Here is a 57671-nt window from a genome sequence, read left to right as displayed (position 1 = left end):
AATCCAGGCTATACAGGTGGCAAAAAATGTAATCATTATCTGCAGTATTTCCTTAAGAGATGGAAACCATTTTCCCTGTGCCGCGACTTCCATATTCGTTCTGTTTTTCTCCATAATCAGCAGGGGCATAAAAAATAAAGCATTAAGCCCGCCCCAGATTATAAACGTCCAGTTGGCACCATGCCAGAATCCTGATACCAGAAAAATAATAAATGTGTTTCTTATTTTCATGACGAGACTACCTTTACTTCCTCCCAAAGGAATATAAAGGTAATCCCGGAACCAGGAAGAAAGCGAAATATGCCATCTTCTCCAGAATTCCGCTATATCCCTTGAAAAATAAGGAAATGCAAAGTTCTTGAGAAGTTCAACTCCAAAAAGCCTTGAGACTCCCAATGCAATATCAGAATATCCTGAAAAATCACCATAAATCTGGAAAGCAAATAATAATGCTCCTATCACAAGATTGACAGGGCTTTCTGTTTGATAATTATTAAAAATTTCATTCACCAATGGTGCACAATTGTCTGCAATAACCATTTTTTTGAAGAATCCCCAAAGAATCTGGCGCATTCCGTCTGCTGCCTGATCGTAGCTGAAGGTTCTCTTTTTCTGAATCTGAGGCAAAAGATGGGTTGCCCTTTCTATAGGTCCTGCCACCAGCAAAGGAAAATAGCTTACAAAAACTGCATAGTCAATAAAACTGCGTTCAGCACGGATTCTTTTTTTATAAACATCAATTACATAAGAGAGCCCATGGAAAGTGTAAAATGAAATCCCCACTGGTAAAATCACGTTCAGCAGCCAGACATTCACCTTGAATCCAAGACTGCTCAGGAGATCGGCAAAACTTTCAACAAAAAAATTATAATATTTAAAAAATCCCAGGAATCCGAGATTGATTACAATACTTAAGGTAAGCCAGAATTTTGCTTCACGGTTATTCCTGCTATTTTCAATCTTAATACCAGAAAGGTAATCCAGACCAATGGAAAACATCAGTAAAAACAAAAACCTCCAATCCCAGCACGCGTAAAAATAAAAGCTCGCCAACAGCAAGAGCTTATTCTGATCCTGATATTTCTTATTAAAAACAAACCAGTATAAACAGAATACTATGGGTAAAAAAATAAGAAATCCTATTGAATTGAATAACATAATGTGCTTTTAAAAGTTATGAGATACAGATATCTTTTGGCACAACTTCCTTAAAGCTATGAAGCTTTTTTCTATGGTATATTTCAGGGAAACATTTTTCATTTTTTTTCGCTTTAAATGATTGATAACGTATAAATATAAGCCTGTTACTTCCGGAGATAAATATACATAAAGAATCTACAGATTGTAATAACTATTCTTATTTCTGCTTATGCAGAAAAATCTGTGAGTCTTTTTTTAATCATAATGGTGTTTTTTATGTGGATGGCAGAATTATTTTATCTCATTACAAATTTCTCAGATAGTCCCTCAAAGGTTTTTCAATAAACTGATAAAACAAAACTGAAGTACAGATTAAAACAATAATATAAATCCCGAATACCTGATCTATCCTTATATTACAGCCACTCCATTGTATGACTTCCCTGAGTATATACAAAACAGGAATATGCGTAATATAAACGGCATAGCTTGCTTCTCCCAGATATTCCAGTGGCTTTAAAGAGAACAGTCTAGTGATCAACCCGTTATTTTTAGATATGAGAACAATAAAAGGAATAAACAATACAGCCATTAAACCATTGTGATAGAAAAGAGGGATAAAGATAAGTGACAAAATAATAAGCATAAAAATGAGTACTATTGGTACATCATAATTCTTTTGCTGATGATTTCTCACAAAAAATATACCTGCCAGATTTCCTGCTAAAAATTCGTTAATATGCATTAACGGAAAATAGTATAGCAGTTCATGACTTTTAGTGTGAGGTCCTTCATAATAAGATGATTCTGCGTAAAGCCCCGAAAACATCTGTGTTACGACCCAGATCATGACGGTAATCAACCAGATACTTTTATTCCGTTTGACATAGAGATAATTATAGAGGACAGGGAAAATCAGATAGAATAAAAATTCTACAGAAATAGACCAGCCCGGAAAATTCAGGATCATTGCTTCTCCCGGAATCCAGCTCTGAAGACCAAACAGGTATAAAAAAGCTTTGTAAAAACTAAAATTGGAATACCGTGTCACCAGATAAAGCAAAAGCCCCAGTACATATAGCGGATAAATTCTTGCAAACCTGTTTTTATAATAATCAAAATAGTCAATCCTATCTTTCTTATGATAAGCGACAACCATGATAAACCCAGAGAGTATAAAAAAATAACTTACTCCTACATTAGCCTTCAGAAAAACATTTGAAATATAGTCTATATTGTAAAGGAACATATCTTTGTTAAAATGGGAAATGACAATAGCCATTGCCGCAATAAACCGGGTAAACGTAATCTGGGGTATTTTCATAAGAACGGTTTAAACAGCCGTATTATAAGTATATTTAAAATTTCCATGATCCAGAATTCATACGATTTTTCCAACAACAGATTTCCGTCCGGCTTACTTGATAAAAATTCCGATGTATTTTCCCTCGTATTCCACTACTGTTGTTTCTATATTGTTCTTTTCACAGAAATCCTGATAGGCTGAATTATCTCCGATATCATCACTGATAAAAACCCCACCCTTTTTTAAATGCGCATAAAGCTCATCATAAGCCCACATTCTTCCGTTATAGCTTTTGTCGGAATCATAATGAAGAACATCAAATACAGCATTCTCTGCAAAGATCTTAGGAAGTGATTCTTTATCTGCAAAACGGAACAACTTCCAGTTGCTTTTCAGTTTTTCAGGAACTATGTATCCTACATACTGATCCCCATCCTGAGCCAGATAAGGCATATCCGAACTATAAAGGGTTCCTCCTCTCTTTGTAAGAGATAAAAGAGATGCCAATGAAGACCATCCGTAAGCAACACCTGTTTCAACCACATTTTGTGCATGGGTAAATTCGCAGGCATAATAAATAAGCTCCAGTGCTCCCGGACCTCCCATTTTCACTGGACAATTTTTTTCTTTCTGTGCCGCATCGGCTAAAACCTCCTGATATTCACTACGGAAAGCTTTGATATCAAGCCCGAAAAGCATTGAAACTGCTTCTTTCTGTGAAATACATTTTTCTGCAGCCCAGGAATTTGTTTTATCCTTCCCTTTAAAAGCATTTCCTCTATTAACTGTATTTTTAATAATTTTCCGGCCCAATTCCGGATAAAGATCGGGTCTTTTCAAATACCCTATAAAAGTTTTGAGAACTCTAGTTATTTCACTCACTGTGTTGCATTTATTGAAGCAAAAATAAAGATTTTTTTTTATTTTCATTATAAAACTTCCCACATTGTCACAATAATGCTTCATAACTTGTGTAGGCATACTGATAAACCTTTTTCAAAGTCTAAAATTTTGCTATATTTACAACATACACAACGAAAAAAATATAAAATATGTCTGAAAATCCTTTTGAACGTATCGGAAGTGGATTATTCTTTGATAAAAATCATTAAACCTTTTCCTATTCAGCGACTCAAATGAGTTATTATATGTTATAGATGAAGTAACATTACAACATTAGAATAATCTATTCAATTTAAATTACCTAAGATGAAATTTTCAATATTAGTTGCCCATTTCAATAATGCAGTCTATTTCAAAGATTGCTATGAAAGTATTATTCAGCAGACATACACCGATTGGGAAGTTATTATTGTAGATGACTGCTCAGAGAAGCAGGAGAAAGATGCCTTAAAGGAACTTATCCGCAACGATGACCGCTTTTTTTTATATGAAAATGAAACCAACAGAGGGGTCGGATATACCAAGAACAAATGCATAAAACTTGCAACCGGAGATGTATGCGGCTTTTTAGACCCTGATGATGCCCTTACACCAGATGCCCTCGAAAAAAGTATAAAAGCCTATTCTGATCAGAATATTATAGGGACCTATTCAAGATTTTATATATGTGATGATCATCTGACTATCCAAAAGCTGTTTCCCCACTCCGGAAGAATAAAGAACGGAAGCAAATATTTCTTTAATATAAATTTTGAAATCGCCCATTTTTTTACTTTTAAAAGAGATCAATTTATAAATAGGGATATGATTGATGAAACTCTTTCCTCTTCTGTAGATCAGGACCTTTACCTGAAACTTTATGAAAGGGGGAAAATTGTCTTTATCAACAAAAGCCTTTATTTATACAGAATTCATTCACAGGGCGTTTCTCAAAATAAAGATAAAAAAGAAAAGCTTTACAAGAACTGGCATCAGGTATTGTATAACTCCCTTACAAGAAGAGGGATTAAAATACTTTATAAAACAGATATTCAACAGATTTCCAGACTTCCTGATTTTATTTTTAAAAACCAAAATACATTATTATCTAAGTTCTTTAGAAAAATGATCAGAACAGTAGACAACTTTTACAGGGAAGTATAAGTGCATTCCCCTTACTATTCCTTATATAATTCTGAAAGAAAGTCCGGATAGAGATATTTTATAAACAGATACAGAAAATAGGGCTTTTAAATTACATACAAACGAGGTATATTGTATAACCCAAATGATAAAAAAGATAGTATATGTTCTATGACTTTTTTGAAAAAATAAACAGGAAGAAACAACTGTTTCTGCTGAAAAAGCATCCCAATGTATTTTTTGAAGATCTCAAATTAGGTGTTGGTAACCGCTTTATTTTAGATAATAATTTAAAAAAGCTAAGTATCGGCTCAGCTGCTGACTTCAGAAATTACACCTGTATCCTGATCAATAAAAATGCTGTCCTGGAAATAGGAAGCCACTTTTTTATGAACAATTTCTGTTCTATAAACTGTTTAGAACATATCTCAATCGGCAGCAATACCTTATTCGGGGAAAATGTCAAACTCTATGATCATAATCATGCGTATGAGACCTCCCCTACAATAAAAATATATCCTTCAGAATTTTCAACGGCCCCTATAAAAATAGGAAACAATTGCTGGCTTGGAAGTAATGTAACCGTATTAAAAGGGGTAACAATAGGTGATAATTGTATCATTGGCGCCGGATGCACTATTTATAAAGACATCCCTGCTAACACTCGGGTAATCAACAAACAGGATCTGGTTTTCAACACCCTTTAAATCAAATGAAATTTCCCGTACTTACAGATCATTATAACAATGAATCTTTATTCAGGAATCGCTGTAATTGTTTGTTTACACCGGCCCAGCCGGATTGGGGAACGATATACAGATGATTCTTTTGCAGGACGGGATGGAGATAATACAAGCTTTTAATTAGAGAGATAACCATGTTAGATTCTTTGAAGCAAAAGCGACAAAGAAATTTTACCCTTCCGAATATCAAAAACGAAATTTTATAAAAAAAATAAAAAAAATCTCCCTTACTTTACAGAAAATTTTCAGATAATGTCAGAAAACAGGAAAATAAAAGTTCTTTTCAGACACCGGTCTATGGAAATGGGCGGTGTGGAAAAAGTTATATTAAGTATGCTCAATAATCTTAATCCTGATAAATTTGATATCACAGTATGCCTTAACCTCAACCAGGGAGAACTCCGGGATGAGTTTCCGAAGCATGTAAAAAAAGTCTATCTTACGGATGGCAAAGAAAGTTTTTCCGAGCATCCGCTTCTTCATAAACTTCAGCTTATCCGAAGAAGGCTGAAGCTATCCAGAGCTTTAAAAAATCATAGTATTTCTGACCGAATTTTAGGGAATCAAAAATTTGACATTGAAATTGCTCCTACCTATAGTGCGTTTTCATCCGTGATCAATTCCAGCAATAAGGATTCAAAAAAGATAGGCTGGTTTCATTCTGAGATCAATGTACCGGGAATGAAACCTTTGGTTCCGGACATTCTTAAAAATTTCCCACAATTTGATCATATGATTTACTGTTCACGGAAGATCAAAGATATTATGCATCAGTGTTATCCGGATTTAGAATATCCTGCTGAAACTGTAGTAATCAATGCAATTCCTATTGAAGAAATTAAAAAGAAAGCAGAAGAGCAGGTAGATGATTTCCCCGAAGGTCCAGTATTCGTTTCTGTGGGACGCCTGCATAGCAGAAAAGGTTATCACAAGCTAATTGAGGCTCATAAACGACTTATAGACGAAGGATTTCATCATCATATTGTAATTATAGGGAACGGTGAGGAAATGAAAAATCTGACTGAGCAAATCCAGCGCAACAATGTTAAGCAAACTTTTATTTTAGCTGGAAACAAGATGAATCCTTACCCTTATATTAAGAAGGCAGATTATTTTGTTCTTCCTTCGGAATCTGAAGCATGGCCATTGGTCATTGCTGAAGCCTTAATTCTTCAGAAACCTATTATTGCAACAGAAGTAGGAGATGTAGGATTGATGATCAAAGACCGTGAAACAGGATACCTCATCAATTATGAAATCGATGAAATATATTCAGCGATGAAAACATTTCTTACCGATCCTAACCTTGTTCTCCACATCAGAGAGAACCTTAAAACAATTGAAAATCAGTTTGATAACAAGAAAATATTTGACACCATAGAAAATATTATAGAAACTTTACACAAAAAGTAAGTTACTGTGCAGAATATCCTCCGTCAATCACAAGGTTGGTACCTGTGACCCATCTTGAGGCATCAGACAGTAAAAAAATACAGGCATTCGCTACATCTTTAGGTTCACCTATTCCCAGCGGATGCTTTTTTATGATTTCTGATGAAGCTTCTTCACCAATATTTTCAAACATCTTCTCTAAAATCGGAGTGTTTACCATCGCCGGACTTATGCTGTTGACACGAATATTACTTCTTGAAAGTTCCATAGCCAAAGAACGTGCTCCGGAGATTACAGCTCCTTTACTGGCAGAATAAGCCGCTTTTCCGGCCTCTCCTATCATCCCCGCAACAGAAGAAATAAATACAAAACTGGAGTTTTCATCTTTGTGTTTTTTTAAAGATAAAATTTTAGCAATTTCAAGTCCAGCAATGACATTAACAGCAAATATGTCCTGATACAGCTGAGGATTGTGCTTTTTTAATGGTAATGTTTTTTCGATGCCGGCACAGTGAATAAATCCCGAGATTTTACCTAAAATTGAAACTTTATGCGCAATAACTGCTTCAAGGTTTTCAGATTGGGTAATATCTTCAGTGATTGTTTCAACTTTTGTTTCAGGATTGAGCATAGAAACGGTTTTCATCAGTTCTTCCTGGTTTCTTCCTACAAGAATCAGATCTGCACCGCTATTGCTGCATTCTACAGAACAGCTTCTCCCAATGCCGGAAGAAGCGCCTGTAATGAGAATAATTTTATTTTTTAATGAGAAAGCATCCATTAATCTTCAAAATTTTCTTTTCCTATAACATTCATCAGATCTGAAACGGTTTCAATATCTTTAAAATGCTTGGTATCAATTTTCTTGCTGAAATTTTCGTCTACAAACGCAATAACAGAAAGTAAGCTTATAGAATCGTAGCTTTCTAAAGATTTCAGGTTCGTTTCAGTAGTCAATGTTTCATCTTCTTCCAATTCCTCCTGTAGTTTTTCTAAAAAAACGGATATTTTCATATTTTATAATTTTAAATGTTTGTTATTTTAAATTTCCATAATAGTGGCTCCCCATGAATATCCAACTCCAAATCCTGCCATTAAAACCTTATCTCCTTCTTTCAGCATTCCTTTATCCATCATATTTTTAAGAGCAATAGGAATCGTTGCAGAAACAGTATTCCCGGTTTTTTCCATGTCAATATAAAACTTTTCTGCCGGTATTTTTGTTTTCTTTCTTAAATAATTCAGCATAAAAGAATTGGCCTGATGAAAAACAAAATGGTCAATATCATCCATAGTCATTCCGTTCACTTCCAATGTTTCTTTTACCAGTCCCGGAATATTTTCAATTGTAAAATTAAAAATTTCAGGGCCATTCATATAAATATTTTCAGGGCCGAATTCGTGTTCAGGATTCAGTTCAAAGTCTTTTTTAAAAGCTCCTTTTTTCACCATAAGATTTTCTGCACCGCTTCCGTCTGTTCCCAGACAGAACTGATAATCGTTACCTTCAGCCTTTTCAATAATAGCAGAGGCAGAGGCATCTCCGAATATACTTCGGTTTCCTTTATCATCAGGATGAATATGTTTGGTGTATGTTTCAGAAGTAACCAAAAGAATGCTTTTTGCAATTCCACCAGCAATCAGCCCTTTTGCAAAAGCCAATCCATAAACAAATCCTGAACAGCCAAGGTTAAAATCTATAGCTCCGATATTTTTTCTAAGCCCCAATCTGTCCTGCAAAATACAGGCCGTTGTAGGAAGGAAATATTCCGGACTTTGGGTACAGAACAAAATAAAATCTACTTTGTTTCTATCATAGTTTTCGAAAATTTTTTCTGAAGATTGCACAGCCATATCCAGTACGGTTTCACTGTCAGAAGAAATATGGCGTTGAGAAATACCTACTTTCTCATGGATACGTTCGGAGCTCCATTCAGGGAACTGCTTTTCAAGATCCTCGTTAGTTAACACCTGCTGAGGAAGATAATATTCTATTTTTGAAATTTTTATCATATTAATAAATTCTCTTTCTTTGCAAAAGTAACGAAACAAATTTACACTTGTGATGATTTTTATATTCAGAATCCTATTAAAAATAGACTCCCTCTATCATACTTTTTTGAACAGGGGCAGCCTTGAAGTGGCAAAATACAGAGGTATGAAGGTAGGAAAAAACTTTAATATGCCTGATAAAGTGTATTTTGGAACTGAACCTTACCTTATCGAAATTGGTGATAATGTAAACATTGCCGGAGATGTAAGGTTTGTAAACCATGGCGGAACGACTACTCTGCTCAGAAAACTTCCGGGTTATGAAGATGCAAGAATACTGGGAAGAATAAAAATCGGAAACAACTGCACCATCGGGCTTAATTGTGTGATTATGCAGGATGTTCAGATTGGAAACAACTGTATTTTAGGAGCGAACTCTGTGTTGTCACAGTCTATGCCGGATAATACCGTCTTTATAGGAAACCCGGCTCAATTTTTGTGCACCATTGAAGATTATGGTGATATTGTTCTTAAAAACAACCCGGAATATCCCCGTGAACTGGAAAAAGACAGAAAAAAACTGGATGCCTATATCAAAGAAAATCTTCCTCACAAGTATAAAAAAGCAAGAAAAATTAAATAAATTTAATCTTGTAAAATCATAAAAAAGAAAAAACAAATTGAAAAAGAAAAAACTCCTCATTCGTATAGGTTCATTACGTCATGGTGGTGCTGAGAAAGTGTTAATCAACTTTCTGAAGAATCTGCCTGCTGATAAGTATGAAGTTGATCTTCTGGTAAATCTCTATTCAGGATTATACATTAAAGAGGTTCCGTCCTGGGTGACCCTGTACTATTTGACAAAAGGAGAAATGATTACCACCAACAGGCTGCAGGATATTCCTGTGAAAGCCTACAGGGTTCTTTATCAGAAAATGTTTCTTTGGTTCCCTTCCCTTCTTTATAAATTTGTTTTAAAGAATAAAAAATACGATGTAGAGATTGCAGCCATCCATGCGATGCATCGGGAAATTCTCTCCAGCCCCCAAAAAGATTCGAAAAAAATTATTTGGGTACAGAATGATATCTTTAATTTAAAAGAATACACCCCGGAAGTAATCAGACAGTTTTTCAGGTTTGACAGAATTCTGGTAATCTCCAACAAACTTCAGGAAGGAATGCATGATTTGGCTAAAAATGAAGCTGAAAAAGCATCCGTTATTAAGATCTTCAATCCGATTGACAAAAATGATACATTAAGAAAAGCGGATATTGAAGTGAATGATTATCCCTTCAGCAGTGATCTTCCAACTTTTGTAACGGTAGGAACCGTATACCCTCAGAAAGGATACGACAGATTGCTTAATGTACATAAAAAACTTATTGATGAGGGGTTAAAGCATCAGCTTTTGATCATTGGTGATGGGTATGACTTTAACAATATTCAGGATCAGCTCAATAAACTTGGTCTTCAGGACACTGCAAAAATGCTTGGTTTCAGCAGTAATCCCTACCCTTATATGAAAAAGGCAGATTTCTATATTATGTCTTCAAGACATGAAGGATTTCCTACCATTATTGCAGAGGCGCTTATTTTGAATAAACCTATTTCTGCAACAGATATTTCCGGTATCAGGGATCTTCTGCAGGATGGCAAACTCGGGAATATCACTCCCAATTCCGAAGAGGGTATCTATGAAGGAATGAAAAAGTTTCTTACGGATAAAAATATCACTGAAGAATACAAAAAACAGATCTCGGAAACTGAACTTCCGTTTGTTTTGGAAAAATCTGTAGAACATCTTCAGAAAATAATTGACGAAGTATAAAAATATTTATAATGGCTGATTATTCAATCATTCAAAAAGACTTTTACCGGGAAAGCGGAAAGTGGCTTTCTACATTTCAGATCTGGAAAAAATGCATTAATCCCAATCTTCATTTTGTTTACATTCTGAGAATGGCTCAGAAATATCAAAAGAAACCCGTTCTGAATACATTCTGGAGAATTCTATTAAGACATTATCAGATCAAATACGGCTTTCAGATTTATCCTGAGACCCAAATCGGGGAAGGTTTTTATTTAGGACATTTCGGAAGCCTTGTGATTAATCCGAAAACCGTGATCGGGAAAAACTGCAATATCGCCCATGGAGTTACTATCGGGCAGCAAAACCGTGGGAAAAATGAGGGTTATCCTGTTATTGGGGATGAAGTCTGGATAGGCACCAATGCAGTCATTGTAGGAGGAATCACCATTGGAAATAATGTATTGATTGTTCCTAATTCTTATGTAAACTTTGATGTTCCCTCCAATTCTGTTGTTTTGGGAAACCCTGCCTCCATTATCCCCGCATCAGACGCCACAAAAGATTACATCAACCGAAAGGTGTAATTACAACAGTTACAGCAAAATTCTATTTGTATTATCAGCAATTTTTCCTGACTCATAAGCCCCTCTTATGGAAAAAATTAAGAATATTTTAATTGTCAAATCTTAGATTTTGATTTATACTTCGTAATTTTATCCAGCTTTTTTAAACGTTTGGATTGCCTTATAGATTTCAGTAGCTGTAATACAAAGCACACTCATTAATATTGGATATGATTTTAAGCATATTTTAATATTAAACTTTGTTAAAAGTGATTGATTTTTTAACAAAAAGTATATTTTTGTACAATTATTGATTTAGTCTATTGATTTTGGAAATAATTTAAACGAAACAAATAATTATAAAATTTAAAATTATGTCACAATCGTACGAGGTTATTTTCGAAAACAACAAAAAATGGGTAGAATCCAAATTAGCTGAAGATCCGGAATTCTTCCATGAACTTGCAAAAACTCAGCATCCGGATTATCTTTATATAGGATGTTCAGACAGCAGAGCCACTGCAGAAGAGCTGATGGGAGCAAAACCCGGAGAAGTATTTGTCTACAGAAACATAGCCAATGTTGTCAATACTTTAGATATGAGTTCCACTGCTGTTATTCAATATGCGGTAGAACATCTGAAAGTAAAGCATATTATTGTTTGCGGACATTACAATTGCGGCGGTGTAAAAGCAGCAATGACTCCTCAGGATATGGGATTGCTAAATCCATGGCTGAGAACCATCCGTGATGTTTACAGGCTGCATCAGGCAGAGCTGGATTCCCTTGAGGACGAAAACAAGCGTTATGACAGACTTGTAGAACTTAATGTTCAGGAGCAATGCATCAACGTAATTAAAATGGCCTGCGTGCAGGAAAGATACATTTTAGAAGAATATCCTATTGTACACGGTTGGGTCTTCGACCTTAGAACAGGTAAAATCATTGATCTGGAGATTGATTTTGAGAAAATCTTAAAAGATATCCAAAAGATCTATAATCTTACAAGTTCGGATTGGGTGATGAGCAGAAAGACTAAATAGTATTTCTAAAAAGAAGGTAAAATGAAATTCTGGAGTATTATTGTATTAACGTTTTTTCTGAATTTTACAGCGCTGCCAGGCATTGCTGCAGTTGCGGGCTGGGATATTGCAAGAACGAATGTAATAATCAACGAAGAAGAACCTCATTCTCACCCATCCTCATTCATTGTTTACGAAAAGACCATTCCGAAACCTTTAGATGTATTTGATTATCTGAAGTTTTCAGAACCAGATGTTCAGGGCGTGTCTTTTGTTCTGATTGATGATTCTTTTCATCTTTCCCCATTGCTTACTATATTCTCTCCTCCTCCGGAAGCGTAACTCCTATAGTTAGATTTTTTTGATACTATTTCCATATCATTTTGTGATATAGGATACACACGTACTTTAAAAATTTTTTTTCAACTTTTTATAACTGACTTATTTAAAAACAAATAAGCCGGTTATCTCTTACAGCTTCACATTATGAAAAAGACATCATTAATAGGAGGAATCAAGGAAAATTTTCCTTCAGGACTCGTGGTATTTTTAGTAGCACTTCCATTGTGTTTAGGAATTGCTTTAGCATCAGGTGCTCCACCATTATCCGGTATTATTTCCGGTATCGTAGGCGGCCTGGTAGTAGGAATCATCAGTAATTCAAATATTTCAGTTTCAGGACCCGCTGCAGGTCTGACAGCTATCGTTTTAACAGCAATAACAGATCTTGGCGCATTTGAACTTTTTCTTTGTGCAGGGATTATTGCAGGACTTATTCAATTGATTTTAGGTTTTGTAAGAGCTGGAAGTATTTCCAACTATTTCCCGAATAACGTCATTGAAGGAATGCTTGCTGCCATAGGAATTATTATTATTTTAAAACAGATTCCGCATGCATTAGGATTCGACAAAGATTATGAAGGTCATGAATCTATTTTTGATAATGGCCTGAATTTCGGCTATTTTACAGAATTATTTGGAGCGATCCATCCGGGTGCCATTGTTATTACTTTAATTTCTGTAGCCATCCTTATTGCATGGGACAAAATCCACGTACTGAAAAGGATGAAAATGCTTCCGGGAGCATTGGTTGCTGTAATTGCAAGTATTCTTTTAAATCAGCTCTTTAAGATGTCCGGAAGTTCTCTGGCTATCGAAACCCAGCATTTGGTTTCTTTACCGGTTCCACAGTCTTTTGATGATTTTAAAAATCTGATCACCACTCCGGACTTTAATGGTTTCACGAATCCAAAGGTATGGATCGTAGGAGCAACAATTGCTATTGTGGCATCTATTGAAACTTTACTTTGTATTGAAGCTTCCGACCGATTAGACAGACAAAGAAGAATTACAGATACCAATCTTGAGCTGAAGGCTCAGGGAATCGGAAACCTTATCAGTTCTTTTATTGGCGGACTTCCAATGACTTCCGTTGTGGTAAGAAGTTCTGCGAATGCCAATGCGGGAGCAACCTCTAAAATGTCAACTATTATTCATGGTGTATTCTTATTGATTTGTGTACTTTCTATTCCTGTTGTTTTAAATTTAATTCCATTAGCTACACTGGCTGCGGTATTAATTTTAGTAGGATATAAACTGGCAAAGCCGGCTACGTTCAAACATTTCTGGCACTTAGGAAAATATCAGTTTATTCCGTTTTTAGCAACCGTTGTAGCAGTAGTGGCAACCGACCTGTTAAAAGGAGTAGGAATTGGTCTTGCCATCTCCGTTTTCTATATTCTTCAGGGAAATATGAAAAGAGCTTATTATTTAAGCAGAGAAAGGCTGGATGACGCTGATGGAATCAATATCAAGCTTGCTGAAGAAGTATCATTTTTAAATAAGGCAGCCATCAAAAAAACACTTAAAAACATAAAACCAAACTCTACAGTGATCATTGATGCAAGGAGCACTTCCTACATTGCAACCGATGTATTGGAAATGATTCAGGATTTCGCCAATATCCGTGCAAAGGAACAAGACATCAATGTAGAACTGATAGGCTTTAAAACTTCATACAGAGATTACGAAAGAAGTGAGGACTCTCATATTCTGGTGACTCACAAAAGAGCCATGTAATCACAACAAGTAATTAATTTTTTTAACTTTAAATTCGAAAAGAATAAAAATATGAAAGCACATACATACGAAACGCAGTCAACTATTACTCCTGAAAAAGCATTAGAATTCTTAAAAGAGGGAAACCAGAGATTTGTAAACAATCTTAAAGCAAACAGAGACCTTCTTGAGCAAGTAAATGCAACCCGTGAAGGACAATGGCCTTTTGCTGTAGTTTTAAGCTGTATAGACAGCCGTACTTCTGCAGAACTTATCTTTGATCAGGGATTAGGAGATGTATTCAGTATCAGAATTGCCGGTAACTTTGTGAATCAGGACATTCTGGGATCTATGGAATTTGGCTGTAATGTTGCAGGTTCTAAACTTATTGTAGTTTTAGGGCATACCAAGTGCGGAGCTTTGAAAGGAGGTCTTGATGCTGCAAAAATTGAAGGTCTGGGAATGGACAACCTGAACCACCTTATCAACCACTTCAATCCTATAATCAATGACATTATTGAAGAGAATGAAGAGCGTTCATCTAACAACAGCTCGCTTCTTGAAAGGCTTAATCATCAAAATGTAAAAAGTGCGATTGAAGATATCCGTAAGCAAAGCTCAACACTTAAAAATCTTGAAGCTGAGGGTAAAATTAAAATCGTGGGAGCAAACTATGACGTGGAAACAGGTGTAGTTACCTGGTTATAAGAAGTAATATTCTTTTAAAATTCAATTATAATTTACAGAAAATGCCACCGGAATTCCGGTGGCATTTATTTTTTATTACATTACATACATTATCAAAGTAAATAGTTAACGATAAAACATATTGAACTGGCAAAATCAACAATAAATTCCAATTCAAGGAGACAGGGTTTTATTTATTGAAAAATAATTATAATTTGGCTTCCTTTAAATAACTTGAAAACCAGATTACATGATTTTTCCAAAAGCAAAAAAAATAGCCAGAGATCTTGGCTGGTATAAAACAGACGATGGAGTATTCGGGCTTTATAAAGGTTACTTTTTTAACGTTTCAGACGCAAGCCTTATGAGCAATCCTCAATACAAATTTGTATCTGCAACCACAGACAACCTTACAGAAGAACAAAGGCAGCAGATCAAAGCAGAACTAACCAACAATAGAAAACGGTTAAAGTTCACCCTCTTCGAAGTCAGAGAAAATAGTATTTATTTTAAATTTACTGAAAATATAATGCCGACTAAAATCAGGACTGTTTATGCTCTGTTTGACTTTTTGGCTGATTTATTAAAAAAGCTAAACATCCCGGAGCAAAACAAATGTCATAGTTGTGAAAAGCTTCAAAGAATCAATTATTACGACCTTAACCATACTGGTGTACTTCTTTGTGATGATTGTTTTAAACAGATGGATAATAAATTCTATGAAATTGAAAAGGAAAGAGTATCAAAAGAGAAAAACTATCTGACAGGATTTTTAGGTGCCGTCATTTTTTCAATTCCTGCCATTATACTTTGGGTCTTACTTGCAGTATATTTAGGAGGAGTTTCCTCAGGAATGGCATTTGTTACTGCTCTTCTTGGGTTTTTAGGCTATGATTATTTCAACGGATTTCGTGGCAAACTGACAAGATCTATCATCTTCTTCACGAGCATTATCAGCATATTTATGGCTAATATTATTACCGTAATCGCTTTATTGGTAAAAGGGGGATTCTCCATTACTGAAGCAATATCAGAATTTCAAACAAACCCTGCAGCTAATGAAATATTTATGCGGAATATTATTGTATCTTTTATATTATCATGTATTCCATGGATATGGATATTGTTTATCAGGAAGGATGATCAATTAGTTATCAAACCAGCAGAAAAATTTTAAAAGAGTATAAATAAATGACTGCCTCACAATAAGGCAGTCATACATTTTATAAACTATTTTGTAATTGCAGTTTTTCCCTTCTGAAATTATTTCCCGTTAAAGGCAGACATTGTATTATTCAAACCGGCAAATACAAAAGAAAGACTGGCCTTAGCAAAGGTTTCAATTCTCTCTTGAAGCTTTTCTGATTCTTCGTCATTCCATGTTCCTAAAACATAATCTACCTGTCTTCCTGCCGTAAAATCTGCAGAGATTCCGAAGCGAAGCCTTGCATAATTTTGAGTCTGCAATACTTCATTAATATTTTTAAGCCCGTTATGTCCGGCATCAGACCCTTTTCCTTTCATTCTTAAAGTCCCGAAAGGCAGAGCCAGGTCATCCGTCACGATCAGTATATTCTCTAAAGGAATATTTTCTTTCTGCATCCAGTATTTCACTGCATTTCCGGAAAGATTCATGTAAGTGTCCGGTTTCAGAACAAAAACTTTTCTACCTTTGTGCTTTCCTTCTGCCATCCAGCCAAAATTGGAGGTATTGAATGATACTTCAAGGGTTTCCGCTATTTTCTCAGCTACTTTAAATCCTATATTATGTCGTGTATTTTCATATTCAGAGCCTTTGTTACCAAGCCCGACAATTAAATATTTCATCAGAAATTTTTTGCAAAATTAAGGTATAAAAAATAAAAAACTCAATCTTAGGAAAGATTGAGTTTGAATATTGTTAAAAAAATTCTTCTATTGTGGTTTATAGATGTAATTAACGCCATATCCTTTTGTCATGTAGGTCTGAGGATCATAAACGTAATTGGTACTCTTCACAACCGGAGTTGGAATGGGTGGCGTAAGATCTGTCACTGACCATCTCTTAGGGTTGTTTGGAGATAAGATAAGACTTTCTTTGTCATTGATGATTGTAGATAATAATCTTGAAATTTTATATACATGTGGCAGCAATGTGAATGGGCTTACCTGCTCATCATATGCATAGTATTCGTAGCTATATTTTCCTGTAGCCGCACCAAAGTTATTCCCAGAATTACCAATTATTTTACCGTAGTATCTTAAAACTTTAGATACATTATCCCCAACATAAGAATAAGCTGTTCTTGAGTAATCAGTGAAGACAAACTGTGTTCCGGGAGCATCAGCCCCATTTCTCATAATGATTGAATCCAATTTACCGGTAGAATTGCTGTAGTATGTTTCATAAGATGTTTTCTCTTTTCTCAACAAAGTCTGCGGTCCCGGAGGATCTCCTGGTATTAAAGGCGGAGTTCTTCTGAAGATTGAACGGTTTTCAGAAATTTTCTGAAGCTTATTATTATTCGTATAAGTGAACAATTGAGTGTAGGATACACTGTCTTTATCCAGCTTTCCGTTTCCGTCAAGATCCAGGAAACCGTTGAAATTAATCTGGCTGATTTTATCACCACTGTACATAATATCAGTGATGGAAGCACTGTCTGTGATTACTTTAGTCACAAGAAGTCCGCTGTAGCGATATTCTGCGATCGTATCTTTATCTGTAATTTCTCTGTATAATGCTCTGGGACCGCTTAATCCTCCTGTGTTGTTGAGATCCAACAAAGGATTTCCATCCTCATCCAGCATGTCCTTGCAGGAATGTACTGAGGAGAAACCTGCGATTAGTAAAATAAAATAGAAAATTTGCTTCATTTCCTTGTAATTGATTATTTTTTTGACAAATATAATTTTTTTTTGCCTAAAATTTGTATTATTATTTATATTCTGCTAAGATTAATAACTATATTTCTTCTATAAATTTTTATAGGTAAAAGTTAAATTCTGATTTTTTTCAACAACTACATACCCCTGATTATCATAAGAATAACTTTGAGAAGTATTAACAGGAGTAGCTGGTGATGGCAATTCTATAAACATAGAAGTAGGATTGTTCGGGGATATTTTGTAGAATTGAGCAGGATTGATCAGACTTCGGGTGATGAAATATACTGATGGCAAGGTAGAATACGGGCTTTTCTGAGTATCGTAGTTCTGGAAACTATATTTGCTTATTACTGCCGTACTCATATTCGGGTTTCCGTTGATATCCAGCAGACCTTTGGAACAAACGACCTGAATTATATTTTCTCCCGTATACACAAAAGAATAATTAATAAATCTGTTATAAGCACTTATTCCTCCTTCTTTTCTTTTCTCAAGAATTTTGGTAAGCCTGTTGGTAACCGGATCATAGGTAAATGCATAATCGCTTACAACAGAAACTGACGGTGTTGCTCCCGTAGCTGTAGAAGTAGCATTATAAATCTTTTTACCTGTAGCATCAGGAACAATATTAAATTCATAAGTGAGGCTGGATGCTGCTGAACTTACATATTTAATTTTAGTGATATTTTTATCCGTGTATGTTACCGTTGCCGTATAATAAGCACTTCCGGCAAAAGACTCATCTTTAGACACTGCAGTCTGCAAATCTCCGGTTACAGCTGTTGTAACATATTCTTCCTGGGAAACATTATTGGCAGTAACCTTTGCTAAAATCTTTTTAGGAGGAGGTCCGTCATCCGGATTCGGGATAGATTCCGTAGGATCTGAGGTAGTATTACATGCTGTCAGCAGCCCAAGAAAAGCAATACCGGCAAACATTTTAAAAAAATAGTTTTTTACCATATAGAATTTTTTTAGCTTGTCCAAATATAATTCAATTTTCGATAATACACTTTACTTTATCTGAACAAATTCACAAGAAATAGAGTCAATAAACAAAAAAAATCTAAAAACATAACGTTTTTAGATTTATGATTATTGTATTATTATGAAAATTAATAAGGTTGCAATATGGATGTTGTCAAAACAGACTGTGACATATCACTGTTAAGGAATGTAGTATCAACCGCTTTTCCTATTCCAAGGGTTGTTCCTGCGATGGCTCTTTTTATACAGGCTACTTTAACGGAATACTGGTTTTTAGGAGTAAGATTGGTAAGGGTAGCATTAAGATTAAAAATCTTATAAGCACCACTATCCCCCAATAATACATCTGTTCTTACTGCTCTAAGGGCATTATCAACAAAAACACCACAGGCAAAACTGGCAGAATTCGTTCCTGTTTTCTGAACAGTTGTCTGAAATGAGAATGTAGCCTTATTTGTGCCATTGGTTACGGAGAATGTATCCACAGTTCCAGGAATTACTGTCCAGCCTCCAGTAAGGGCTTCCCCATCACTATAGGGATTGGTAGCACCACTGCTACCGGTAAAACTAACTCCGGTTTTGTCTGAAACGGTATTAATGGAAAACACAGACATACTTCCCTGTCCATCTGCAATTTTAATTGCTTTCCAGTCATTTGCACCGAGATCAGTATTATTGTGAAATATATCACCCGCTGTTCCGGCAGATCCTTTTAGCACATCAGTACCTCCTGTTCTTAATTCTTTTCTGATATTGAGATCTCCGTTCACATCCAGCATATTAGTCGGATTAGGAGTATTTATACCCACTTGAGCATTTGCTGCAACAGCTGATAAAAGCGAAGTTACAAATAATATTTTTTTCATAATCCGTTTTAATTTATAATCGTATTAAATACTTCAGGAACTTCATATACGTCTACTTTAAGAGAAGATTGTGAAATAAAGCTATTGATGTTACTATACACATTAGTTCCTATAGAAAGGATATTTCCGGCTCCTGACGCTCCATAAGATCCTAATCTTGTACAGGCAACGCTAACGGTATGATTTCCCTGGGAAAGATTTTCTACAATCCCGATCTGGGTATGAGTAAGAAAAGGATATGAAGTAGTAATTGCCTTTAGATTTCTCTGTCTCAGGTTCACCAGCTTATTATCCACAAAGATACCACATGCATAATCTATGGAATTATCTGTACTTCCTGCTGCCATAAAATCAGCCTGTACAACAGTTTCAAACTGGAAGTAAGCCTTGCTTTGAGTACTGAAAACAGTGATGGTTTGTGAAAGGCCGTCTATTTTCTTAAAATTGGTAAGTGTACTATATTCCTTTCCTTTCGTAAAGGTTCCGCCTCTTGAAGTCATGCCTACTGAAGAGTTTTCAGAGGAAGAAAAGGTAACTCCTACTTTATCTGAAAAGGAATTATTGTATATAAGATAAAATTTATTGGGTTCATACTCAGGAATACGAAGTGATTTCCAAATTGGAGGAAAGCCTTCACCCTGAGAAACAAGAATCTGATCATTGTTTCCTTGAAATATGGAGTTATCAGCAGCATTAAGGACCGCAATTTTATTTCTGAAATTCACATCTCCGTTTACATCAAGTTTTGCGTTTGGGGTTTCTGTTTTTATTCCCACCTGAGCTGTTGCAAAAATGCTTATACTAAGAAGCAGCGTTGATATTAGTTTTTTCATCATTAGTTGTTTTTATAGCTCACGTATTCGATAACATCCATTTTCATGGTAGATTCCAGCGTAAATGCACTGGAAGCTCCATTTGAAGCCTCTACATTTCGTCCGATAGCAAATTGTGAAGTAGAACTTGAAGTATCAATCTTTCTGCACGCGATTTCAATATTGTGAACACCTACAGGAACGTTCTGTTCTGTATAATTAAGAGTAAAAATATAGTCCTGAAGACCAGCTTTCCCACTATTGTTATTAGAAGCAATTCTATCCGGGCGTACCGCTACCAATGCTCCGTTTCTGAAAACACCACAAGCAAATCGTACGCTTTGTATGGCAGTAGATGAGGATGCTTTCATTTCAATTCCTGTCTGGAACTGATAGGTAAGTCTGTTCTTTCCATTTTTGATGGTAAAAGTATTGTCAAGTCCATCTATCTTTTTCCAATTTCCTTTAGTAGCATCAGTAATATTATCTCCAACTTTGTTTGTGTAGACACCGTCACCGGCAACACCAGCCGTAAGTGATATAATACCTGTTTGATCTGATGACAGATAAGAATTAATCAGCTTATACTGTCCCTCTTCCATAAAGGAAACATTCAAAGATTTCCACACAGGCGGCAATCCTTCGCCCTGAGAAACCAAAACCTGGCCGTTTAACCCGGCATTTCCAGCCTGAGTTGATGTACCGCCTACTCTAAGTTCTTTTCTTAAGGTGGTTTTTCCGTTCACATCAAGAACAGATTTGGGCTTTGTAGTACCTATCCCCACCTGAGCGTTGGCGTAGAATGAAAGAAATCCAGCTACGCAGCAATGTATAATTGTTTTCATAATTAATGACTGCAAAGTTACATAACGAAGTCGAAAAAATTCCAGCTACCAATCTATAAACCTATAGAAATAAACACATTACAAGATAGAATTATTCACACGCAAAAGTAGAATTATTTCTACATAACTCTACTTTTCATCTATTAAAAAAAGAACATCACACCTCAAACCCTTGCTGTACGGGGTTTTACGATATTTTTTTTATCATTATAAAGTGATTACAAGCCCTCGAAAACAGGCTTAATTCTCTTTAACAGGAATATTACAAAAGAAAAACATGATAACAATCACAAAAAAACGCATAAAAAATCAAGTTTTTCATGCGTTTTAGTAACTTTTACAATACTATTTCTAATAAATAAAACAAAAATTTAATCATGATTAATAATTGCTTTCAACAATAGATTAACTTCATCTACATTTTTAACTTTTTCTTTCCTCATCATCAACTGATTACCTTCTTTTCCTGATTTCTCTTTAAGCTGGGCTTCAGCCGGATTTCGGGTCAGATAATTAATAATATGTCGGAATCTGTCTGTCTGATAAAACTTATCCTGAGGATTTCCCGGGAAGTATCCTAAAAACACCCCGTTTTTCATGACAATCTTTTCAAAACCGATGTCAGCAGCAAGCCACTTCAATGAAACACTCTTCAAGAGATTGACAGCTTCCTTCGGCAGCGCTCCAAAACGGTCGATCAGTTCCAGTTCAAACTGATGAAGGCCTGCTTCATTAGTAATTTCAGCAATTTTTTGATAGAGCAGCAACCTTTCTTCTGTATTGGAAATATAGGAGTCCGGCAGCATCAATTCCAAATCAGTATCAATATTAACATCCTTCACAGATTTAAAAAGCTTCTGCCTGTCTTCTTCATTTTCAAAAAGGTTTTCAAAATCCGCATCATCTTTTAGTTCTTCCAAAGCTTCCTGCATTAGTTTCTGATAGGTTTCAAACCCCATTTCATTGATGAACCCACTCTGCTCAGCACCAAGAAGGTCTCCCGCACCACGGATTTCCAGATCTTTCATCGCAATCTGGAAACCGCTTCCCAGATCTGAAAACTGCTCAATGGCTTCCAGACGTTTTCTGGCGTCCGAAGTCATCATATCATAAGGTGGAGTAATCAGATAACAGAATGCTTTCCTGTTACTACGCCCTACCCTTCCTCTCATCTGATGCAGATCTGCCATACCAAACCTTTGTGCATCATTGATGAAAATAGTATTGGCATTCGGAACATCTACTCCACTTTCTACAATGGTAGTGGACACAAGAACATCATATTTCCCTTCCATAAAATCCAGAACATTCTTTTCAAGCTGCTTCCCTTCCATTTGCCCATGCCCTGTAATCACTCTCGCATCAGGAACCAGCCTCTGGATAAGTCCTGCAATATCTTTCAGGTTTTCAATTCTGTTATTGATAAAGTATACCTGACCATCTCTCTGAAGCTCATAAGAAACGGCATCACGAAGGGTTTCTTCATTGAACCCGATTAATTGCGTATCTACAGGCTGTCTGTTTGGCGGCGGTGTTTTGATAACGGATAAATCCCTTGCAGCCATTAATGAGAACTGTAAAGTCCTCGGAATAGGAGTCGCTGTAAGGGTAAGGGTATCCACATTATTTTTCAAAGTTTTAAGTTTATCTTTTACTGAAACCCCGAATTTATGTTCTTCATCAATAATCAGCAATCCAAGATCTTTAAATTTTACTGAACTGCTTACCAACTGATGCGTTCCTATAATAATATCTACTTTTCCGTTCTTTAAAGCCTCTAAAGTCTCCGATTTCTGCTTAGCCGTTCTGAATCGGTTTACATACGCAACATTCACCGGAAAATCTTTAAGTCTTTCTTTAAAACTTCTGTAATGCTGAAAGGCAAGAATAGTAGTAGGAACCAATACCGCAACCTGCTTACCATCTGTAGCGGCTTTAAATGCAGCTCTGATCGCAACTTCCGTTTTACCGAAACCTACGTCACCGCAGACAAGCCTGTCCATCACCGTATCAGCTTCCATATCTTTCTTCACATCTACGGTAGCCTTTTCCTGATCCGGCGTATCTTCATAAATAAAGCTGGCTTCCAGCTCGTTCTGCAGGTAGGAATCCGGAGTAAAAGCAAAGCCTTTAGCCGTTTTCCTCTGGGCATACAATTGAATCAGGTCAAAAGCAATCTGCTTAACCTTCGCTTTTGTCTTCTGTTTTAATGATTTCCATGTTGGAGATCCAAGTTTACTCAGAACGATCTCTCTTCCATCCGGGCCATTGTATTTCGATATTTTATGCAGAGAGTGAATGCTTACATATAATAAGTCTCCATTTTTATAGGTTAGCTTGAAACATTCCTGAATCTTTCCGTCATTATTCACTTTCACCAATCCCATAAACTTCCCGATTCCATGATCAATATGGGCAATATAGTCTCCTATTTTCAGAGACATCAGGTCTTTCAGGGTAAGCTGTTCAGATTTTGCAAAAGTATTTTTCGCTTTATATCTCTGGTAACGGTCAAAGATCTGATGATCCGTATAAACCAGCAGTTTGTGCCCATTATCAACAAATCCTTCGTGCAGTTCAGACTTAAAGCTTTTAAATGGGAGTTCATGCTCAAGTTCTTCAAAAATAGACTCCAGCCTTTCTTTCTGTTTTTCTGTTGAAAAGGAAATCCAGGTATCAAATCCGTCATTCTGTTTTTCTTCGATATCTTCAATCAACAATTCGAAGTTTTTATGAAAAGAAGGCTGTGGAAGCTGCTCCATTTTTACTTCAGCTACTTCTTTCAGTCCTTCAATGATCATTCCTCCAAAATCAATTGTTTTGAATTTTTTATAATCAAACAGAAATTCCTGATCAGAAATAAAAAGCTCCTGCGGAGTCCTGTGGGCAATGTCTTTACTTAATGTATCATATTTTTCCAAAGATCTTTCATAGAACGTCCGGATCTTCTGCATTCCTACCATTCCGTTTTTAGAAACCACAAAACTTTCCGTAGGCAATAGCTGCAACAGAGAAACCCTGGTTCCCGTTACTGAAAAGTTCATATTGGAAACCAACTGGAAATCCTTTACTTTATCTACCGAAAGCTGTGTTTCGATATCAAAGGTTTTGATACTTTCCACTTCATTACCGAAGAACGTAATTCTGTACGGTTTTTCATGTGAATAGGAAAACACATCCACAATTCCTCCTCTCACAGAAAACTCTCCCGGTTCAGAAACAAAATCAGCCTGCTGGAAATGATAATGATTAAGCAGTTCATCCACGAAATCAAAATCCAGATGGTCTCCTACTTTAATATGATGAGAAATTGCTTTAAAATCTTCTTTTTTCAAAACCTTTTCAGATAAAGCTCCGGCGTAAGCCACAATAACTTTCGGAGATCTTCCGGAATTGATTTTATTAAGAACCTCAGTCCTTAAAACCAGATTGGCATTCTGAGTCTTTTCTACCTGATAAGGTTCAAGATGGGTTGCCGGAAAATACAGCACCTTATCCTTGCCCAAAAGATCTTCCATCTCAGTATTGGCATACAAGGCATCTTCCTTATCATCTACCAGATAAAGAATATTCTTCTTCTGAGCCAAAAAAAGCTCAGCCACAAAAATAGAAACTGAAGATCCCGCATTTCCTTTTACGGCAATATGCTGACTGTTTTCTAACTGGGTAAAAATTTCTTTCCCAAACTCTTTCTGCATAAGGTCTGGAAGGAACTTTTCATTGATGGATTTTAACTGCATAAATAGTAATGGTATAAACGACAAAAGCGATTTCGGGAGTTTTCCGAAACCGTTGATGGTATACAAAGGTACGGATATTTTTTCTCTTCCTCAGAAAAATGGAAAGACCGAAGGTTTAAAATGAAGGACTTAGCTTCATAAATCTTAATTTTTTACAATTTTATCTAATAACCTGTTAAAAAAAATCAACTTTTTCTCCATGGCATAGTGTTTGGGACTACCAGCCTAACCAAACATTAAGAATAGTATTATGAAAAAAGCAATTAAAATCTTAGGAGTTATGATGCTGTTATTATTCACAGCATTATCTTTTTCGTCGTGCAGCAAAGATGACGACCCTGTCAACAATGAATTTTTCGCCGGAACCTACAAAGGAAAGGTTTCTTATAATGATGGAGGCTCTACCAATATCAGCACAGACAACGGAAGTGTATTTGTAACGAAGATCGCCAGCGGCACCAAATATAATTTCGCTTTCTCCAACAGTATTCCGGATCTTAACGGAATAGAGTTTAATCAGGAAGGAGATCATACTCTGGTGATGATTGGTTCTACAGCAACCTCTTATATCAGAATTGATAACAATGTTCTAAAAATCCTGTATGTCAAAGATGGCAAAACGTGGACAGCCAACTGTACGCGCTAGCCATGTCTATTTATATATTATGCAAGCCTGTTTCCGGAAATGGAGACGGGCTTTTTCATTGTAAATGAAGTGTTTTAATTTTTTTTTAAGCTGTAATAAACTTTAGTTAAGTTTGAAAATAATGTTTTTGCAGCCTGCTTTTTGTATATCTTTATTCAACAAAAAACAAACAATAATTCTTATGAAAAAATTCTTATCTGCAATGTCTTTGATCCTGGGATTAGGACTTGCCACTGCTCAGCAGACTGCTCCCGCTACAGGTGCTACTGCACATCCGCCTGTAAAAGCAACTACAGCAAAAGCTGCGAAACCAGCTGAAGTGAAAGCTGCAAAACCTGCAATGGATGCAAAAGCAGTGAAGCCTGCACAACCGGCTGCCAAAATGAAAAAAGACGGCACTCCGGATAAGAGATATAAAGAAAACAAACACCTGAAAAAAGACGGTACTCCTGATAAAAGGTACAAAGAAAATAAATAAGCATAACATTAACATATAGTTGTTATTTTCATAATCAAATTTCGAAAAACCGGTGGAACACGTTCCATCGGTTTTTTTTATGTGAAGCTTCGTAAAAAATGATTCCAGATTCTTTACTTATTTATAAATTTGACCCATGTTAAACTTCTTCAAGAAAAATGCAGCGCTGATTTGGGCAAAGAGACATGTTCAGAAAGCGGAGGATTTCAAAAAAAATGCTGAGAAAAACCAGGAAGACTTATTAATCTCTCTGGTGAATACAGCTCAAAAAACACTTTTTGGACGGGAACATGATTTTGAAAACATTCATTCTGTAAAGGATTTTCAGGACAGAGTTCCTGTAGCAGATTATGAAGATCTGAAACCTTATATTGAAAGGGTAAAAAAGGGACAGTCCAATATTTTATGGACGGAAACTCCGGAATATTTTGCCAAAACTTCGGGAACGACTTCCGGATCTAAGTACATTCCGATTTCCAAAGAAGGAATGCCATTTCAGATTGCCGGAGCCCAAAGTGCATTATTTCATTATATCAGCAAAAAGAATAACGCTGATTTTGTAAACGGAAAAATGATTTTCCTTCAGGGAAGCCCGGAACTGGAAGAAGTCTTTGGAATAAAAACAGGAAGACTGTCTGGTATTGTAGCGCATCATATTCCTAATTACCTTCAGAAAAACCGTCTGCCAAGCTGGAAAACCAATATTATGGAAGACTGGGAAGCGAAAGTAGACAAAATCATAGAGGAAACGGAACATGAAAACATGACACTCATCTCGGGAATTCCACCATGGCTGATCATGTATTTTGAAAAGTTAACAGAAAAACATGGTAAAAAGATCAAACAGCTTTTCCCAAATCTTCAGCTTATTGTTACCGGAGGAGTCAACTATGAACCTTATCGTGATAAAATGGAAGAGTTATTGGGAGGTAAGGTAGACATCGTTCAAACTTTTCCCGCTTCTGAAGGTTTCTTTGCCTTCCAGGATAATTATACCAAAGAAGGACTGCTGTTGTTGACCAATCATGGAATTTTCTATGAATTTATTCCTTTGGAAGAATATGGCAAGCCTGAAGCAAGAAGATTAACATTAAAAGAAATCGAACTTCATAAAGATTATGCATTGATTCTTACCACCAATTCCGGGTTGTGGGCTTATTCTATTGGGGATGTTGTAAGATTCATCAGCAAAGATCCGTACAGGATTTTGGTAAGCGGGAGAACCAAACATTTCACCTCTGCATTTGGAGAACATGTGATTGCTATTGAAGTGGAAGAAGCAATGAAAGCTGCGCTTGAAAAACACCCTGCACAGATTACGGAATTCCATCTCGCTCCGCAGGTGAATCCGGCTGAAGGACTTCCCTATCACGAATGGCTGATAGAATTTGAAAAAGAACCTGAAAACTTCGAAACTTTCAGGGATGAACTGGATCTGCAGCTTCGGGCAAGGAATACTTACTATGATGATTTGATTTCGGGAAATATTTTACAAAAACTGCAAATCACCAGACTTAAAAAAAATGCCTTTCATGAATATGCAAAATCCCAGGGAAAATTAGGGGGCCAGAATAAGACACCAAGATTGGCTAATGACAGAAAGATTGCAGATCTATTGGAAATTTACAAATTTTAATCATATTTTTTCAATTCCAAAAACGTATATTCAAAAAAAATTATAAATTTGAAAAACTAAAAGAAAATAATGAAAGCATCTGTACTGTTGAAATCATCTTTACTAACATCTTTATTTGTTATTACATCTTGTGCTACTACAAAATACAGCGAAGATATTTCAAAAAATAACTACTCTAATCTTGAAGCCGGAAAAATCTACAAAGTTACAATGAGAGACGGCTCTCCGAAGCAGACCATCTTATTCAGAAACGTTGTTGGCGAAAATCTTGTAGGCACAGCCGGTAAAAAAGACAGTACAGAAGTGATTATTCCTAAAGCAAATGTAGCTGCCGTAAAAGACAGAAGAAAAGCAAGAATTGCGGCAGGTGCTACCATTATCGGAGCAGCAGGTGTTGCTGCCATCGTATTAAGTTCTTCCAGAGCTGACTAAAATAGATTTTATCTTTTGAGACTTATTTAATATATCTTTCAAAAATTGTCATATGAATAGCCCTAAATAAATTTTTAGGGCTATTTTTGTTCATGATTTCCTTTACCCCGTTACAAACATTACAAAATGTTGAGTTCAGAAATCTTCTTACCGGGAGATTTTTTATTGTTTTAGCTTTCAGAATGCTTGCTACTTTATTAGGATGGTGGGTGTATCAATTAACAAAAGATCCTTTTTCAATAGGCCTTATCGGGCTTTCAGAGGTGATTCCTGCGGTAAGCTGTGCGCTGTATGCCGGACATGTTATTGATATGAATGAAAAAAAGAGACTGCTTCTTATTTGTAACTATGCCTATATTTTTCTGATCGGACTTCTGCTGATTCCCGCGTTCCTGGATGTGGAAATGCACTTTACAGGTCATCAGATTACCTATTATATTTATGGGGTTATCTTTTTCACCGGGATAGCAAGAGCGTTTATCGGTCCCATTGTTCCTTCCATGATTCCTAAAATCGTAAAGAAAGAGAATCTTCCCAATGCCGTAACCCTGAACCAGGCTACTTTCCTGATATCTTCTGTTTGCGGACATGCTATTGGAGGTGTTCTTATTGGATTTATCGGTGTAAAATGGACTCTGGTTGCTATTTTAGCACTCATATTTGTTGCTTCATTATTTTTCTGGCAGCTTCACAAACAGTATTCAGAATACAAAAAGGAAACAGTAAATGTAGTTGAAAGCATGCGCGAAGGAATTTCTTATATTTTTAAAACCAAGGAGATCCTGGGTGCTTTATGTCTTGATATGTTTGCCGTACTTTTTGGCGGAGCAGTAGCTATGATCCCCGTATTTGCAACAGACATCCTGAATTCAGGAGCTGAAGGTTTCGGTTTACTGAATGCAGCGTCGGATATTGGTTCCATGTGTATTATTACTATTTTATCTATTGTTCCTCTCCGAAAAAATCAGGGGAAAATACTTCTTGCTGTTGTTACAGGATTCGGGCTATGTATCATTGGATTCGGTTTATCAAAATTATATTGGCTGTCTTTTATGTTCCTGGTGATGAGCGGAATGCTGGATGGAATTTCTGTGGTTATCCGAGGTACCATTGTACAGTTAAAAACACCTGATCACATCAGAGGGCGCGTTCTGAGTGTAAATTCAATTTTCATCATGTCCAGCAATGAAATGGGACAATTCGAAAGCGGGCTTATGGCCAAATTACTTGGTGTAGTGCGCTCTGTGGTATTTGGCGGCTGTATGACTGTTTTAATTGCCCTGCTGGTAGGAAGTACCAATCCTAAATTGAGAAAGATGCAATATTAATTTATTGTTTATCAGACCATTTAAAATCTGACACAAAAAAAATAAGAATCCGAAATACTTAAAATCAGAATAGAACGTTTTCTATTCTGATTTTTATTTTATACCTGTTTTTTTAAAATTTATAAAAGAATTCAATCTCAAATATTTATCAAAACCACTAATATCTTTACGATCTCCATATAATATAACCCAAACAATAAAATACAATATTTAAAACCAATACATTACTTTCGTTAAATATATCTCAAAATCTTTAATTTAACGTTAATAATTTTTTATATTTGCTTCATAAAATATCCCCCTATGACTAAACTTTTACTAATTTTGAGCTTTCTCATGACAGGTTCTCTGATGAATGCTCAATTTTTTTCAGATCAAACCCTACAACAATCTGTTTTGCAGCTCAATAATGCTAAAACAGAAAACGACTACAATATGCTTTTTTCTAAGTTTTCAGAAGCTAAAACTTCAGAAAAATGGCAGGCTAATTACTACGCTGCAGCAACATTGTATCTTAAGACCAATTTCCTTTTAAAGAACAGCCCGAACAGTCCTCTTGGAGAACCTAATGAATCTGCAAGAAAACTGGCCATGCAGGCCCTTGCTTCTGAAAAGAATAATGGGGAGGTAAATATTCTCCTTGCTCTTATTCATTTTCAGAAAATAAGAATAAAAACAGCTGCGGACCCTCAAAAGGAATTAAAAACAGCTACAGGCTTTATGGCTAAAGCGGAAACAACTTTAAAGAACAATCCCAGACTTTCTTTTTTAAAGGCCGAAATAGCTGAAAAGCAAGGAAACAAGACGGAAGCTATAAAGTTCTATCAAAAAGCAGCCAAAGAATTTGAAACATCAGCCCCCTCATCCGGTTCACCTAATTGGGGAAAACAGCTGATCGGAACAAATTAACAGTAAGAAAATGCATGATCTCCTGAGCAAATCGGGACGATCAGTTTTTTTTGATATGAAAGACTTGAAAATCCTTTGAATGTTTAGAGAAACATTATTTTATATCAGATAAAAAACAGCATTTTTTTGTAACTAAACACTTTTACTATTTGTTTTTAAAATTAATTCTCATGAAAAAAACATTACTTGTTTTCTTAATCATATTTTCACATATTTTATTTGCTCAATCAGATTGCGGCACTGCAATGGCAGTATGCGGCAACACTGATATATCATATACTCCCAACGGCCATGGAGACATTGCGGAAGACCTCGGCGGATGTTTAACTTCTGATGAAAAGTTCTCCGTGTGGTATTCTTTTACCATCGCTACAGGTGGAACTCTTACCTTTGAAATCATCCCTAACGACCAGGGAGATGATTATGACTTTGGAGTGTATGGACCCAACAAATCTTGCGGAAACCTGGGAGCTCCAATACGTTGTTCATATTCCGGACAAAGTGGAAACACAGGTCTTAATATGACCGCTACAGATCTTAGTGAGGACGCTACAGGGGACAAATGGGTAAAATATCTTGACGTATTGCCTGGCCAGACTTACTATATCATTGTAAATAACCACAGAGAGACAGCTAACGGATTCAAATTATCATGGGGTGGTACAGCTACTTTATCATCTCCGTTCACCGATCCGAATATTCAGCCTCACCCATTCGTTCCACCGGGAATTCCAGGAGCTAATCCTACTGACCCAAGAGAAGTAGTGGTATGTTCAAATCCGGCGACTTTTGATTTCGCATCATTATCAGCAGGAATTCTTAATGGCAACCCTAATTTCAGCATCAGCTACCACACCAGTCAAAATGATGCCTTAACTGGCAACAACCCTCTTGTTGGCCCTCAAACTGTTACTCCTGTTGGTGTTTATTTCTATAGTATCAATTATACTGATCCTACTAACCCGAACAGCCCTGTTAATAAATGCAGACAGACGGGTAAATTTAAATTTAAAGATGGTACCATCAAGGCTACCAATGTAACGCTAACAAGCTGTAATAATAACAATGCAGGTACCGCAACGTATGATCTAACAACTGCCGCTGTTTTTGCTGATCCAACCGCAACTAAAAAATATTACCATACTTTATACGATCTGAATAACTCAATTAATGAGATTACCAACATCTATCAGTTTGTTTCTGCAGAAGGTAAAATATATGCAAAGGTAACCTCTGTATTTGGATGTAGTGATATTGCAGAAATTACTCTTAAGTTCTATCCGCAAATCATTGCAAAAGACGCTGAATTAAGATCATGCTTTATTGAAGCAAATCCTTCCACAGCTTTATTCAACCTTGATAATGCTGCTGTAATCACTCCACAGGCAGGTATTACTAAAAAATACTTCCCTTCACTGACAGATGCAATTGATGGAACCAATGAGATTTTAAACGCTAATTATATTGCACCAAGCGGTTTGGTATACGTAAGAGTATCTGACACCAGAGGATGTTATGTAGTGGTAAAAATTGGTTTAACAGTAATTGCTCCGGTAACTTCTAATGTATTGAAAGACAAAATCATCTGTATAGAAGACACTACCACTTTAGATGCGGGACCCGGATTTAAAAGCTATGAATGGAGCACGGGGGCTACAACACAGTCTATCAAAGATGTAGGTGTAGGTGTTTACTGGGTAAAATTAAAAACGGGAGAATGTGTTGCCACTCAAAAGGTAACAGTTTATCCTTCTGAACAGCCGGTAGTAACAAACATCGATATTAACAACACTACATTAACAATCAATGTTATTGGAGGAACTCCGGATTATCAGTATTCTATGGATAAAATTTTATGGCAGCCGTCTAATGTATTCTCCAATGTAGCAAGAGGAACTTACAAAGTGTATGTAAAAGATGCTTATGACTGCGAACCTATTGAAGTGAACGTAGTAGTTCCTAACCTTATCAATATGATTACTCCCAACGGAGATGGCGTGAATGATGTAGTAGATTATTCTGCTATGGCAGATAAACAGAACCTTATTTTAAGTATCTTTGACAGATACGGAACAAAAATCCACCAGGGAGATAAATCCAACGGTTACAAATGGGATGGTAGAATTGCCGGCAAGAACATTCCTACAGGTACTTACTGGTATTCTGTAACATGGAACGAAAATGACAAGAAGAACACTCCTTTCAAGTTTTCAGGTTGGATTGTTGTAAAAAACAGAGAATAAAACACCTTAGAATATAAAAAGCCGCTTTGGCGGCTTTTTATTTTACAAATAATGATGAAAATTTATTGATTTCAAGCTTGTTTAACAAAAAAAGTTTTAACAATGAAAAAAATATTACTTCTTTTTATTTTATTGATAACACAAATGGTCTTTTCACAGTCAGACTGTGTCACAGCAATTCCCATCTGTGGTAATTCTGACATTTCATACACCCCTTCAGGCCCGGGGAATATTATAGAGATTCTTAATCAAAACGGAGGATGCCTCAGCACCAATGAAAGATATACAGTTTGGTATACTTTCACTGTATCCACACCAGGAACGCTGGCATTTAAAATAAAACCAAACGATCAGGGTGATGATTATGATTTTGCAGTTTACGGACCAACGGCAAACGGCTGTGCTTCCTTACAGAATGCGGATCACGTTTTCATACAGCCTATAAGATGTAACTATAGTGGTACTTCAGGAGATACAGGTCTGGATCTTACTCTTGCTCCGCCCGCAGTATTTCCTACCAATCCTCCCGGTGTTACATCCAGTATGAACAATGGAAAATGGAGTCCTTATATGGATGTGTTAATGGGGCAGACCTATTATCTGGTTATTGACAATTTCAGTAGATCCGTTAATGGTTTTTCTTTAGAATGGTCAGGAACTGCAAGCTTAAGTTCTGCATTTAACGATCCAGTTCTTTCTCCCAACCCGTTTATCGCGCCAGGTATTCCGGGAGCTACACCTAATGACCCTAATCAGGTAATGGTTTGTGCGTTGCCTACCCAGTTTGATTTTACAACATTATCTGCAGCTATTATTAATGGTAACAGCCCGAACTTCAAGGTTACTTATCACAAAACCACCAACGATGCCCTTACAGGACAGAACCCTCTTACAGTAACTACTGTAGACGGAACCACAACATATTATTACAGAATTGTATACCAAGATCCCAGCAATCCGAACAACCCTATCAACGGTTGCTTTATAACAGGTAAATTCAAGTTTATCAATGTGGGGATCTCCGCCAATTCGGCAACTTTATACTCCTGTAATAACAACGGAGCTGGTACTGCAAAGTATAATTTAACAACAGCCAATGTATTTGGAGGAACCGGAGCAACGATTAAATATTATGCAACGGCGGCGGATATGAATGCGGATATTAATGAAATTACAGATCCCGCCAACTATGTTTCTGCTGAATCTACAGTCTATGTAAAAGTAATTTCTTCTTTCGGATGTATTGCAACTACTACCATCAGACTATTATTCTATCCAGCTGTTGTGCTAAAAGATGCTGTACTCCAAAACTGCTATATCGACAACGATGTTACGCGTTCAACATTTGATCTTTCCAAAGCAGATATCGGTGTAGCTGTTCCAACACCTACCGGAACTATTATTAAGTATTACACAACGGTAGCGGATGCTAAAGCACAGACCAATCCTATAACAGCAGCATTCAATTATCTCTCAGAAAGCAAAACAGTATATGCAAGAGTAGATAATGACAAACAGTGTTATTCCATTGCCAAAATAGAGCTTATAGTATTACCTCCTGTAAAATCAGCAGTATTAAAAGACAAAACAATTTGTGCTGAAGCCAAAACCACTTTGGATGCAGGCCCTGGATTTGTAAGCTACGAATGGAGCACTGGTGAAACCACACAATCTATCAGCAACGTAGGAGTTGGGGTTTATTGGGTAAAACTTCAGACCGGAAAATGTTTCACACTTCAGGAAGTACGTGTACATGCAAGCCTTCAGCCAGTAGTTTCAGGAATCGAAATTACCAATAACAATATCACCGTAACAGCTACAGGAGGCGTTCCTCCTTACCAATATTCTGTAGACGGTGTTAACTGGCAGGATTCCAACGTATTCACAGGCCTTCCCCGAGGAGAAAACACAATATATGTAAAAGATACTTACAACTGTACGCCTATCCAGGTAACTGTGACAGTTCCTAATCTTATCAACGCCATTACTCCGAACGGAGATAACGTAAATGATGTTATTGACTATTCTGCATTAGCCTACAAGAAAAACCTTATCTTCATTGTATATGACAGGTATGGAAACAAACTTCATGAAGCGAAGAAATTCAATAACTTCTCTTGGGACGGAACCGCTTTTGGTAAGAAAATTCCAACCGGAACTTACTGGTACACGATCTCCTGGAACGAAAACAATAAAAACAGTACCGAAACCAAATATTCAGGATGGGTATTGGTAAAGAATAAAGAATAAGTTTTTACTTCATCTTGTTGAAAAATCACCTCAGACTGAGGTGATTTTTTTTATCAACAAGACCAACCTCCTGTTTACAGCATTTTACGAAAGACTGCTAATAATTTGTTGAATACTATTTTTTTATTATTTTTTAAATAAACTATCTTTGCACCATGGCGCAGAAAGAAACATTATCATCCCTGACACACGGAAACTTTGCAAAAGAATTGTCTATTGCGGATGGAAAAATGCCTCCCAATGCAGTGGATTTTGAAAGACTGGTTATCGGAACTTTTTTGATTGACAAAAAAGGTCTTGACCACTCCATTGATCTTCTTACCCCAGAGGTATTTTATGATCCCAGACACCAGGTCATCTTTTCTACTATCCTGAAATTGTATGAAGGCAACCACCCGGTAGACTTAATGACGATTATTCAGGAGTTAAAAAAAGAAGACAAGCTGAGCCAGGCAGGTGGCGATCATTACATTATTGATCTTACCATGGGAGTAAGCTCATCTGCCCATATCGAATATCACGTACGTGTTATTCTTGAAAAGTACATTTTAAGAAGCCTTATTAATGTTTCTGCTAATGTTATTGATTCTTCCTACAAAGAATCAACAGATGTTTTCGAACTTCTGGATAAGGCGGAACAGTCTTTCTTCGAGATTACCAACGGAACAATCAAAAAAGGATTCGATACCGCTAACTCATTGGTAAAACAAGCCATTGATACAATTAAATCTTTAAAAGACAAACAGGGACTTTCCGGAGTTCCTTCAGGATTCAGAGATGTAGATAAGGAAACGGGTGGATGGCAGAATTCTGACCTCATTATTATTGCGGCCCGTCCGGCGATGGGTAAAACAGCCTTCCTTCTTTCCATGGCAAGAAATATTGCAGTAGGCCACAAAATCCCTATGGCTTTATTCTCTCTCGAGATGGCATCAGTACAGCTGATCACCAGAATGATTGCTTCTGAAACAAGAATTTCCTCAGAGAAACTAAGAAAAGGAACTCTGGACGATGAAGAATGGCAGAGACTATTTTCCAATGTGTCTGAACTGGAAAATGCGCCTTTATATATTGACGAAACCCCTTCCCTTTCCATATTCGACTTCCGTGCAAAATGCCGAAGACTGGTAATGCAGCACGGCGTAAGACTTATCATGGTTGACTACCTTCAGCTGATGACAGCCGGCGGCGGTGGAAAAGGCGTTGGAAACCGTGAACAGGAAATTTCCATGATTTCACGTTCATTAAAAGCGATTGCAAAAGAACTTAACGTACCGGTAATTGCTCTTTCCCAGCTTTCAAGAAGTGTGGAAGCCCGTCCCGGAAAAAGACCTCAGCTTTCAGATCTGAGGGAATCCGGAGCAATTGAGCAGGATGCGGATATCGTATCTTTCATCTTCAGACCGGAGTATTATAAAATTACCGTTTGGGATAATGATGAGGAAGGCCAGGAAACTTCTACAGAAAACCAGGCCGAACTGATTATTGCAAAACACAGAAATGGTGCTACGGCAGATGTCCGATTATCATTCTTAAAACATTTTGCAAAATTCGGTGATATTGAAGCCGCGTTTGATGGTGGTGCCGGAGGTGGATATCCATCCAACTTCGGAGAACCAAACGGCTTTGACAAGATCAAAACAACAATTCAGCCAGGAGCAGCATTTGACCTTCCGGACAGCTCAAAACTTTCCGGTTCATCAATGAATGACTTTGATGATGACGATGACTTTCCTTTTTAGGCAAAGAATCAATTCAGTTTAATTGTACGGTCAATACATCAATTTTTAAAAAACAGATTTGAGAATCGAAATTTATACGGACGGAGCTTGCAGCGGAAACCCCGGAAAAGGAGGATATGGAATTCTTATGCGTGTTCCTGAAAAAAATTATCAGAAAACATTTTCCAAAGGTTTTAGAAAAACAACCAACAACAGAATGGAGCTTCTGGCTGTTATCACCGCATTGGAAAAACTGAAATCTACAGAAAATGACATCCATGTGTATACCGACAGTAAATACGTATCCGATGCCATTAACCAAAACTGGATTGCGGGATGGATCAAAAGAGGATGGAAAAATGTAAAGAACCCTGATCTCTGGAAAAAATTCATTGAACTCTACAATAAACACAACCCAACAATGCATTGGGTAAAAGGTCATGCCGGGCACTTTGAGAACGAGCTTTGTGACAAATTAGCCGTTGCAGCAGCCAGTTCTCCGGATCTTGAAATTGATACGTATTTTGAGGGTCTGGATAACAATTCCTTATTTTAATTTAATTAATGCAAATACGTATTACCTACTATAATATTCACCATTATATCACAATAAGCAGTATTTTTTTAAAATATTATTAAAATTTAAGCGAAATTAACATTAAATACATATTATTTAATTGGGATTTAATATCTTTACATATTAATCTAAGTCCCATTATAAATGAATAAAAATCTATTATTGTATTTATCTGTTTTTTTACTCTGTATAGCCGGGAAGTCCTTTGCCCAGACTTATCAGCTTATCGGAAATCCAGTGAACACTACTGGATGGACAATGGTTTCACCTACTCAGGTAAACACAGATTTTATTCAGCTAACCCCGGACACCAACAACCAATCCGGTTCCATAAGGCTGAATGATCCCATCAATCTAAAATATTGCGACAAATGGAGAGTGGAATTTGATTTCAGAATGGATTCCAACCAAACCTCCAACGGAGATGGAATTGCCTTCTGGTATCTTGCCAATCCGCCTGTTGCCAGCGTATTAGGTTCCGGTCTTGGTGTTTCTCAGAATGCGGTAGGACTTGTAGTAGGGCTTGATACATACAACAATACCACGACAGCTACCATGAGTAAAGTTCATGTTGCTTACGGACAGGTTCAAAACACCACTGACACCAACAACGTTGAATTCTTTAATATACCCGGAAGTTCTTTCCATTCACCGGATCTGAATACTACACAACCTTTTCAGGGAACAACTTTTAAACATGTGGAAGTAACAGCACAGGTAGACCCTGCAGCTCCCACCAGCTGGATCATCAAAATAACAATAGACGGTAATGTAATTTGTAATCAGTCTTTTGCACCTTCAGGCACAGCTGCCGCAATGACTGTAGGCTATTTTGGCTTTTCAGCGTCTACAGGGGGAGCAAGATCAAGACATTCCATTAAAAATGTAAAAATTTATACGGATAAAGTTCCTATTTTGCAGAATGCAGCAACACAGTCATTCTGCCCTAATCCTGCTACAGGATACGGATCTGTAAACCTTACTACTTTCAATTCGCAATTTGTAAACAACCCTTCCAATTATACCTTTACTTATTATCCATTCGGAAGCTCTACACCTATTGCTAATCCCGCCAATTATCAGTTTAACGCTAACTCAACAGTAACAGTTGTTATTAAAGATAATGCAGGATTGCTCTGCGATAACCCGGATGGTAAAATTTTACTGGATCTTGCTCCTTTCAAAGCAGAAGATAAAACGATTACTGTATGCAATAATAATAAAGCCGGAACAGCAGCTTTCAACCTTAATACAGCAGCTGTTACAAATGTTCCTGGGGTTAGTAAAAAATATTATAAAACGTTAGCAGACCTCAATGCAGATACGAATGAGATTCAGAATCCTAACAATTACATATCCGCCCCCGGAGCTGTTTATGTAAAAGTAACCACTCCTCAGGGATGTACAGGTTCAGCAAAAATTACATTGGCATTCTATCCCGACACTCCTGTGAAGGAAGCCACTCTAAGATCATGTTTTATTGAAAATAATATCACAAGTGCTATTTTTAATTTGACAACCGCAGATGTTACCACTTTAGGAACCGGCACAGCCAAAAAATACTACACATCCATCGCTAATGCATTAGACGGCATCAATGAAATCATGAATCCACTTCAGTATTTATCTACAAGTACTGTAGTGTATGCAAAAGTAACAGATGCTAACGGATGCTTCAATATTGCTAAAATCAATCTTATGGTATTACCACCTGTACCATCTTCTGTTTTAAAAGACAAAACCATTTGTATTGGAGAAAAAACAGATTTGGATGCAGGACCTGGATTTGACGGTTATGAATGGAGCACAGGAGCAACTACCCCATCTATTAAAGATGTAGGGGTTGGCACTTATTGGGTAAAACTGAAAACCGGCAACTGCATCACTACGCAGACTGTTAATGTAAAAGCCTCTGCAAACCCGGTGATTTCCAGCATTGATATTGACAACAACACCATAACAGTAAATGCAGCAGGAGGAACGCCTCCATATCAATACTCTGTGGACGGAGTTAATTGGCAGCAGGGCAATATATTCACAGGGTTAGCAAGAGGAGAAGTAAGAGTATATGTAAAAGATTTCTACAACTGTACCCCTGTTGAAGTTCAGATCACCGTTCCTAATCTGATTAATGCCATCACACCAAACGGGGATAATGTAAATGATGTCATTGATTATTCAGCGCTGGCTTACAAGAAAAATCTGATATTCATCGTCTACGACAGATATGGCAATAAATTGTATGAAGCCGGAAAGATGAGAAACTTCACCTGGGACGGAACTGCTTCCGGTAAAAAAATTCTTACTGGAACGTACTGGTACACCATTTCATGGAACGAAAACAACAAAGACAATACTGAAACTAAATACTCAGGCTGGGTATTGGTTAAAAACAGAGAATAAATTTTAATATCAGAAACTACCTCTTCCGGGGTAGTTTCGGTATTAAAAACAACATCCGCCCAATCAGAGATTGAGACCAGATATTTCTTTCTCACTATAATTTAAACATTAAAAAAAGCGATTTTATATCAAAAAACAATAACATCATAATCCATCCACTATGAAAAAAGATATACTCATTTTTTTACTGACTATCTTATTATGCTTGCCGGGAAGGTTTCTTTCACAAACGTATCAACTTACCGGAAACCCTGTAAATACAACAGGCTGGGATCTTGTCTCTGATGCTATCGTAAGCGGAGACTTTGTAAGACTTACCACAGATCAAACCAGCAGATACGGGGCTGTAAAATTATCCACTCCTATTACGTTGAGCTATTGCGATAAATGGAAAGTAGAATTCGATTTCAGAATTGACGGAAACGGAACCACACAGTTTGGAAAAGGAGATGGTTTTACCTTCTGGTATCTTGCCAATCCGCCAACAGGATTTGTATCAGGAGGAGGGCTGGGTATTCCAGCCAATGCTTCCGGGCTAATGGTTGGTTTTGATATCTTCAACAATACGACTGAAGGCCAGATGAGCAAAGTTCATATTCTTTATGGCACTAATAATACCACAGGTAACAATATTGAATTCAACAATACTCCAGGAAGTACCTTCCACTCTCCGGACCTTATCGCTACCAACCCATTTGTAGGAGATACTTACAGACACGTTGAAGTAAATGGAGAAACAGACCTTACCAACCCAACAAACTGGATCATCAAGGTAAGAATAAACGGTGTGCTTATCGTAGATCAGTCTTTTGCTCCTTCCGGAGGTGCCGTGGGAATGTCACAGGGATATTTTGGCTTCTCTGCAGCAACAGGAGGTGCCAGCGCGAGACACTCTATCAAAGACGTAAAGGTTTTCGTAGATAAAGTTCCTATTTTAAGCAATACAGTCTCGCCGTTCGTTTGTACAAATCCCGCTACCGGAAATGGTACAGTAGACCTTACTTCTTATAATTCTCAATTTGTAAACAATCCGGGAAATTATATCTTCACATATTATGTATTGGGAAGTTCTACTCCTATCGCAAATCCTGCAAGTTTCCAGTATTCAGGAAATACTACCATCAAAGTGGTAGTGAAGGATCCCACTTCTACTCTTTGTGATAATGGCGACGGTATTATTCAGCTTAACCCTACTCCATTTGCAGCCACAGATGCCAGTCTTACAGGATGTAATAACAACAATGCCGGAACAGCAACTTTTGATCTCAATACCGCAGCTGTAACAACTGTTGCCGGAGTTACCAAGGAATTCTACCCCACCCTGTACGATTTGAATAATGGTACGAACCAAATAACCAATCCTTCTGCCTATGCCTCTGCAGCAGCAACAATATATGTAAAAGTAACCACACCTCAGGGCTGTGTAAGTACGTCTAAAATTACACTGAATATTTACCCCGTGGTGGTGGTCAATGATGTTGAACTCAAATCCTGTTTTATTGAAACCAATCCATCTATGGCTTCCTTTAATCTTACAGGCGCTGTAGTTTCCCAGGGTGGACTTACAAAAGAATACTATCCATCGTTAACGGATGCCATCAGTGGAACTAATGCAATCTCTACGCCGGCAGCATATATTGCTCCCAATGGAGTGGTTTATATTAAAGTATTCAGTGCAAACGGATGTTATTCTATTGCTAAAGTTACATTAACTGTTATCCCTCCTGTTTATTCAAGAACTTTGCTTGACAAGACGATTTGTATAGAAAACACAACTACTTTAGATGCAGGAGCTGGTTTCAAAAGCTACGAATGGAGCACAGGAGCTACTACTCAGTCTATCAAAAATGTAGGAGTAGGCACTTACTGGGTAAAACTTAAAACCGGGGATTGTATTGCCACACAGAAAGTAACAGTATATCCTTCCGATAATCCGGTTATTACAACGGTTGACATTTCAGGAAGTACGGTAACAATATATGCTAATGGCGGAACTCCTCCTTATCAGTATTCTATGGATAATATCAACTGGCAGGACTCCAATGTATTTACCAATATTGCGAGAGGAGAAGCTAAAGTATACGTAAGAGACGGCTATAATTGCGTTCCTGTGGAAATCAATATTACAGTCCCTAACCTGATCAATATAATCACTCCTAATGATGATGGTATTAATGATTTTGTTGATTACTCTGCATTAGCTAACAAACAAAATCTGGAAATAGCCATCTTTGACAGATATGGTTATAAAATGTTCAAAGCAGATAAAACCAATGGCTACAAATGGGCAGGAACTACCAATGGACATAAAAAAGTCCCTACAGGAAACTATTGGTATTCGGTTTCGTGGAATGAAAATAATAAAAACAGTACTCCAATAAAATTCTCAGGCTGGATTGTTGTAAAAAACAGAGAATAATTACAATTTCCATCACATCAAAAGAATCACCCTGCATGTCGGGGTGATTTTTTGTATAAACAAGGAGGAGATATTTCATTTTAAAGACACTTTATTCATCTTCAATTCTTAAATTTGTCCTATGAATTATTTGGAAGCTTTAAGCAGAAGATATTCTGTAAAAAAATTCAATCATCAGATTATTCCTCAGGAAACTCTTCACAACATTCTTGAGTCAGGAAAGCTGTCTGCCAGTTCGCTGGGACTTCAGCCCTATAAAATTGTGATTGTTGAAAGTGAGGAAATGAAGCAGAAGCTGATTCCGGCTTTCTATAATCCATCTCAGATTTCCACCTGTTCTCATCTTATTGTCATTATTTCAAAGAAAGTGATTGAAGAGAGCTATATCCGGGGTTATTTTAATCATATTTCTGAAGTAAGAGAAACTCCTATGGAAACACTGGATCCCTTCAGAAACAGTATTAATCAGCATATTACACAAAAAACACATGATGAAATTTTCAACTGGGCAGAAAAACAGTCTTATATAGTATTGGCCAATCTTATGTATGCCGCAGCTATTGAAAACATAGACTCCTGTCCTATGGAAGGTTTCCGCCAGGATCTTATAGAAGAAATTCTGAATATCGAGCCTGAAACAGAAAAAGTAACTGTTACCCTCGCTTTAGGTTACCGTTCTGAAGAAGATCATTTCCAGCACATGAAAAAAGTAAGAAAACCAAACGAAAAATTGTTTAAATTTATTTAATATTTTAAACGATTGTACCTAAAGCCAGCATATGATAAAAGCGGATGTATTAGTAATCGGTTCCGGTATTTCCGGACTTTCCTATGCCATTAAAGTTTCTGAACAGCACCCTGATGCCAAAATCATTATTGTAACAAAATCTGACGAAGACGAAAGCAACACCAAATATGCACAAGGCGGTCTTGCTGTCGTTACAGATTTTCAGAATGACAATTTCCAAAAACATATTGACGACACCATGCGTGCCGGCGATGGAGAAAATAAACGTGATGTCGTAGAAATGGTGGTAAGAGAAGCTCCTGCGAGATTCAATGAAATTGTAGAATGGGGTGCACAGTTTGATATGAAGAACGGCAAATTTGCTTTAGGCAGAGAAGGAGGCCATACTGAAAACAGAATCGTCCATCATAAAGACATTACAGGTTTTGAGATTGAAAGGGCTTTATTGGAAACAGTCAAAAACAGCCCGAACATTGAAATCCTCGACCACCATTATGTGATTGACATCATTACCCAGCACCATGTTCCGGGAAAAGAACTTAATGAAGGCGACATCCACTGTTATGGTGCCTATATTCTGGATGAAAAATCCAAAACCATCAAAAAAATCACTTCTAAAATAACGCTGGTTGCCACAGGAGGTGCCGGACATGTTTATAAAAATACAACCAATCCCACGATTGCAACCGGAGACGGAATTGCTTTCGTTGCCCGTGCCAAAGGAAAGGTTTCCAACATGCAGTATTACCAGTTTCACCCAACAGCTTTGTACAGTAAAATGGATGGAATGTTGTTTTTAATTTCAGAGGCCGTTCGTGGAGACGGAGCCAAATTAAGAACCAAGAGAGGCGAAAAATTCATGCATAAATACGATGAACGGGAAGAATTAGCATCCAGAGATATCGTTGCAAGAGCCATCGACGCTGAAATGAAAATCACCGGAGACGAATTTGTCGGCTTAGACTGCAAGGAAATGAACCATGAAAAATTCTTAGAACACTTCCCGAATATTTACAAAAAATGTAAAGACGAAGGAATTGATCCTTTCACTCAACTGATTCCTGTTGTACCAGCCTGCCACTATCTCATGGGAGGGATTGAAGTAGACAGAGACGGACAGTCTTCCATCAGAAATCTTTTCGCAGTAGGAGAATGTACCAACTCAGGACTTCACGGCGCTAACAGACTAGCTTCCAACTCGTTGCTTGAAGGCTTGGTTTTCGGACATAATGCTGCTATGAAAACTGTAGACCTCCTGAATGAAAACAGTTTCAACTTTGATGATCTGAAAGCCGTTCCGGAATGGGATGAAGAAGGAATGAAAATCATGGACGAAATGGTCATCGTCAGCTATCTGAGAAAACAGCTTCAGGAAATGATGAGTGATCTTGTAGGGATTGTAAGAAGCAACAGACGTCTGAATATGGCCCTACAGAAGCATCAGGAAATTGCAGCTGCTGTGGACGAAATATACCATTACTCTATTCTTTCCCCTCAATTATCAGAATTAAGAAACTTAACAACCGTTGCACACCTCATCATTACCCAATCCATGGAAATGACGGAGAATAAAGGAGCATTTTATAATAAAGACTTAGCCTAACAGAAATCACACAATGAAAAGACCAGCATACGTAACAGATAAAGCATTAAAGACATTTATAAAAAACGCTCTTGAAGAAGATATTCAGGATGGAGACCACTCTACCCTCTCCACTATTCCACAGGATCTTGTACAAAGTGCTAAGCTTTTAGTAAAACAAGACTGTATTCTTGCAGGGGTTGAACTGGCTGAAATCATTTTTAAAACATTTGATAAAAACCTAAAAGTTGAAATTTTTATTAAAGATGGAACTCCCTGTAAATTCGGAGACGTAGCCCTTATTGTTACAGGAAGTGCAAGATCCATCCTTTCTACGGAAAGATTTGTTCTCAACTGCATGCAGAGAATGAGTGGTATTGCAACCCTTACCCATGACTGGGATTCAAGATTAGTCGGTACAAAAACTAAACTTTTAGATACAAGAAAAACAACTCCCAACTTCAGAATGTGTGAAAAATGGGCGGTTGCCATAGGCGGTGGAACCAATCACAGATATGGTCTTTATGATATGATCATGCTGAAAGACAATCATATTGATTACAACGGAAGCATCACCAATGCAGTGGCAATGGCAAAGGACTATGTTAAAAAGAATAAGAAAAAGTTAAAAATAGAGGTTGAAACCAGAAACCTTGAAGAAGTTCAGGAAGCCATCAATGCAAAGGTTGACAGAATCATGTTAGATAATATGGATGTGAAGACCATGAAGCAGGCCGTAAAAATGATTAACGGTTCTTGTGAATCTGAAGCATCAGGAGGAATTACCCGCGATATGCTGAAAGAAATTGCCTCTACAGGTGTTACCTATATCTCTGTGGGAGCCCTTACACACTCTGCTGAGAATATAGATTTGAGTCTCAAAGCAGTGAAATAGCGTTGTATTTTTAACAAAAACACCCCTACTTTGTTAAAAATTCAATAACATGACTTTTTTCATACAAAAGTTCAATTTTTGCTCATATCACTGATTTTTAACCCATTAACATTATTAAGACTGATTAAAAATTAACATTGAGTTAATAATAGTTAAATTTAATTTTGCGAATTTTGCAGAAAATTAAATCTAATTATTACTAACGATTATGAAATTAATCAACAAATCGATGCTATCTGCAGTAATTACTTTATCTACAGCCAGCGTCTATTATGCTCAACAGGTTCAGGACTCTACAAAAATTAAGTCCAATGATATTGAACAAGTTGTATTAACTGGTGTTGCAGATATCGCTAAGGATAGAAAGACTCCAGTAGCAGTTTCAACAATTAAAGAAGCACAGATTGTTGAAAAATTAGGTAACCAGGAGTTTCCTGAGATCCTAAACACAACTCCATCCGTTTATGCTACTAAAGGAGGTGGTGGTTTTGGAGACTCTAAACTAAATATTAGAGGGTTTAACCAAAACAATATTGCCGTAATGGTAAACGGTATGCCCGTAAATGATATGGAAGGAGGATCAGTTTATTGGTCAAACTGGGCAGGATTATCTGATGTAACTTCTGCAATGCAGGTACAGAGAGGACTTGGATCCTCCAAATTAGCAATTGCGTCTGTGGGTGGCACTGTAAATATTCTTACAAGAGCTGCCGACAAAAAACAAGGTGGAATAGTTTCTCTGGGAGTTGGTAACAATGATTATGTAAAATCTCTTTTTGCATACAATACAGGAAAATCTGAAAAAGGATGGTCTTCTTCATTTCTAATGTCCAGAACTGCAGGTTCTATGTATGCGGACGGAACTAAGTTTGAAGGATATAACTATTATTTTGCATTAGGATACAAAAAACCGGGAGGTAATCATGATTTTCAATTTACCATTACTGGGGCACCTCAATGGCATAATCAAAGGTCATATGCTATTGCTATTTCCGATTATATAAAATTCAACCCGGATCACGATGGAACTCCAGACAGAAAATATAACTCAGACTGGGGCTATTTGAATGGAAGACAATATTCTGCAAGAGTAAACTATTATCATAAGCCTGTATTATCCCTAAACTGGGACTGGACACTGAGTGAAAAGTCGAAACTTAACACGGTACTATATGGTTCTTTTGGTAGAGGAGGAGGAACAAACACTACCGGTTCTGCCAATGGAAAAAGCTTAAGTACTTTTAGAGATCAGAATACGGGATTATATAATTTTGATAATGTTGTTGCAGCTAACCAAGCGTCTACACCAGATAAAGGAGTTCTTATCAGAAATGCATCTATTAATTCACACAACTGGTTTGGTTTAATTTCAAGCTTCAACCACACCATCAATGATAACTTTAAGTTCTCTGCGGGTGTTGATGCAAGATACTATTATGGATACCATTATCAGGTAGTAACTGATCTACTAGGTGCGAGCGGATATATTGATAAAAATAACAAAAACATTCCACCTAACTTAGTAACAGCAGTATCTAAACCAGAAGCTAGCTGGAATCCATTTGGCGGAAAAATTGACAATATAAATAATCAAATTGGCTATAGCAATGATGGGGAAGTACTTTGGTATGGAGCTTTCGGCCAGTTCGAATATACAAATGATAAAATCTCTGCGTTCGTTCAAGGGTCTGTATCTAACCAAGGATTCCAAAGAATTGATAACTTTATTGTTGATGGAGTTACAAAATCAAAGAAAGGAGAAATTATGAATACTAAAACAGGTTTCAAAAATCTGTTCGGATACAATATCAAGGCCGGAGTTAATTACAATATTAACGAACAACACAATGTTTTTGGGAATGTTGGATACTATGAAAAACAGCCGTTTTTCAATGCAGTATACAGAAGTAATGAGAACATCGTTTCTCCGGATCTTACAAATGAAAAAATATTTGGTATAGAATTAGGGTACGGTTTCAGATCTGCAAATTTCAATGCTAATGTTAACTTATACAGAACAACTTGGGATGACAGATATCTTAGAAGATCTAACCTAAGAGATCTTATTGCAGGTAAGACGGCTTATGTAGAAATGAATGGACTGAATGAAGTTCACATGGGAGTGGAAGTAGATGCTAACTATAATCTTAATAAAATATTAACCATCAATGGTATGTTCTCTGTTGGAGACTGGTACTATAAAGGAAATGCAACTGCTACTCTTTTTGAAGACAGCACAAACCAGCCACTTAACTTCCCTGGAAGCACAAGTAACGAAGCTACATTATACCTAGATAAAGTAAAAGTTGGTGACGCTGCACAAATGACAGCTGCTTTAGGAGTAACAGTAAAACCTGTTAGAAACCTAAGCTTTGACGCTACATGGAGAAATACAAACAATCTGTATGCTAGTTTAGATGCTTTCAATTTCAGAACTCAAGCTGCTGCTCAAAAAGGTACATTAGAATTACCAAGCTACAATTTGTTTGATTTAGGTCTTTCATATAGAATCAACCTAAACAACAAACAACAGTACTTCACGATTAGAGGTAACGTTTATAACTTATTCGATACAACATACATTGCTGAATCAAATACAAATACTCATGCAAACCTTACAGCACAGGAATATGCTGAAATCAAAGGTGGAACAGTTGCTGGTCTTGCTAAAGAATATGCAGCTTACCAGGCAGCAGGCAATTACAAAGGAATCAGCCAAACTAACCAGGTATTCTTCGGATTCGGAAGAACCTGGGCAGCAACATTATCATTCAACTTCTAATAATATCACAATATTAGATTTTCTCAATATCAATCCCGGCTTTGAGCCGGGATTTTTGTTATCTTTGTGTACAAAAAAAATAGGATTATGGATTTTTACAACATTTTACTTAATGCCCACAAAGGATTCGGGTATCTTGAAATTCTTTTGGTAACATTATTTGTTATCGCACTTTTAGCTACCATGTTCGGTTTCAGCGGAAAAGTGAACAAGTTTTTGAAGAAAACAACTCTTTTCACGATGATTTTCTTTCATGTTCAGTTTTTACTGGGAATCATTATGCTGATCACCACTTTCAGCAAAGGATTAAACATGGGAGAAGTAATGAAAAATGCAGCATTAAGATTCCAATATGTTGAACATCCATTCTCTATGCTTATTGCAGCAGTTTTGATGACCATTGTCAACAAAAAAGTAAAATCCAATGATACTATTTCTTTAGGAGTAGTGATTATGGGATTGATTGCAGTAGGTTTATTTGCATTTGCATTCCCCTGGACAAGAGTCTTCGGGGCTTAAAAAGATAAAAAAATTATATGTGTTATAATCTATAAATAGTTTAATCTTAAATTTTAATTAAATCAATGAAAGTAGCTGTAGTAGGTTCAACAGGAATGGTTGGACAAGTTATGCTTAAAGTTTTGGAGGAGAGAAACTTCCCTGTAACAGAATTAATTCCGGTAGCATCCGAAAGATCTGTAGGCAAGAAGGTGAAGTATAAACAGAAGGAATTTACCATCGTAAGCATGAAGGACGCTATAGCTGCCAAACCGGATATTGCGATCTTCTCTGCAGGTGGTTCTACTTCACTTGAATTCGCTCCTCTATTTGCAGAAGCAGGAACAACAGTAATTGATAATTCTTCCGCATGGAGAATGGATCCTGATAAAAAACTAGTCGTTCCTGAAATTAATGCTGATGTTTTAACAAAAGAAGATAAAATCATCGCAAATCCGAATTGTTCTACCATCCAATTGGTAATGGTTCTTGGACCTTTGAACAAAAAATATGATTTAAAAAGAGTAATCGTTTCTACCTACCAGTCTGTAACAGGAACAGGTAAAGCAGCTGTGGATCAGCTTAATGGTGAAATTGAAAATTCAGTGAACAAAGAGAGCCAAAACAGCGGTGATGATTCTACTGAAAAAGTATATCCTTATCAGATCTTCAAAAATGCATTACCACATTGTGATGTATTTGCTGATGATGATTACACCAAAGAAGAGATCAAACTGATGAAGGAGCCTAAGAAAATTTTAGGAGATGACACCTTCAACCTAACAGCAACTGCTGTAAGAGTTCCGGTTCAGGGAGGGCATTCTGAAAGTGTAAACATTGAATTCGAAAATGAATTCGAACTGGATGAAGTAAGAAAAATCTTATCTGAAACTCCTGGTGTTATTGTAATGGATGATGTAAAAAACAACCACTACCCGATGCCGCTGTACTCAGAAGGAAAAGACGAAGTTTTTGTTGGAAGAATCAGAAGGGATCTGTCACAGCCTAAAACGCTCAACCTCTGGATTGTTGCAGACAATCTGAGGAAAGGAGCAGCAACAAACGCTGTACAAATTGCAGAATACCTTGTAGCAAACAACTTAGTATAAACTAACAAAATAAAAAAGAGTCTCAACATTGAGATTCTTTTTTTTATCAAACTCTATATGAATACCCACAAAGAAAAAATAGGATTCCAGAAACTTATTGCCGTATTTGGAGTTATTCTTTTTATCGGAAAGATTATTGCCTGGAAACTTACCAATTCTGATGCTGTATTTTCCGATGCCATGGAAAGTATCGTTAATGTTATCAGTGCATTCATGGGATTATATTCTCTCCACCTTGCCGCCAAACCTAAAGATGAAGATCATCCTTACGGTCATGGAAAGGTAGAGTTCGTGACTTCCGGTATTGAAGGTGCACTTATCGCTATTGCCGGCGTGATGATCATTTATGAAGGAATCCATAGTCTTATTGTAGGAAAAACGCTAAGTAAAATTGATCTTGGGATATGGATTATTGCAGCCACTGCAGTTGTTAATTATCTGCTGGGATATATCTCTATAAAAAAAGGAGAAAGAGAGAATTCTCTGGTTCTTATTTCGTCCGGCAAACACCTTCAGTCAGATACTATTACAACCCTTGGAGTAGTGGCCAGTTTAATCATTGTTTATTTCACTAAAATCTATTGGCTGGATTCCGTAGTAGCATTAAGTTTTGGACTTTACATCATATTTGTAGGCTATAAAATAGTCCGAAAATCTTTAAGCGGTATTATGGATGAACAGGATCCTGAAATACTCAATCAGGTCATTAGAATCCTTGAGGAAAACAGACATGTAGAATGGATTGATATACATAATATGAAAATCCAGCAATTCGGATCTTCTCTTCACATTGATGCTCATATTACGCTTCCCTGGTATTATGATCTTCGCGATGCCCATGGCGAAATGGAAAAAGTCATTATTCTTCTTGCAGAAAATATTAAACGTACTATTGAGTTTAATTTTCATATGGACGACTGTAAACCTATTTCGTGTCCGGTATGTCAGATCAAAGATTGTCCTGTCCGTGAAAAAGATTTCATCAAACGTGTAGAATGGACTCCGGAAAATGTTACCAGTGTGGATAAACATACAATCATTGAAGGAGAATAAGCAAATCGCTTTTAATTTCTCAGCTTTCTTTACTGATCACCTGTTTTCTATAATAGAACATCGGAACAATCAAGAGTATAATTAACGGCTGAATCACAAATCTTCTCATATAAAAAGAAAAAAGATATCCTATTTCAAATTTGCTGTGAATACAGTAAAGGTAAATCGGAAATGTAATGGAAAATACAACAATCATCAACACTACTCCCTGTATAGTCCAGTCTTTATTTCTAAATAAACCGTAAATAATCAGGCAGGAAAAAAAAAGATTTAAAATAAATCTGAACACATGTCCGGCAATCAGTTTTCCCCATTCAAAGGCAGGGAATTCAATATTTTTATTCGCTTCATGAAAATAACCTAGGAAAGGATCATAAAAAAGGGTATCCTCCAGAACTCTTATACCTATCAAACCGCAGATTCCTGCGATAACCAACACCCAGCTAAGAATTTTCATGTTTTAAAGCAAAAAATTTAATCCAGATCAACCAAAGTACAACAACACTTCCATAAATAATAGCAGGGAAAATAAAATCGTGAAACATCTTTCCATATTCCTTATAGTCGGACATCACGATATTTAACCCTACAATTCTTAAAAGATTTATAATGTATAATAATACTAATCCTGCTCCTGCAAAAACAAAGGTTTTCACTCCTTTATAGAAGGCAAAAACAAAAGACACAAATAAAATGATGACAGAAACGGCATTGCATCCTTCCACCATTCTCGTCACATAATTTTGTTTTACATAAAACCAAACCTGTTCATTCTTTACATCATTATAAAGTTCTGTAGGGTATCCTGTCGCATTTTGGAGAGACATTACCTGATTGGCGATCATCCTTGAAAAAGCATCCAATCCAGAGTCTTTACCGCTGTTCAGGTAGAACTGATAGGCAAAAAGCAATACCAGGTAGATAACAATAAAACGCAATAAAATACCTAAAACAGGCTTAAAGTCTTTCAGCATAGTGCAAAGATAAAAATTAGCCTGTAATATACTGAATTTGAATAAAGAAAGTTAAAACCCAAAAAGTAAATTTTACAATTTTGAGGTATAATGCTGAAAATTTTTCACAAAAACATTTAATAAAACCAAAATCATACATTTCAATTATCATACACTTCAACCCCAATCGATCGGTTCTTTAAACTATGATTTCCAACTCATGTTAATTTAGTATATTTGTTTCCATATTATGACTTCTGAAAACGCAAAACGATTTTTTGAAAACCATTTAGGTGAAAAATCTTCCGAATTCGTCACATTAGCTCAAAGCGGCTCTGCGAGGGTAAATTTTCTGGCCACTGCAGGTACCGGGAAATACATTATCACGTACAATGAAAATATCCCGGAAAACGAAAGTTTTCTTTACTATTCCCAAGTATTTTCAGAACTAAATCTTAATACTCCTTACATTTTTGCTGTTTCAGATGACAGGAAAATGTACATCCAGGAATTTTTAGGACAGCATACTCTTTCTGAGGTGATTACCAAAGAGCAGCGGTCTCCCACTATAAGACATTTGGTACGGCAAACCTTAGAAAAGCTTTTCCAGATGCAGATGCAGACACAGGGAAAAATTGATTTTTCAAAAACCTTTGAATACGAAAGTTATGATGAACTTCCCGTGATTCATGATCTTTACTATTTTAAAAATTTCGTTGCCGATTTTCTGGAACTTGAATACAACAAATCTACCCTTCTGAAAGAATTCAAAAGAATTGCAGCTTTTATTGAAAATATTGAACCTAAAGGAATTATGATCCGTGATTTCCAGGCAAGAAATATCATGGTGAATGAAAAGAATGAAGTCTCTTTCATCGATTATCAATCGGCCATGAAAGGACCATTAATGTATGATGTCATATCTTTTCTTTTTCAGGCTAAGGCCAATTTCCCGGAAGATTTCAAACAGGAAATGCTGGATTTTTATATTGAGCAATTTGAAAATCCTGAAACGAAGACTCAGCTAAGAAATGCAGTGATGCCTATTCAAATGATGAGATTTTTACAGGTTTTAGGAGCCTACGGATTCCGGGGCCTGATTCAGAGGAAACAACATTTCCTGGGTAGCCTGGAAAAAGGAATCCAGAATATTATACAGTTTTCAAATTCCTGGGACTCAATGAAGGATTACCCCGAACTTAAAAAAGTAATTCAGCAGTTAACGTCTGATAAGGCAAAACAAAAAATTGAGGAAATATTAAATAACTAAGTCTTCGACTCCGCTCAGACTGACAAACACTTCAACATCACTAAATAAGCCTTAATGGTTTAAAAATAAAAAATATGCTACACATCGAGATACACAGTTTTTCATACAAAAAAGGAGGAATACCTAAAGACCACTCAGGAAATGGCGGAGGTTTCGCTTTTGACTGCCGTGGAATTTTAAATCCGGGAAGAATTGAAGAATATAAAATCCAGACCGGAAATGACATAGGAGTTCAGGAATACCTGGAAACAAAAACGGAAATGCCAAAGTTTTTAGAACTGGTAAAATCTCTTGTTTCCATCAATATCGATGATTACCTTGCAAGAGGTTTTGAACATCTTCAGATCAATTTCGGATGCACAGGCGGGCAACACAGATCAGTATATTCCGCTATAAAAATTGCAGAATTTATCAGAGAAAAATATCCTGAAGGAACTACAGTGACCCTTCAACACGATGAACAACCCCAACTGAACATGAGTAATCAGTAATGAATAATAAGTAATTTTCTTATTACACTTATATATTACTCATTACCAATCACTCATTACTTATAAAATTATGAAAGCTCTAATTTTTGCAGCAGGGAAAGGCACCAGATTGAAACCCTTTACAGATCATCACCCAAAAGCATTGGCAAAGGTAAATGAGGTTCCGCTTCTGGAAAGAAATATCAAATATCTGAAAAGTTTCGGAATCACTGATTTTGTTATTAATATTCACCATTTTGGAGATCAGATTGTCGATTTTTTGAATAAAAACAGTAATTTCGGATGTAAGATTGATATCTCTGATGAAACCAACGAACTTCTGGAAACAGGGGGCGGCTTGATATTTGCAAGAAAATTTCTTGATCACGGAGAAGATTTTTTAATCATGAACGCTGATATTCTAACAGACTTGAATATCAATGCACTGGTAGACTACCACAAAAAGATAAAAGATTTTGCTACTTTAGCGGTTTCGGACAGAGAAAGTTCGAGAAAACTCCTTTTCAATGATGATATGGTTTTGAGAGGCTGGCTGAATGTACAAACCGGAGAACAAAGGCTTGCAGAATTCAATAAAGGATTCAGACCCCTTGCATTCAGTGGAATTCATTGTATCAATCCTGTCATCTTTGAAAAAATAAAAAGAACAGGCAAATTCTCTGTTATGGAAGAATATCTGGATCTGATGCAGACCGAACATATACATGGTTTTGTACATGACAGTATTCTTATTGACGTTGGAAGACCCTCGTCCGTAATAGAGGCCGAAAAACATTTTAAATAAATTTTACAATGGAAATTGATGGAATCAGGGATGAAAGTTTAGTAAATCCAGAACTTGACATAAATGAAACAAAACTGCACAACAGTTTCAGACAGAAAACCTGGGACGAAACAATCACCAAAGACAGCTGGATGGTCTTTAAGGTCATGGCTGAATTTGTAGACGGTTATGAAAAACTGGCTAAGATTGGCCCGTGTGTTTCTATATTTGGTTCTGCCCGACTGAAGCCGGAGAACAAATACTATGAAATGGCAGTAGATATTGCTGAAAAAATCACCAAGCTAGGTTTCGGAATTATTACAGGCGGCGGTCCGGGCATCATGGAGGCAGGAAATAAAGGAGCATTCAATGCCAAAGGGAAATCTATAGGACTTAATATTGATCTCCCTTTTGAACAACATTTTAACCCCTATATCAATAAATCCTATTCCATGAATTTTGATTACTTTTTCGTGAGAAAAGTAATGTTTGTAAAATACTCTCAGGGTTTTGTAGTAATGCCCGGAGGATTTGGAACATTGGATGAGCTGACTGAAGCGATGACCCTGATTCAAACCAATAAGATTGGAAGATTCCCAATCGTTTTGGTAGGAAGTGAATTCTGGGGAGGATTACTGGATTGGTTTAAGGCAACGCTGTTAAAAGAAGGAATGATTGCGGAAGATGATCTTGATCTTTATCGTGTGGTAGATACTGCTGACGAGGCTGTAGTGCATATTAAAGCCTTCTATGATAAATATTCTGTGAATGTAAATTTTTAATTGGCATATTATTTGTGACTTATAACAAACAGCTATGATTGTAAATCTATTAATTAAGATGAAAAAACTTTTATATATATCAGGAATTTTAACATTTTTTGTGTTAATGAGTTTTATGTATGCAGACTTTTTCTCTTCAATGACCAAAGTTGACTATATTGATGGAAGCAAGACATTGAAGTTTACCACAAAAATGAATACAAGCCATATCTCTGATGCTATTAAAATAAACCCTAATACGGCAGGATTTGAAGCGGAGGTAAAAAAATATGTGAACAATAATTTTGATGTATTTGTCAATGGGTCTCCTAAAACGATTACCTTCACAGGAAGTCAGGTCAGCGGAGAAACTGTATGGGTGTATTTTGAAACCGGAGGCGTTTCGGACATCAGCACCTTAAAGATTAAAAATACGATCCTTTTAAGCGCTTTTCCTAAGCAGATCAATCTGGTAAACATTGCTTATAAAGGCAGCCAGAAAACAATGAACTTCCAAAGAGGAAAAGAAGTAAACGAGGTCTCTTTTTAAACGAAAATTAGATTTAACCATTATAAAATGGGTACCCTGGAAAGTTGAACTTTTCAGGGTATTTTTTATCCCAAGCAAAATAATCACACAAAAGAGACTAATTAAGTACAAATACCTAATCTCAAATTTCAGCATTTTCACTCTAACATTTTCACTTTCACCCATGTACATTTGTATTGTAATTACAACCAACAATGTGAAGCCGGAATCACTTAAATAACGGGGCGGAATCTGAAAAGCCATATGAGTAAGAAAACACCAGACAAAACTAAATATCATGGAAGATATAGAACTAAAATCGTCCAGTCAGGAAATTGATGTCCTGATCGTTATAGACACGGATTATGTAAGAAATACTTATAAAAGCCCAAGTACAGATCCTAATAATCCTACAGGAATTGATCATAACAGCCAGCATATGATTGTTTCGAATGCCAATGCTATTTCCGGGCAAGGTACAGCCGATCTGAACTTCAGTGCAAGAGCCGGAGACACCGTTTCTTTCAGAGGAACTTCAATCTATCAAAACTCTGATGATGCTATCATCATCTACAATATTAAATACTGGTCCGGAGATCAGGTTTTTAACAGCTTTATCTACAATTCTGTTGAAAGAAGGCAAGCTGCGGTACCTAATTTGAATTCTCAAAACGGTCTTCCTGCTGCCAGCGCTGATATTACTTTTGCAAGTATCGACTCTAAAGTAAAAGCTACAGGAACAGAGAATTTCTATGTACAGTTTGGACTTTATATTTTAGATCCGAATGACAGTAACAAACAGATTCTATACGGTTACTTTTACTGGGATCCAACAATTACGGTTAAATAAACGCAGATAAAACCTCGTATAAATAAAAATCGGGCAGCTTTTCAAGCTGCCCGATTTTTATAAAGTGTATCAGAATATATTTTATCCTAATAAATTACTCAATTTTGATATTATCAATCTGAAGATCATACACACCATCCTTCCCTGTTTTGAGGGCAAACATAGTTTTTCCAGCGGTAGTATTAAGATCGGTAAGACCTGTAAGGGTAAGCTCAATCAGTCTCCATTGTCCGTTCGTGTTGATAGATCCGTTATAGGAATTCGTACTTTCCGGGCTTAAAGTAGCCCCAGTAGAGAATGTTGCTAAATTAAATGTATAGAAAGCAGATGTATTAGGCGCTAATGGTGTTGCTCTATATACATTGAAAGATAGTGATTTTCCTGATGCAGTCCCTTTGATATACATTGTAATTCTCTTCGGAGCTGCCGGTATTCCTGACGCAGCATTCGCTGTAAATACATAATCATTATTGCCAGGTGTACCTTTAATCTGAAGGGAGTTTGTATCATTATATCCCAAACCAATACCTTGAGATGCATAAGAGATAAGCCCAAAGCTATTTAAACTTGATAGAAAAGACCCCCAATTTTCAAAATCAGAGCTAGGGAAAAGATTGACAGCATTAGCAGATGGAAGTTCCGGCTGACCTGGAGTAAATCTGGCATTCGGGAAGTTAATATCATTAAGATCTCTTATATAAGCCTGATCTGTGAAAACCGTTGCGTTATTTGAGCTTGTAAAACGACTCAGAAGAAGAACGATATCACCACTTTTTTCATATTTAGGAGAGATCGGAGATTTCGCAAAAGTTGAATAGTTGCTGAAACGAAGATCTAATCTACCTGCTTTTTTATCCGTAATATAACGATCACCTGTTGCAGATTCGTCAGCAAAATTTTTGGTCAGTTCAGGCTCTTCAAACTGAACATTTTTAATTTTTACAAGCTGATTGATATGAGCACCGTTTTTCAAAGCATCAGAGATAGAGTTGAACTCTAATGGCTTCATTGCAGCTACTACAGGCTTTTGTCCGTCGCAAACTCTGGCCATATAATTAGATACTTTATTAGGGTTGATTCTACCGATAGGATAGTTAGGATCATAAGAACCTACTTTAATGTTTCCATTAACTCCCTGAACGATCAATCCTTTCAGGTTGATTCTTACTAAAGCTCCAATAGGATAATCAAGATACTGATTTCCCCCATCGATATCAATTTCAATCCCTTGTGTCGGGTTTTCAGGTTTATCCTGAAGGAACATCATTTTGTAAAGATTTGAAGACTCATCACTTGAAGAGACATAAGCTTCTACGATGAAATCTTCCTTAATGATATCGGCTTCACCTGGTTTTGCCTTTGCAATAGTTACAATTTCTGATAACTGGTGATTAGCTGCAGCAAATTTGTTGGTACATTTGATTTCTGGCACCTCATAATCATCAGTTTTCACACAAGACGAGAATGCCAGCATTGAAATAGCACTAA

At 36.6% G+C, this 57671-nt stretch carries 52 protein-coding genes (2 of these 52 cut by a window edge); 36 read left to right on the top strand and 16 right to left on the bottom strand.

The window, feature by feature from the left end; all coding sequences use genetic code 11:
* The 3 genes from ACODR7_RS06650 to ACODR7_RS06640 all read right to left on the bottom strand — a co-directional run.
* Positions 1 to 1158 carry the 5' portion of an MBOAT family O-acyltransferase gene (locus ACODR7_RS06650; protein WP_488838217.1) on the bottom strand. The gene continues 276 nt to the left of window position 1, outside the view, so only the first 1158 of its 1434 coding nucleotides appear in the window; it begins with the start codon at positions 1156 to 1158; its stop codon lies beyond the left edge, outside the window.
* Positions 1159 to 1444: 286 nt separating this feature from the next.
* On the bottom strand, positions 1445 to 2464 hold the full coding sequence (locus tag ACODR7_RS06645) for an acyltransferase family protein (protein WP_488838215.1): 1020 nt from the start codon (positions 2462 to 2464) through the stop codon (positions 1445 to 1447).
* A gap of 93 nt (positions 2465 to 2557) precedes the next feature.
* Entirely contained in the window at positions 2558 to 3328 is a 771-nt protein-coding gene (locus ACODR7_RS06640; RefSeq protein ID WP_488838213.1) for a class I SAM-dependent methyltransferase, read from the bottom strand.
* Positions 3329 to 3655: 327 nt separating this feature from the next.
* Between ACODR7_RS06640 and ACODR7_RS06635 the strand changes: the two genes are divergently transcribed.
* From ACODR7_RS06635 to ACODR7_RS06625, 3 genes are all read left to right on the top strand, one after another.
* Positions 3656 to 4492 carry a glycosyltransferase family 2 protein gene (locus tag ACODR7_RS06635; RefSeq protein WP_488838212.1) on the top strand — a complete coding sequence of 279 codons (837 nt, stop codon included), beginning with the start codon at positions 3656 to 3658 and terminating at the stop codon, positions 4490 to 4492.
* A 143-nt stretch (positions 4493 to 4635) separates the two neighbouring features.
* Positions 4636 to 5178, top strand: a complete 543-nt coding sequence (locus ACODR7_RS06630; protein WP_488838210.1) for an acyltransferase — start codon at positions 4636 to 4638, stop codon at positions 5176 to 5178.
* Between the two features lie 288 nt (positions 5179 to 5466).
* A complete protein-coding gene (locus ACODR7_RS06625; RefSeq protein WP_488838208.1) occupies positions 5467 to 6627 on the top strand; it encodes a glycosyltransferase in 1161 nt (386 codons plus the stop codon).
* A gap of 1 nt (position 6628) precedes the next feature.
* Here ACODR7_RS06625 and ACODR7_RS06620 read toward each other — a convergent pair whose 3' ends face one another.
* The 3 genes from ACODR7_RS06620 to ACODR7_RS06610 are packed head-to-tail and all read right to left on the bottom strand — an operon-like array spanning position 6629 to position 8619.
* Positions 6629 to 7387, bottom strand: coding sequence for an SDR family NAD(P)-dependent oxidoreductase (locus ACODR7_RS06620; protein WP_488838206.1), 759 nt, complete (start codon positions 7385 to 7387; stop codon positions 6629 to 6631).
* Positions 7387 to 7620: a phosphopantetheine-binding protein gene (locus tag ACODR7_RS06615; protein ID WP_488838204.1), complete on the bottom strand. Its 234-nt coding sequence runs from the start codon at positions 7618 to 7620 to the stop codon at positions 7387 to 7389. The genes ACODR7_RS06620 and ACODR7_RS06615 overlap by 1 nt, the downstream gene beginning before the upstream one ends.
* A 27-nt stretch (positions 7621 to 7647) precedes the next feature.
* Positions 7648 to 8619: a 3-oxoacyl-ACP synthase III family protein gene (locus ACODR7_RS06610; protein WP_488838203.1), complete on the bottom strand. Its 972-nt coding sequence runs from the start codon at positions 8617 to 8619 to the stop codon at positions 7648 to 7650.
* A gap of 52 nt (positions 8620 to 8671) precedes the next feature.
* Here ACODR7_RS06610 and ACODR7_RS06605 point away from each other — a divergent pair, with 52 nt between their 5' ends.
* The 8 genes from ACODR7_RS06605 to ACODR7_RS06570 all read left to right on the top strand — a co-directional run bounded on the left by ACODR7_RS06605 (position 8672) and on the right by ACODR7_RS06570 (position 15916).
* Complete coding sequence (locus ACODR7_RS06605; RefSeq protein ID WP_062673399.1) at positions 8672 to 9241, top strand: acyltransferase; 570 nt, start codon at positions 8672 to 8674, stop codon at positions 9239 to 9241.
* A gap of 37 nt (positions 9242 to 9278) precedes the next feature.
* Complete coding sequence (locus tag ACODR7_RS06600) at positions 9279 to 10427, top strand: glycosyltransferase (RefSeq protein WP_488838201.1); 1149 nt, start codon at positions 9279 to 9281, stop codon at positions 10425 to 10427.
* A gap of 11 nt (positions 10428 to 10438) precedes the next feature.
* Positions 10439 to 10993, top strand: a complete 555-nt coding sequence (locus ACODR7_RS06595; RefSeq protein WP_488838199.1) for a serine O-acetyltransferase — start codon at positions 10439 to 10441, stop codon at positions 10991 to 10993.
* Between the two features lie 353 nt (positions 10994 to 11346).
* Positions 11347 to 12015, top strand: coding sequence for a carbonic anhydrase (locus tag ACODR7_RS06590; RefSeq protein ID WP_488838197.1), 669 nt, complete (start codon positions 11347 to 11349; stop codon positions 12013 to 12015).
* Between the two features lie 21 nt (positions 12016 to 12036).
* Positions 12037 to 12336, top strand: a complete 300-nt coding sequence (locus ACODR7_RS06585; RefSeq protein ID WP_433986779.1) for a hypothetical protein — start codon at positions 12037 to 12039, stop codon at positions 12334 to 12336.
* 144 nt (positions 12337 to 12480) lie between these two features.
* On the top strand, positions 12481 to 14073 hold the full coding sequence (locus ACODR7_RS06580; RefSeq protein ID WP_488838195.1) for a SulP family inorganic anion transporter: 1593 nt from the start codon (positions 12481 to 12483) through the stop codon (positions 14071 to 14073).
* A 51-nt stretch (positions 14074 to 14124) separates the two neighbouring features.
* Positions 14125 to 14760: a carbonic anhydrase gene (locus tag ACODR7_RS06575; RefSeq protein ID WP_488838193.1), complete on the top strand. Its 636-nt coding sequence runs from the start codon at positions 14125 to 14127 to the stop codon at positions 14758 to 14760.
* A 229-nt stretch (positions 14761 to 14989) separates the two neighbouring features.
* Entirely contained in the window at positions 14990 to 15916 is a 927-nt protein-coding gene (locus ACODR7_RS06570) for a hypothetical protein (protein ID WP_488838191.1), read from the top strand.
* An 86-nt stretch (positions 15917 to 16002) separates the two neighbouring features.
* Here the strand turns inward: ACODR7_RS06570 and pth are convergent, their stop codons facing one another.
* The 7 genes from pth to mfd form a co-directional block, all read right to left on the bottom strand.
* Positions 16003 to 16566: an aminoacyl-tRNA hydrolase gene (gene pth, locus ACODR7_RS06565; protein ID WP_488838189.1), complete on the bottom strand. Its 564-nt coding sequence runs from the start codon at positions 16564 to 16566 to the stop codon at positions 16003 to 16005.
* Between the two features lie 87 nt (positions 16567 to 16653).
* The gene (locus tag ACODR7_RS06560; RefSeq protein ID WP_488838187.1) at positions 16654 to 17595 is read right to left on the bottom strand and encodes a hypothetical protein; all 942 of its coding nucleotides are present in this window, start codon (positions 17593 to 17595) and stop codon (positions 16654 to 16656) included.
* 99 nt (positions 17596 to 17694) lie between these two features.
* A complete protein-coding gene (locus ACODR7_RS06555; RefSeq protein ID WP_488838185.1) occupies positions 17695 to 18570 on the bottom strand; it encodes a hypothetical protein in 876 nt (291 codons plus the stop codon).
* A 152-nt stretch (positions 18571 to 18722) separates the two neighbouring features.
* Positions 18723 to 19460, bottom strand: coding sequence for a hypothetical protein (locus ACODR7_RS06550; protein ID WP_488838183.1), 738 nt, complete (start codon positions 19458 to 19460; stop codon positions 18723 to 18725).
* 8 nt (positions 19461 to 19468) lie between these two features.
* On the bottom strand, positions 19469 to 20293 hold the full coding sequence (locus ACODR7_RS06545) for a hypothetical protein (RefSeq protein ID WP_488838181.1): 825 nt from the start codon (positions 20291 to 20293) through the stop codon (positions 19469 to 19471).
* A gap of 2 nt (positions 20294 to 20295) precedes the next feature.
* The gene (locus ACODR7_RS06540; RefSeq protein ID WP_488838180.1) at positions 20296 to 21117 is read right to left on the bottom strand and encodes a hypothetical protein; all 822 of its coding nucleotides are present in this window, start codon (positions 21115 to 21117) and stop codon (positions 20296 to 20298) included.
* A gap of 371 nt (positions 21118 to 21488) precedes the next feature.
* Entirely contained in the window at positions 21489 to 24857 is a 3369-nt protein-coding gene (gene mfd, locus ACODR7_RS06535; protein ID WP_488838178.1) for a transcription-repair coupling factor, read from the bottom strand.
* A 250-nt stretch (positions 24858 to 25107) separates the two neighbouring features.
* On the opposite strand from mfd, the gene ACODR7_RS06530 reads away from it, so the two are divergent.
* The 19 genes from ACODR7_RS06530 (at position 25108) to ACODR7_RS06440 (ending at position 50566) form a co-directional block, all read left to right on the top strand.
* The gene (locus ACODR7_RS06530) at positions 25108 to 25503 is read left to right on the top strand and encodes a hypothetical protein (RefSeq protein ID WP_047427317.1); all 396 of its coding nucleotides are present in this window, start codon (positions 25108 to 25110) and stop codon (positions 25501 to 25503) included.
* Between the two features lie 181 nt (positions 25504 to 25684).
* On the top strand, positions 25685 to 25981 hold the full coding sequence (locus ACODR7_RS06525; RefSeq protein ID WP_076595986.1) for a hypothetical protein: 297 nt from the start codon (positions 25685 to 25687) through the stop codon (positions 25979 to 25981).
* Positions 25982 to 26117: 136 nt separating this feature from the next.
* On the top strand, positions 26118 to 27617 hold the full coding sequence (locus tag ACODR7_RS06520; protein ID WP_488838176.1) for a GH3 auxin-responsive promoter family protein: 1500 nt from the start codon (positions 26118 to 26120) through the stop codon (positions 27615 to 27617).
* A 69-nt stretch (positions 27618 to 27686) separates the two neighbouring features.
* Entirely contained in the window at positions 27687 to 28049 is a 363-nt protein-coding gene (locus ACODR7_RS06515) for a hypothetical protein (protein WP_076595988.1), read from the top strand.
* Between the two features lie 92 nt (positions 28050 to 28141).
* Positions 28142 to 29377, top strand: a complete 1236-nt coding sequence (locus ACODR7_RS06510; RefSeq protein ID WP_488838174.1) for an MFS transporter — start codon at positions 28142 to 28144, stop codon at positions 29375 to 29377.
* Positions 29378 to 29680: 303 nt separating this feature from the next.
* Entirely contained in the window at positions 29681 to 30286 is a 606-nt protein-coding gene (locus ACODR7_RS06505) for a tetratricopeptide repeat protein (RefSeq protein ID WP_488838172.1), read from the top strand.
* Positions 30287 to 30456: 170 nt separating this feature from the next.
* Entirely contained in the window at positions 30457 to 32529 is a 2073-nt protein-coding gene (locus ACODR7_RS06500; RefSeq protein WP_488838170.1) for a T9SS type B sorting domain-containing protein, read from the top strand.
* A gap of 102 nt (positions 32530 to 32631) precedes the next feature.
* Positions 32632 to 34779, top strand: coding sequence for a T9SS type B sorting domain-containing protein (locus ACODR7_RS06495; protein WP_488838168.1), 2148 nt, complete (start codon positions 32632 to 32634; stop codon positions 34777 to 34779).
* 155 nt (positions 34780 to 34934) lie between these two features.
* Positions 34935 to 36521, top strand: coding sequence for a replicative DNA helicase (dnaB, locus tag ACODR7_RS06490; RefSeq protein ID WP_488838166.1), 1587 nt, complete (start codon positions 34935 to 34937; stop codon positions 36519 to 36521).
* 58 nt (positions 36522 to 36579) lie between these two features.
* Complete coding sequence (rnhA, locus tag ACODR7_RS06485; RefSeq protein ID WP_076595994.1) at positions 36580 to 37056, top strand: ribonuclease HI; 477 nt, start codon at positions 36580 to 36582, stop codon at positions 37054 to 37056.
* 165 nt (positions 37057 to 37221) lie between these two features.
* Positions 37222 to 39480 carry a T9SS type B sorting domain-containing protein gene (locus ACODR7_RS06480; protein WP_488838164.1) on the top strand — a complete coding sequence of 753 codons (2259 nt, stop codon included), beginning with the start codon at positions 37222 to 37224 and terminating at the stop codon, positions 39478 to 39480.
* A gap of 160 nt (positions 39481 to 39640) precedes the next feature.
* Positions 39641 to 41899 carry a T9SS type B sorting domain-containing protein gene (locus ACODR7_RS06475; protein WP_488838162.1) on the top strand — a complete coding sequence of 753 codons (2259 nt, stop codon included), beginning with the start codon at positions 39641 to 39643 and terminating at the stop codon, positions 41897 to 41899.
* Between the two features lie 121 nt (positions 41900 to 42020).
* Positions 42021 to 42647, top strand: a complete 627-nt coding sequence (locus ACODR7_RS06470) for an NAD(P)H-dependent oxidoreductase (protein WP_488838160.1) — start codon at positions 42021 to 42023, stop codon at positions 42645 to 42647.
* A 31-nt stretch (positions 42648 to 42678) separates the two neighbouring features.
* Positions 42679 to 44250 (top strand): L-aspartate oxidase, encoded by a 1572-nt coding sequence (gene nadB, locus ACODR7_RS06465; RefSeq protein WP_488838158.1) that lies wholly within the window; start codon positions 42679 to 42681, stop codon positions 44248 to 44250.
* Positions 44251 to 44263: 13 nt separating this feature from the next.
* Positions 44264 to 45124 (top strand): carboxylating nicotinate-nucleotide diphosphorylase, encoded by an 861-nt coding sequence (gene nadC / locus ACODR7_RS06460; RefSeq protein ID WP_488838156.1) that lies wholly within the window; start codon positions 44264 to 44266, stop codon positions 45122 to 45124.
* A 208-nt stretch (positions 45125 to 45332) separates the two neighbouring features.
* Positions 45333 to 47906 (top strand): TonB-dependent receptor, encoded by a 2574-nt coding sequence (locus tag ACODR7_RS06455; RefSeq protein WP_488838154.1) that lies wholly within the window; start codon positions 45333 to 45335, stop codon positions 47904 to 47906.
* 87 nt (positions 47907 to 47993) lie between these two features.
* Positions 47994 to 48425: a hypothetical protein gene (locus tag ACODR7_RS06450; RefSeq protein WP_034691532.1), complete on the top strand. Its 432-nt coding sequence runs from the start codon at positions 47994 to 47996 to the stop codon at positions 48423 to 48425.
* A 65-nt stretch (positions 48426 to 48490) separates the two neighbouring features.
* Positions 48491 to 49513 carry an aspartate-semialdehyde dehydrogenase gene (locus tag ACODR7_RS06445; RefSeq protein ID WP_488838153.1) on the top strand — a complete coding sequence of 341 codons (1023 nt, stop codon included), beginning with the start codon at positions 48491 to 48493 and terminating at the stop codon, positions 49511 to 49513.
* A 57-nt stretch (positions 49514 to 49570) separates the two neighbouring features.
* Complete coding sequence (locus tag ACODR7_RS06440) at positions 49571 to 50566, top strand: cation diffusion facilitator family transporter (RefSeq protein ID WP_076596001.1); 996 nt, start codon at positions 49571 to 49573, stop codon at positions 50564 to 50566.
* Positions 50567 to 50585: 19 nt separating this feature from the next.
* Here the strand turns inward: ACODR7_RS06440 and ACODR7_RS06435 are convergent, their stop codons facing one another.
* Positions 50586 to 51023: an exosortase F system-associated membrane protein gene (locus tag ACODR7_RS06435; protein WP_488838152.1), complete on the bottom strand. Its 438-nt coding sequence runs from the start codon at positions 51021 to 51023 to the stop codon at positions 50586 to 50588.
* Positions 51010 to 51540 carry an exosortase family protein XrtF gene (gene xrtF / locus ACODR7_RS06430; RefSeq protein ID WP_488838151.1) on the bottom strand — a complete coding sequence of 177 codons (531 nt, stop codon included), beginning with the start codon at positions 51538 to 51540 and terminating at the stop codon, positions 51010 to 51012. The genes ACODR7_RS06435 and xrtF overlap by 14 nt, the downstream gene beginning before the upstream one ends.
* A gap of 229 nt (positions 51541 to 51769) precedes the next feature.
* On the opposite strand from xrtF, the gene ACODR7_RS06425 reads away from it, so the two are divergent.
* The 6 genes from ACODR7_RS06425 (at position 51770) to ACODR7_RS06400 (ending at position 56183) form a co-directional block, all read left to right on the top strand.
* A complete protein-coding gene (locus ACODR7_RS06425; protein ID WP_488838150.1) occupies positions 51770 to 52789 on the top strand; it encodes an aminoglycoside phosphotransferase family protein in 1020 nt (339 codons plus the stop codon).
* 74 nt (positions 52790 to 52863) lie between these two features.
* Positions 52864 to 53280 carry a RapZ C-terminal domain-containing protein gene (locus tag ACODR7_RS06420; protein WP_488838149.1) on the top strand — a complete coding sequence of 139 codons (417 nt, stop codon included), beginning with the start codon at positions 52864 to 52866 and terminating at the stop codon, positions 53278 to 53280.
* A 70-nt stretch (positions 53281 to 53350) separates the two neighbouring features.
* On the top strand, positions 53351 to 54064 hold the full coding sequence (locus tag ACODR7_RS06415) for a nucleotidyltransferase family protein (protein ID WP_276967627.1): 714 nt from the start codon (positions 53351 to 53353) through the stop codon (positions 54062 to 54064).
* An 8-nt stretch (positions 54065 to 54072) separates the two neighbouring features.
* Entirely contained in the window at positions 54073 to 54825 is a 753-nt protein-coding gene (locus ACODR7_RS06410; RefSeq protein WP_488838148.1) for an LOG family protein, read from the top strand.
* Between the two features lie 58 nt (positions 54826 to 54883).
* Positions 54884 to 55354 carry a DUF6702 family protein gene (locus ACODR7_RS06405; protein WP_488838147.1) on the top strand — a complete coding sequence of 157 codons (471 nt, stop codon included), beginning with the start codon at positions 54884 to 54886 and terminating at the stop codon, positions 55352 to 55354.
* A gap of 277 nt (positions 55355 to 55631) precedes the next feature.
* Entirely contained in the window at positions 55632 to 56183 is a 552-nt protein-coding gene (locus ACODR7_RS06400; RefSeq protein WP_488838145.1) for an inclusion body family protein, read from the top strand.
* 94 nt (positions 56184 to 56277) lie between these two features.
* Here the strand turns inward: ACODR7_RS06400 and ACODR7_RS06395 are convergent, their stop codons facing one another.
* A protein-coding gene (locus ACODR7_RS06395; RefSeq protein WP_488838144.1) for a DUF5689 domain-containing protein crosses the window boundary here: on the bottom strand, positions 56278 to 57671 show its 3' portion. 31 nt of this gene lie beyond the right edge of the window; only the last 1394 of its 1425 coding nucleotides appear in the window; its start codon lies beyond the right edge, outside the window; it ends in the stop codon at positions 56278 to 56280.

The organism is Chryseobacterium sp. FG46 (assembly GCF_057809135.1).
Note: the sequence above shows the minus strand (reverse complement) of the source record. Positions and strands in the feature narration are given on the sequence as shown.

What these genes read in the sequence shown, in the direction of transcription:
- ACODR7_RS06510 (WP_488838174.1), top strand. Translation starts at nt 28,142, where the DNA reads ATGATTTCCTTTACCCCGTTACAAACATTACAAAATGTTGAGTTCAGA.
- ACODR7_RS06445 (WP_488838153.1), top strand. Translation starts at nt 48,491, where the DNA reads ATGAAAGTAGCTGTAGTAGGTTCAACAGGAATGGTTGGACAAGTTATG.
- ACODR7_RS06400 (WP_488838145.1), top strand. Translation starts at nt 55,632, where the DNA reads ATGGAAGATATAGAACTAAAATCGTCCAGTCAGGAAATTGATGTCCTG.
- ACODR7_RS06560 (WP_488838187.1), bottom strand. Translation starts at nt 17,595, where the DNA reads ATGAAGCAAATTTTCTATTTTATTTTACTAATCGCAGGTTTCTCCTCA.
- ACODR7_RS06550 (WP_488838183.1), bottom strand. Translation starts at nt 19,460, where the DNA reads ATGAAAAAAATATTATTTGTAACTTCGCTTTTATCAGCTGTTGCAGCA.
- ACODR7_RS06475 (WP_488838162.1), top strand. Translation starts at nt 39,641, where the DNA reads ATGAAAAAAGATATACTCATTTTTTTACTGACTATCTTATTATGCTTG.
- pth (WP_488838189.1), bottom strand. Translation starts at nt 16,566, where the DNA reads ATGAAATATTTAATTGTCGGGCTTGGTAACAAAGGCTCTGAATATGAA.
- ACODR7_RS06495 (WP_488838168.1), top strand. Translation starts at nt 32,632, where the DNA reads ATGAAAAAAATATTACTTCTTTTTATTTTATTGATAACACAAATGGTC.
- ACODR7_RS06605 (WP_062673399.1), top strand. Translation starts at nt 8,672, where the DNA reads ATGATTTTTATATTCAGAATCCTATTAAAAATAGACTCCCTCTATCAT.
- ACODR7_RS06515 (WP_076595988.1), top strand. Translation starts at nt 27,687, where the DNA reads ATGAAAGCATCTGTACTGTTGAAATCATCTTTACTAACATCTTTATTT.
- ACODR7_RS06415 (WP_276967627.1), top strand. Translation starts at nt 53,351, where the DNA reads ATGAAAGCTCTAATTTTTGCAGCAGGGAAAGGCACCAGATTGAAACCC.
- ACODR7_RS06470 (WP_488838160.1), top strand. Translation starts at nt 42,021, where the DNA reads ATGAATTATTTGGAAGCTTTAAGCAGAAGATATTCTGTAAAAAAATTC.
- dnaB (WP_488838166.1), top strand. Translation starts at nt 34,935, where the DNA reads ATGGCGCAGAAAGAAACATTATCATCCCTGACACACGGAAACTTTGCA.
- nadB (WP_488838158.1), top strand. Translation starts at nt 42,679, where the DNA reads ATGATAAAAGCGGATGTATTAGTAATCGGTTCCGGTATTTCCGGACTT.
- ACODR7_RS06440 (WP_076596001.1), top strand. Translation starts at nt 49,571, where the DNA reads ATGAATACCCACAAAGAAAAAATAGGATTCCAGAAACTTATTGCCGTA.
- ACODR7_RS06610 (WP_488838203.1), bottom strand. Translation starts at nt 8,619, where the DNA reads ATGATAAAAATTTCAAAAATAGAATATTATCTTCCTCAGCAGGTGTTA.
- ACODR7_RS06455 (WP_488838154.1), top strand. Translation starts at nt 45,333, where the DNA reads ATGAAATTAATCAACAAATCGATGCTATCTGCAGTAATTACTTTATCT.
- ACODR7_RS06425 (WP_488838150.1), top strand. Translation starts at nt 51,770, where the DNA reads ATGACTTCTGAAAACGCAAAACGATTTTTTGAAAACCATTTAGGTGAA.
- ACODR7_RS06595 (WP_488838199.1), top strand. Translation starts at nt 10,439, where the DNA reads ATGGCTGATTATTCAATCATTCAAAAAGACTTTTACCGGGAAAGCGGA.
- ACODR7_RS06585 (WP_433986779.1), top strand. Translation starts at nt 12,037, where the DNA reads ATGAAATTCTGGAGTATTATTGTATTAACGTTTTTTCTGAATTTTACA.
- ACODR7_RS06570 (WP_488838191.1), top strand. Translation starts at nt 14,990, where the DNA reads ATGATTTTTCCAAAAGCAAAAAAAATAGCCAGAGATCTTGGCTGGTAT.
- ACODR7_RS06540 (WP_488838180.1), bottom strand. Translation starts at nt 21,117, where the DNA reads ATGAAAACAATTATACATTGCTGCGTAGCTGGATTTCTTTCATTCTAC.
- ACODR7_RS06575 (WP_488838193.1), top strand. Translation starts at nt 14,125, where the DNA reads ATGAAAGCACATACATACGAAACGCAGTCAACTATTACTCCTGAAAAA.
- ACODR7_RS06530 (WP_047427317.1), top strand. Translation starts at nt 25,108, where the DNA reads ATGAAAAAAGCAATTAAAATCTTAGGAGTTATGATGCTGTTATTATTC.
- ACODR7_RS06505 (WP_488838172.1), top strand. Translation starts at nt 29,681, where the DNA reads ATGACTAAACTTTTACTAATTTTGAGCTTTCTCATGACAGGTTCTCTG.
- ACODR7_RS06545 (WP_488838181.1), bottom strand. Translation starts at nt 20,293, where the DNA reads ATGAAAAAACTAATATCAACGCTGCTTCTTAGTATAAGCATTTTTGCA.
- ACODR7_RS06615 (WP_488838204.1), bottom strand. Translation starts at nt 7,620, where the DNA reads ATGAAAATATCCGTTTTTTTAGAAAAACTACAGGAGGAATTGGAAGAA.
- ACODR7_RS06580 (WP_488838195.1), top strand. Translation starts at nt 12,481, where the DNA reads ATGAAAAAGACATCATTAATAGGAGGAATCAAGGAAAATTTTCCTTCA.
- ACODR7_RS06480 (WP_488838164.1), top strand. Translation starts at nt 37,222, where the DNA reads ATGAATAAAAATCTATTATTGTATTTATCTGTTTTTTTACTCTGTATA.
- ACODR7_RS06435 (WP_488838152.1), bottom strand. Translation starts at nt 51,023, where the DNA reads ATGAAAATTCTTAGCTGGGTGTTGGTTATCGCAGGAATCTGCGGTTTG.
- ACODR7_RS06410 (WP_488838148.1), top strand. Translation starts at nt 54,073, where the DNA reads ATGGAAATTGATGGAATCAGGGATGAAAGTTTAGTAAATCCAGAACTT.
- nadC (WP_488838156.1), top strand. Translation starts at nt 44,264, where the DNA reads ATGAAAAGACCAGCATACGTAACAGATAAAGCATTAAAGACATTTATA.
- ACODR7_RS06620 (WP_488838206.1), bottom strand. Translation starts at nt 7,387, where the DNA reads ATGGATGCTTTCTCATTAAAAAATAAAATTATTCTCATTACAGGCGCT.
- ACODR7_RS06500 (WP_488838170.1), top strand. Translation starts at nt 30,457, where the DNA reads ATGAAAAAAACATTACTTGTTTTCTTAATCATATTTTCACATATTTTA.
- ACODR7_RS06450 (WP_034691532.1), top strand. Translation starts at nt 47,994, where the DNA reads ATGGATTTTTACAACATTTTACTTAATGCCCACAAAGGATTCGGGTAT.
- ACODR7_RS06405 (WP_488838147.1), top strand. Translation starts at nt 54,884, where the DNA reads ATGAAAAAACTTTTATATATATCAGGAATTTTAACATTTTTTGTGTTA.
- ACODR7_RS06645 (WP_488838215.1), bottom strand. Translation starts at nt 2,464, where the DNA reads ATGAAAATACCCCAGATTACGTTTACCCGGTTTATTGCGGCAATGGCT.
- ACODR7_RS06555 (WP_488838185.1), bottom strand. Translation starts at nt 18,570, where the DNA reads ATGGTAAAAAACTATTTTTTTAAAATGTTTGCCGGTATTGCTTTTCTT.
- ACODR7_RS06590 (WP_488838197.1), top strand. Translation starts at nt 11,347, where the DNA reads ATGTCACAATCGTACGAGGTTATTTTCGAAAACAACAAAAAATGGGTA.
- xrtF (WP_488838151.1), bottom strand. Translation starts at nt 51,540, where the DNA reads ATGCTGAAAGACTTTAAGCCTGTTTTAGGTATTTTATTGCGTTTTATT.
- mfd (WP_488838178.1), bottom strand. Translation starts at nt 24,857, where the DNA reads ATGCAGTTAAAATCCATCAATGAAAAGTTCCTTCCAGACCTTATGCAG.
- ACODR7_RS06520 (WP_488838176.1), top strand. Translation starts at nt 26,118, where the DNA reads ATGTTAAACTTCTTCAAGAAAAATGCAGCGCTGATTTGGGCAAAGAGA.
- ACODR7_RS06525 (WP_076595986.1), top strand. Translation starts at nt 25,685, where the DNA reads ATGAAAAAATTCTTATCTGCAATGTCTTTGATCCTGGGATTAGGACTT.
- ACODR7_RS06635 (WP_488838212.1), top strand. Translation starts at nt 3,656, where the DNA reads ATGAAATTTTCAATATTAGTTGCCCATTTCAATAATGCAGTCTATTTC.
- ACODR7_RS06420 (WP_488838149.1), top strand. Translation starts at nt 52,864, where the DNA reads ATGCTACACATCGAGATACACAGTTTTTCATACAAAAAAGGAGGAATA.
- ACODR7_RS06625 (WP_488838208.1), top strand. Translation starts at nt 5,467, where the DNA reads ATGTCAGAAAACAGGAAAATAAAAGTTCTTTTCAGACACCGGTCTATG.
- ACODR7_RS06630 (WP_488838210.1), top strand. Translation starts at nt 4,636, where the DNA reads ATGTTCTATGACTTTTTTGAAAAAATAAACAGGAAGAAACAACTGTTT.